At 58.2% G+C, this 57,671-nt stretch carries 45 protein-coding genes and 1 tRNA gene (1 of these 46 cut by a window edge); 34 read left to right on the top strand and 12 right to left on the bottom strand.

Going from position 1 to position 57,671, the window contains the following annotated elements:
• Positions 1-252 carry the final stretch of a twin-arginine translocase TatA/TatE family subunit gene (locus HMPREF3098_RS02575; RefSeq protein WP_246815819.1) on the top strand. Its footprint begins 534 nt before the window's first position, so the window shows 252 of its 786 coding nt (coding positions 535-786); its start codon lies off the left edge, out of view; its stop codon occupies positions 250-252.
• 130 nt (positions 253-382) lie between these two features.
• On the opposite strand, the gene HMPREF3098_RS02570 is transcribed toward HMPREF3098_RS02575, so the two are convergent.
• Entirely contained in the window at positions 383-1,513 is a 1,131-nt protein-coding gene (locus HMPREF3098_RS02570; RefSeq protein ID WP_035114131.1) for an Mrp/NBP35 family ATP-binding protein, read from the bottom strand.
• A 187-nt stretch (positions 1,514-1,700) separates the two neighbouring features.
• Between HMPREF3098_RS02570 and HMPREF3098_RS02565 the strand changes: the two genes are divergently transcribed.
• Positions 1,701-1,892, top strand: coding sequence for a hypothetical protein (locus tag HMPREF3098_RS02565; protein ID WP_141739642.1), 192 nt, complete (start codon positions 1,701-1,703; stop codon positions 1,890-1,892).
• A 31-nt stretch (positions 1,893-1,923) separates the two neighbouring features.
• Positions 1,924-2,634 carry a hypothetical protein gene (locus HMPREF3098_RS02560; RefSeq protein WP_070433863.1) on the top strand — a complete coding sequence of 237 codons (711 nt, stop codon included), beginning with the start codon at positions 1,924-1,926 and terminating at the stop codon, positions 2,632-2,634.
• Between the two features lie 127 nt (positions 2,635-2,761).
• On the opposite strand, the gene HMPREF3098_RS02555 is transcribed toward HMPREF3098_RS02560, so the two are convergent.
• The 3 genes from HMPREF3098_RS02555 to HMPREF3098_RS02545 all read right to left on the bottom strand — a co-directional run bounded on the left by HMPREF3098_RS02555 (position 2,762) and on the right by HMPREF3098_RS02545 (position 9,320).
• Entirely contained in the window at positions 2,762-4,345 is a 1,584-nt protein-coding gene (locus HMPREF3098_RS02555; protein ID WP_246815818.1) for an amino acid permease, read from the bottom strand.
• Between the two features lie 274 nt (positions 4,346-4,619).
• The gene (locus HMPREF3098_RS02550; RefSeq protein ID WP_070433862.1) at positions 4,620-8,318 is read right to left on the bottom strand and encodes a multifunctional oxoglutarate decarboxylase/oxoglutarate dehydrogenase thiamine pyrophosphate-binding subunit/dihydrolipoyllysine-residue succinyltransferase subunit; all 3,699 of its coding nucleotides are present in this window, start codon (positions 8,316-8,318) and stop codon (positions 4,620-4,622) included.
• 228 nt (positions 8,319-8,546) lie between these two features.
• The gene (locus HMPREF3098_RS02545; protein WP_070433861.1) at positions 8,547-9,320 is read right to left on the bottom strand and encodes a hypothetical protein; all 774 of its coding nucleotides are present in this window, start codon (positions 9,318-9,320) and stop codon (positions 8,547-8,549) included.
• Between the two features lie 58 nt (positions 9,321-9,378).
• Here HMPREF3098_RS02545 and HMPREF3098_RS02540 point away from each other — a divergent pair, with 58 nt between their 5' ends.
• Both HMPREF3098_RS02540 and HMPREF3098_RS02535 read left to right on the top strand, forming a co-directional pair.
• Positions 9,379-10,893 carry a carboxylesterase/lipase family protein gene (locus HMPREF3098_RS02540; RefSeq protein WP_035114122.1) on the top strand — a complete coding sequence of 505 codons (1,515 nt, stop codon included), beginning with the start codon at positions 9,379-9,381 and terminating at the stop codon, positions 10,891-10,893.
• 148 nt (positions 10,894-11,041) lie between these two features.
• Positions 11,042-11,938 (top strand): hypothetical protein, encoded by an 897-nt coding sequence (locus HMPREF3098_RS02535; protein WP_246815817.1) that lies wholly within the window; start codon positions 11,042-11,044, stop codon positions 11,936-11,938.
• 180 nt (positions 11,939-12,118) lie between these two features.
• On the opposite strand, the gene HMPREF3098_RS02530 is transcribed toward HMPREF3098_RS02535, so the two are convergent.
• Positions 12,119-12,658 carry a hypothetical protein gene (locus tag HMPREF3098_RS02530; protein ID WP_070433859.1) on the bottom strand — a complete coding sequence of 180 codons (540 nt, stop codon included), beginning with the start codon at positions 12,656-12,658 and terminating at the stop codon, positions 12,119-12,121.
• A gap of 288 nt (positions 12,659-12,946) precedes the next feature.
• Here HMPREF3098_RS02530 and HMPREF3098_RS02525 point away from each other — a divergent pair, with 288 nt between their 5' ends.
• Both HMPREF3098_RS02525 and HMPREF3098_RS02520 read left to right on the top strand, forming a co-directional pair.
• Positions 12,947-14,254 (top strand): FAD-dependent oxidoreductase, encoded by a 1,308-nt coding sequence (locus tag HMPREF3098_RS02525; RefSeq protein ID WP_070433858.1) that lies wholly within the window; start codon positions 12,947-12,949, stop codon positions 14,252-14,254.
• A gap of 136 nt (positions 14,255-14,390) precedes the next feature.
• The gene (locus HMPREF3098_RS02520; RefSeq protein ID WP_070433857.1) at positions 14,391-16,658 is read left to right on the top strand and encodes a DEAD/DEAH box helicase; all 2,268 of its coding nucleotides are present in this window, start codon (positions 14,391-14,393) and stop codon (positions 16,656-16,658) included.
• A gap of 174 nt (positions 16,659-16,832) precedes the next feature.
• Here the strand turns inward: HMPREF3098_RS02520 and HMPREF3098_RS02515 are convergent, their stop codons facing one another.
• From HMPREF3098_RS02515 to putP, 3 genes are all read right to left on the bottom strand, one after another.
• Complete coding sequence (locus tag HMPREF3098_RS02515; RefSeq protein WP_070433856.1) at positions 16,833-17,318, bottom strand: hypothetical protein; 486 nt, start codon at positions 17,316-17,318, stop codon at positions 16,833-16,835.
• A 61-nt stretch (positions 17,319-17,379) separates the two neighbouring features.
• Positions 17,380-18,021, bottom strand: coding sequence for an HNH endonuclease family protein (locus HMPREF3098_RS02510; protein ID WP_070433855.1), 642 nt, complete (start codon positions 18,019-18,021; stop codon positions 17,380-17,382).
• Positions 18,022-18,214: 193 nt separating this feature from the next.
• Entirely contained in the window at positions 18,215-19,801 is a 1,587-nt protein-coding gene (putP, locus tag HMPREF3098_RS02505; RefSeq protein WP_070433854.1) for a sodium/proline symporter PutP, read from the bottom strand.
• Positions 19,802-19,979: 178 nt separating this feature from the next.
• On the opposite strand from putP, the gene HMPREF3098_RS02500 reads away from it, so the two are divergent.
• The 4 genes from HMPREF3098_RS02500 to HMPREF3098_RS02485 all read left to right on the top strand — a co-directional run bounded on the left by HMPREF3098_RS02500 (position 19,980) and on the right by HMPREF3098_RS02485 (position 28,632).
• The gene (locus tag HMPREF3098_RS02500) at positions 19,980-23,156 is read left to right on the top strand and encodes a DEAD/DEAH box helicase (RefSeq protein ID WP_070433923.1); all 3,177 of its coding nucleotides are present in this window, start codon (positions 19,980-19,982) and stop codon (positions 23,154-23,156) included.
• A complete protein-coding gene (locus HMPREF3098_RS02495) occupies positions 23,156-24,208 on the top strand; it encodes a hypothetical protein (protein WP_070433853.1) in 1,053 nt (350 codons plus the stop codon). Before HMPREF3098_RS02500 ends, HMPREF3098_RS02495 begins: the two co-directional genes overlap by 1 nt.
• Positions 24,209-24,346: 138 nt before the next feature.
• Complete coding sequence (locus tag HMPREF3098_RS02490; protein ID WP_083283970.1) at positions 24,347-25,645, top strand: metallophosphoesterase family protein; 1,299 nt, start codon at positions 24,347-24,349, stop codon at positions 25,643-25,645.
• A gap of 2 nt (positions 25,646-25,647) precedes the next feature.
• Positions 25,648-28,632 (top strand): AAA family ATPase, encoded by a 2,985-nt coding sequence (locus tag HMPREF3098_RS02485; RefSeq protein WP_083283968.1) that lies wholly within the window; start codon positions 25,648-25,650, stop codon positions 28,630-28,632.
• 85 nt (positions 28,633-28,717) lie between these two features.
• On the opposite strand, the gene HMPREF3098_RS02480 is transcribed toward HMPREF3098_RS02485, so the two are convergent.
• Positions 28,718-28,790, bottom strand: a tRNA-Arg gene (locus tag HMPREF3098_RS02480).
• Between the two features lie 150 nt (positions 28,791-28,940).
• On the opposite strand from HMPREF3098_RS02480, the gene argS reads away from it, so the two are divergent.
• From argS to thrB, 5 genes are all read left to right on the top strand, one after another.
• Complete coding sequence (gene argS / locus HMPREF3098_RS02475; RefSeq protein WP_070433851.1) at positions 28,941-30,605, top strand: arginine--tRNA ligase; 1,665 nt, start codon at positions 28,941-28,943, stop codon at positions 30,603-30,605.
• Positions 30,606-30,614: 9 nt separating this feature from the next.
• Positions 30,615-32,030: a diaminopimelate decarboxylase gene (gene lysA / locus HMPREF3098_RS02470; RefSeq protein WP_070433850.1), complete on the top strand. Its 1,416-nt coding sequence runs from the start codon at positions 30,615-30,617 to the stop codon at positions 32,028-32,030.
• Between the two features lie 208 nt (positions 32,031-32,238).
• Entirely contained in the window at positions 32,239-33,312 is a 1,074-nt protein-coding gene (locus tag HMPREF3098_RS02465) for an ABC-2 transporter permease (protein ID WP_083283965.1), read from the top strand.
• Positions 33,313-33,496: 184 nt separating this feature from the next.
• Positions 33,497-34,834 carry a homoserine dehydrogenase gene (locus tag HMPREF3098_RS02460; RefSeq protein WP_070433849.1) on the top strand — a complete coding sequence of 446 codons (1,338 nt, stop codon included), beginning with the start codon at positions 33,497-33,499 and terminating at the stop codon, positions 34,832-34,834.
• Positions 34,835-34,837: 3 nt separating this feature from the next.
• Positions 34,838-35,764, top strand: a complete 927-nt coding sequence (gene thrB, locus HMPREF3098_RS02455; protein WP_035114087.1) for a homoserine kinase — start codon at positions 34,838-34,840, stop codon at positions 35,762-35,764.
• Between the two features lie 205 nt (positions 35,765-35,969).
• On the opposite strand, the gene HMPREF3098_RS02450 is transcribed toward thrB, so the two are convergent.
• Both HMPREF3098_RS02450 and HMPREF3098_RS02445 read right to left on the bottom strand, forming a co-directional pair.
• On the bottom strand, positions 35,970-36,626 hold the full coding sequence (locus HMPREF3098_RS02450) for a VTT domain-containing protein (protein WP_035114084.1): 657 nt from the start codon (positions 36,624-36,626) through the stop codon (positions 35,970-35,972).
• A gap of 11 nt (positions 36,627-36,637) precedes the next feature.
• A complete protein-coding gene (locus tag HMPREF3098_RS02445) occupies positions 36,638-38,563 on the bottom strand; it encodes an AMP-binding protein (protein WP_371440940.1) in 1,926 nt (641 codons plus the stop codon).
• A 394-nt stretch (positions 38,564-38,957) separates the two neighbouring features.
• On the opposite strand from HMPREF3098_RS02445, the gene rho reads away from it, so the two are divergent.
• The 6 genes from rho (at position 38,958) to HMPREF3098_RS02415 (ending at position 45,745) form a co-directional block, all read left to right on the top strand.
• The gene (gene rho, locus HMPREF3098_RS02440) at positions 38,958-41,054 is read left to right on the top strand and encodes a transcription termination factor Rho (protein WP_070433848.1); all 2,097 of its coding nucleotides are present in this window, start codon (positions 38,958-38,960) and stop codon (positions 41,052-41,054) included.
• A gap of 50 nt (positions 41,055-41,104) precedes the next feature.
• Positions 41,105-42,184 carry a peptide chain release factor 1 gene (prfA, locus tag HMPREF3098_RS02435; protein WP_035114079.1) on the top strand — a complete coding sequence of 360 codons (1,080 nt, stop codon included), beginning with the start codon at positions 41,105-41,107 and terminating at the stop codon, positions 42,182-42,184.
• A gap of 94 nt (positions 42,185-42,278) precedes the next feature.
• Positions 42,279-43,343, top strand: a complete 1,065-nt coding sequence (locus HMPREF3098_RS02430; RefSeq protein ID WP_070433847.1) for a N5-glutamine methyltransferase family protein — start codon at positions 42,279-42,281, stop codon at positions 43,341-43,343.
• A gap of 94 nt (positions 43,344-43,437) precedes the next feature.
• On the top strand, positions 43,438-44,097 hold the full coding sequence (locus tag HMPREF3098_RS02425) for an L-threonylcarbamoyladenylate synthase (RefSeq protein ID WP_070433846.1): 660 nt from the start codon (positions 43,438-43,440) through the stop codon (positions 44,095-44,097).
• A gap of 36 nt (positions 44,098-44,133) precedes the next feature.
• Positions 44,134-45,306 carry an MraY family glycosyltransferase gene (locus HMPREF3098_RS02420; protein ID WP_141739644.1) on the top strand — a complete coding sequence of 391 codons (1,173 nt, stop codon included), beginning with the start codon at positions 44,134-44,136 and terminating at the stop codon, positions 45,304-45,306.
• Positions 45,299-45,745: a Cg1360 family ATP-synthase-associated protein gene (locus tag HMPREF3098_RS02415; protein WP_035114071.1), complete on the top strand. Its 447-nt coding sequence runs from the start codon at positions 45,299-45,301 to the stop codon at positions 45,743-45,745. The genes HMPREF3098_RS02420 and HMPREF3098_RS02415 overlap by 8 nt, the downstream gene beginning before the upstream one ends.
• On the opposite strand, the gene HMPREF3098_RS02410 is transcribed toward HMPREF3098_RS02415, so the two are convergent.
• Positions 45,742-46,383 (bottom strand): DUF421 domain-containing protein, encoded by a 642-nt coding sequence (locus tag HMPREF3098_RS02410; RefSeq protein ID WP_246815816.1) that lies wholly within the window; start codon positions 46,381-46,383, stop codon positions 45,742-45,744. The two genes, HMPREF3098_RS02415 and HMPREF3098_RS02410, sit on opposite strands and share 4 nt — an antisense overlap.
• Before the next feature lie 521 nt (positions 46,384-46,904).
• Between HMPREF3098_RS02410 and atpB the strand changes: the two genes are divergently transcribed.
• From atpB to HMPREF3098_RS02350, 12 genes are all read left to right on the top strand, one after another.
• Entirely contained in the window at positions 46,905-47,705 is an 801-nt protein-coding gene (gene atpB / locus HMPREF3098_RS02405; protein WP_070433845.1) for a F0F1 ATP synthase subunit A, read from the top strand.
• A gap of 99 nt (positions 47,706-47,804) precedes the next feature.
• Positions 47,805-48,059 carry an ATP synthase F0 subunit C gene (locus HMPREF3098_RS02400; RefSeq protein ID WP_035114211.1) on the top strand — a complete coding sequence of 85 codons (255 nt, stop codon included), beginning with the start codon at positions 47,805-47,807 and terminating at the stop codon, positions 48,057-48,059.
• A gap of 59 nt (positions 48,060-48,118) precedes the next feature.
• Entirely contained in the window at positions 48,119-48,679 is a 561-nt protein-coding gene (locus HMPREF3098_RS02395) for a F0F1 ATP synthase subunit B (protein WP_035114064.1), read from the top strand.
• 5 nt (positions 48,680-48,684) lie between these two features.
• A complete protein-coding gene (locus HMPREF3098_RS02390) occupies positions 48,685-49,503 on the top strand; it encodes a F0F1 ATP synthase subunit delta (RefSeq protein WP_070433844.1) in 819 nt (272 codons plus the stop codon).
• Positions 49,504-49,558: 55 nt separating this feature from the next.
• Positions 49,559-51,199: a F0F1 ATP synthase subunit alpha gene (atpA, locus tag HMPREF3098_RS02385; RefSeq protein WP_070433918.1), complete on the top strand. Its 1,641-nt coding sequence runs from the start codon at positions 49,559-49,561 to the stop codon at positions 51,197-51,199.
• Between the two features lie 61 nt (positions 51,200-51,260).
• Positions 51,261-52,241: a F0F1 ATP synthase subunit gamma gene (locus HMPREF3098_RS02380; protein WP_035114059.1), complete on the top strand. Its 981-nt coding sequence runs from the start codon at positions 51,261-51,263 to the stop codon at positions 52,239-52,241.
• Between the two features lie 2 nt (positions 52,242-52,243).
• Entirely contained in the window at positions 52,244-53,692 is a 1,449-nt protein-coding gene (gene atpD / locus HMPREF3098_RS02375; protein ID WP_035114056.1) for a F0F1 ATP synthase subunit beta, read from the top strand.
• Between the two features lie 12 nt (positions 53,693-53,704).
• Positions 53,705-54,079, top strand: coding sequence for a F0F1 ATP synthase subunit epsilon (locus HMPREF3098_RS02370; protein ID WP_035114054.1), 375 nt, complete (start codon positions 53,705-53,707; stop codon positions 54,077-54,079).
• Between the two features lie 150 nt (positions 54,080-54,229).
• Positions 54,230-54,676 (top strand): DUF2550 domain-containing protein, encoded by a 447-nt coding sequence (locus tag HMPREF3098_RS02365; protein WP_035114051.1) that lies wholly within the window; start codon positions 54,230-54,232, stop codon positions 54,674-54,676.
• Positions 54,677-54,729: 53 nt separating this feature from the next.
• The gene (gene nucS / locus HMPREF3098_RS02360; RefSeq protein ID WP_035114048.1) at positions 54,730-55,434 is read left to right on the top strand and encodes an endonuclease NucS; all 705 of its coding nucleotides are present in this window, start codon (positions 54,730-54,732) and stop codon (positions 55,432-55,434) included.
• 268 nt (positions 55,435-55,702) lie between these two features.
• The gene (locus HMPREF3098_RS02355) at positions 55,703-56,485 is read left to right on the top strand and encodes a tetratricopeptide repeat protein (protein ID WP_035114045.1); all 783 of its coding nucleotides are present in this window, start codon (positions 55,703-55,705) and stop codon (positions 56,483-56,485) included.
• 5 nt (positions 56,486-56,490) lie between these two features.
• Entirely contained in the window at positions 56,491-57,069 is a 579-nt protein-coding gene (locus HMPREF3098_RS02350) for a hypothetical protein (RefSeq protein WP_235700715.1), read from the top strand.
• The last annotated feature ends 602 nt before the right edge of the window (positions 57,070-57,671 follow it).

Raw genomic sequence — 57,671 nt, 5'->3', positions numbered from 1 at the left:
GGTGGGGCGGGCTCTGGTATTGCTGGGAACATCGGTGGCGACCACATTGCGGGTGCTCAAAGGAGGGGAGAGCAGGGCGCGGGCGTGCAAACTAATGCTGCCCAGGCCGCGGGGTCCGCCCAGGCCACAGGGTCCACGCAGACCGCGGGGGCAGTTGTACCAGTATCGGAAAACACCAAATCCCAACCACCCCAGGCGACTACCGGCGGCGGGCAAACCGGCAATGCTGGTGGTTGGGACGATGTGATCTAAAACAACGTCGTTTCTGTGGGGCAACCCACCCCCAGGGTGAAAGGTCACACTCGGGCGACTGGTTTAACCCCGCGACGGGATATAACTCTAAAGAGGGGCGAACCCCGCCGAAATAAACCTTCCTAGCGGCTTACTTGCGCGTGACCCCAAGGTTGAGCGACTTACCGGCCAACGACGAGCGCCGCATCGACAGGTGATCGGCGATCCCACCGAAGGCGATGGCGGCTTCACTTTCGGGTTCTGAGATGACGATGGGGTTACCCAAATCGCCACCGATACGGAGGTTGGGATCCAATGGGATTTGACCGAGCAGGGGAACCTTGGTGCCGGCAATCTTCGACAGTCGATCGGCGACAAACTGACCGCCGCCGGAGCCGAAGACCTCCATCTTGGAACCATCCGGCATGTTCATCCAGCTCATGTTCTCGATCACACCACCGATGCGCTGACGAGTCTGCTGGGAAATGGAACCGGCGCGCTCGGCGACCTCGGCGGCGGCAGCCTGCGGGGTGGTAACAATCAGCAACTCCGCATTCGGGACCAGCTGCGCCACGGAAATCGCCACATCTCCGGTTCCCGGTGGCAAGTCGAGTAATAGAATGTCCAAGTCGCCCCAGAACACGTCACCTAGGAATTGTTGAATCGCACGGTGCAGCATAGGGCCACGCCACACGACCGGGGAGTTATCGCCCAGGAAGTGCCCAATGGAAATCAACTTCACACCGTGGGCCTGCAACGGCATGATCATCTCATCAACCTGGTGTGGCTTATCTGTGCTGCCCATCAGGTGAGGGATGGAGTGGCCGTAAATATCGGCATCAATGATGCCGACCTTCAGCCCGCGCTTGGCCAAGCCCACGGCGAGGTTGACCGTCACGCTGGACTTACCCACGCCACCCTTACCGGAGGCAATGGCGTACACGCGGGTGGTGGAATCTGGTTGAGCGAAGGGAATAACCGGATCGGCGGAATCTCCGCGAACCTTCATGCGCAGTTCGCGGCGCTGGTCATCGTTCATCACGTCGGTGGTGACGGTGGCCTTTTCCACGCCATCGACGGATTCGGTAGCCTGCTGAGTTCTCTCAACCAGGTGGTTTTTCATCGGGCAACCGGCGATGGTGAGGTAGATTTCTACGGCTACATCGGAACCGTTGATCTCGATTGACTTCACCATACCGAGCTCGGTTATCGGCTTATTAAGCTCGGGATCCTCTACGCGGGATAGCGCGCTGCGGACAGCGGATTCAGTTACTTGAGACATGATGATTGTTAGTCTAACGCACCCTGTGTACTGGGCTAACTCCACGGGGTGCAACAGCAACTGCATCAACAGTCGAGTGAAGAACAGTCCGGGGTGGGGAGTAAACTAGACGGGGATTATAGATTGTGTTGGAAGGCAGATTTTAGTGCACCTTATCGGGCGATTGTTCTGCGGTGGATTGGTTGGTGTGGCCATTTTTTTCCTCCTTGTTGGCCATTCCTTCGTAGGCGTGTATACCGTTGCAGCCGCAGTGGCATTGATTGCTGTGGTTCTTGCCGGCCGTGCTCCCGTAGCTGGAGAGGGTTTTCGGCTCCGCTCACTGTGGAATATCGTGCCCGTCATGGCATTTGCTGTTGCCTACTACCTGACGTGGTTCTAAGCTCCGCCTCGAAAGCCAGATAGGGAATACTATGAACGCCAGCGCTCCAGTTCGTGGACCAATCGCATCCACTATCGCGCGCCAAGCCAAGACCTGTGCAGTGATGTTGATGGTCGCGGCGATGGGCGTCGCAGTAAGTAGCTGCCACGGTAGTAGTGACGTGGTCCTCCGTTTGGGCGTGCCACAAGGGGGTGTAGCGCCGGCGAAGATGGAGCAGCGGGAGGTCGATTCCCTGGGGTTGTACTACCTGCACGCGCTGGAGAAGACGGATCCCGAGACCGAAACTCAATTCAAGCTTGATCGGGTAGTTGTCGACCCCAAGGAGCGGATAACGGATCTTCGCACCGGAAAGATTGGGGTGACTTTCGGTTGCGTGGGGGAACTGTTGGATTTACTCGACGCCCACAAGGCCCAGCAGCTTCGTGAACTGTATAGGAAAGAAGAAAAGCCCGATTTGGCGAAGTGGCGCGACATTACCCACAGCACAATGATGGCGGCCCTGCCTGCTGGGGTGGCTGCTTCGGATCCGGGGATTGCAAGTATTTGCCTCGACGAAAGCCTGCCGCAAAACATTGTGGCGCTGTATGACAACGAGGTACTCAAACGGTTCGACCGGCGGCAATTGAACAATGTGGCCGGCGGTGTGAGCACCGAGATGCTGGGGCGTTCGGAGCCTGCACTGCAGGCAACGGAACCCGGTAACGAGGAGGAAACCGCTTCGCAGGCGCAGGAAAACGAATAGCTAACTCGCAGGTGCGGGGGGGAGCGTATGGGCGCCCGGGGTGGTGCGGTTGGCTAAGGGGGCCTGGTGCGGTTGGCTTAGGGGGGCCTGGTGCGGGCGGGGAGGCGGGGTGCGGGCGGAGGAATGGTCAGGCGGGCGCGAGCTCGCCCTGAGCCTTGCCGGGCTTCATGAAAAAGTAAAAACCGCTCATAATAACGATGAATCCGGCACCGGTTGCCAAGGAAACGCGGAACTCCTCGATCCATGCCAGCACACCGAAGGCCACCATGATCATGGCGATTGCGAAGTATTGGCCGATGGGCCACAGGGGTACGCGGTACTGGATCGCAGATACTTGCTCTGCGTTGAGTCCGCGACGGGAAGCCACGTGGGAGAGAAGGATCATCAACCAGACGAACACCGTCGCAAACGTAGCCAATGAGGCGAAGATGGTGAAGATCCTCTCCGGAATCATGGCGTTGAGGACAACGCCCACAACGAGGATGAGGAGGAGCACGGCGGTGGTGATGACGGGCACATCGCCGGAGGTTTTCTTCATGAACTGCGGTGCAAGCCGCTGTTTCGCTAGGCCCGTGAGAACGCGACCAGCGCCGAAGATATCCGCGTTGATAGCTGAAACTGCGGCGGTTATCACCACGACGTTGAGCAGGGCGGCGGCCCACGTGATGCCCAGCGAACTAAAGATCTGAACAAACGGCGACTGCTCGCCATCAATCGTGCGCCAAGGGTTGATCAGCAAGATGATCAAGATGGACAACACGTAGAACAGCAGAATACGGAAGGGAACGGTGTTGATCGCTTTGGGCACTGCCTTTCGTGGATTATCAGTCGAGGCGCCGGCCACACCGATGATCTCCGTACCACCGAAGGCGAAGAGTACAAGAATATATGCTCCAAGGAAGCCCCCGAAACCGTTAGGGAAGAATCCGCCATCATTCACCAAGTTGCCGGGGCCCGTCGAATGAGAATCGGACAACCCGAATATGATAACGGCCGCCCCACCTAGGATCATGGCTACGACGGCGCCCACCTTAACCAGCGTGAGTCCGAACTCTAGTTCACCGAACATCTTGGTGCTGGCGATGTTCGCAGCGCCCACGAGCAACAGCGTGGCGGCGACCCACACCCAGGCGTCTACATCAGGGAACCAGAACCTCATGTAGATGCCGATGGCGGAAAGGTCCGCTAGACAAACGATGATCATTTCAAGAGCAAACATCCAGCCGGTGATGAATCCGGCCCAGCTGCCCAAGTAGCGTGTGGCGTATTCGGCAAAGGAACCGGAATGTGGGTTACGCAGTACGAGTTCGCCAAGCCCACGCAGCATGAAGTAAACGACCGCGCCGCCGATGATGTACATGAACAGTACCGATGGCCCCGCTGCTTGGATGGCTGACGAGGAACCATAGAACAAACCGGTGCCAATGGCTGACCCTAGAGCGATGAAGTGAAGGTGGCGGTGTTTCAGACCGCCTGTACGACGTGTGGGGCGGCCCGGGGGGTCTGTGTGAGTCGGGTCAAGTGTGGCCACACCACCCGCATGGTTGGTTGTGCTCGTATTGGCTGAATGCGTGGTTGGGCCAGCAGCAGTCTCGTCACCATGAGGGGTAGCGTTTCCGGTGTTGCTACCGGAGGCAGTGGGATTGGAAGAATCGTGTGAAGTGGCACTGTCATTCATACTGCGTGAGGCGCCGGTTTCCGGATTGGCCATGATTATTGCCCTTTCTCTTCAGGCGGTCATCGCACGGTGGCTTCATCTCTGTAGTTGAACGCTGAAGTGGGTGCGCACAGTGAAATGAGGCTTTCTATTGGGGATAATGCAACCTTATGAGAATAGGGCGATGGGGAGCCAATAGGGGTAACTATGAATGAAAAACACCGCCCGACCCCAGGGTGGGGACGGGCGGTGTGTGATGCGGCTAGCTTTTGGCTAGTCCCGGGAAGGAGTTACGTTTCTCCAATGGCGCAACGAGGCTAGGTTTGGTCTAGTCGCGGAACGCTTCTTCGATGAGTTGCTTCTGCTCCAGCTGGTGCACCTTTGCAACGCCAGTAGCAGTCGAAGCTTGTGCGCGGCGGGAAACGCGCTTGAGCTTCAGGCCTGGCAGGTACTCCGGCAATTCCAGAGCCAGGAATGGCCAAGGACCCTGGTTAGCAGGCTCATCCTGGACCCAGCGCACCTCGGCGTTCGGGTAGTTTTCCAGTGCAGCCTTAATCCGGTTGTATGGGACGGGGTGCAGCATTTCTACACGGACGATGGCGACATCGTCGCGGTTGTCCTCTTGGCGCTTCTTCTCCAAGTCGTAGTAAACCTTGCCCGAGCACATCAGAACGTAGCGAATCTTTTCGTTCTTACCGTTCTGATTTGGATCGTCGATGACGGACTGGAACTTCTTTACCTCGGTGAAGTCCTCCACGCTGGACACAGCTGCCTTGTTACGCAGCATGGACTTTGGCGTAAATACAACCAAAGGACGCTTCAGGCTGCCCAATGCGTGGCGACGCAGCAGGTGGAAGTAGTTGGCCGGTGTGGAAGGCTGGGCAATGGTCCATGTGCCCTCTGCGGACATCTGCAGGAAGCGCTCGATGCGGGCGGAGGAGTGGTCAGGACCCTGGCCCTCGTAACCGTGAGGCAGCAACAGCACGAGGCTGGAAATCTGACCCCACTTGGCCTCACCGGAAGATACGTACTCATCGATGATGGTTTGCGCACCGTTGGCGAAGTCACCGAACTGAGCTTCCCATGCAACCAGCGCGTCTGGGTTACCTACGGAGTAGCCGTACTCGAAGCCCATTCCGGCGAATTCCGTCAGTGCAGAGTTGTATGCCTCAAAACGGCCACCGTTTCCGGCTTCCTCTCCGAGCACCTGCAGTGGGTTGTAACGGTCGTGATCTTCGTGGTCGAACAGGACACAGTGGCGCTGGGTGAAAGTACCACGGAGCGTGTCCTCACCGACTAAACGAACCAGCTTGCCGCCCTCAACCAAGGAACCGAAGGCCAGAAGCTCACCGAATCCCCAGTCGATCTTGCCCTCGCGAGACATCTGCTTACGGCGCTTGATGACTGGCTTAACACGTGGGTGTGGCTCAAAGCCCTCAGGAACGTCGTAGAACAGGTCACCGATCTTTTCAACCAACTCGCGCGGGACGGAGGTATCTAGGCCGTGTGGCAACTCCTGGGATCGGGTGATACCCAGCTGCTCCTTGGCCTTGGCGCCCTTTTCGGCTTTGCGAACCTCGTTGAACACGGTCTCCAACTGATCGTGGAAGTCGCGCTGCACCTTCTCCGCATCCTCTTCGGAAAGGTCGCCACGGCCAATGAGGGCCTCAGTGTACTGCGCACGAGAAGTGGCCAGGTCGCCGATGATGTCGTACATCAATGGCTGGGTCATCGATGGGTCGTCTGCCTCGTTGTGACCACGGCGACGGTAGGTAACCAGGTCGATGAAGACATCCTTACCGAAGCGGTTGCGGTAATCGACAGCCAGTTGGGCAACCCATACGCAGGCCTCTGGGTCATCACCATTGACGTGGAATACCGGGCAATCAAAGCCCTTGGCCAGGTCGGTGGCGTAGTGGGTGGAACGGCCTGCATCTGGGGTGGTGGTGAAACCGATCTGGTTGTTTACAACGATGTGAACAGTACCACCGACGCTGTACGCATCCAGCTTGAACAGGTTGATGGTTTCCTGAACCACACCCAGACCGGCGAATGCTGCATCACCGTGTAGCAGAACTGGCATTACGGTGTGCATATCCTTGCCACGATCCAGCAGATCTTCCTTCGCGCGCGCGATGCCTTCCATGACTGGGTTAACAGCCTCGAGGTGGGAAGGGTTAGCTGCCAACGAGACGTCGATTTCGCCGTCGCCGAACATCTGGTGGTAGTGGCCCTTATCGCCCAAGTGGTACTTCACGTCTCCGGAACCACCAGCAGCAGCTGGGTCGATGTTGCCTTCGAACTCGGTGAAGATCTTGGAATAGGGCTTGCCAACGATGTTGGCAAGCACGTTCAGGCGACCACGGTGCGGCATTGCGATAACGACCTCGTCGAGGTCGGCTCCTGCTGCACGGTCGATGGCTGCATCCATCATTGGGATTAGGGTTTCGGCACCCTCTAGGGAGAAGCGCTTTTGGCCCACGTACTTGGTCTGCAGGAAGTTCTCAAACGCCTCGGCGGAATTGAGCTTCTGCAGAATGTACTTTTGTTCAGCAGGGGAGAAGGAAGCCTGGCCCTCTTCGATGCGGTCCTGCAACCACTGGCGCTCGGAGGCGTCCATGATGTGGGTGTACTCGGAACCAACCTTAAGGGTGTAGGCCTTGCGCAGTGTTGCGAGGACCTCGCGGAGGGTCATGGTTTCGCGACCGGCAAAGCCACCTACGTTGAAGGTGCGGTCGAAGTCCCACAGGGTCAATCCGTGAGATTCAATATTCAAGTCGGACTTGTCTGGCATGGGCAGGCCGGGGTGGGTCCACTGCAGTGGGTTGATGTCCGCCTTGAGGTGGCCGCGAGCGCGGTAAGCCTCGATCAGCTGCATAACACGGGTGGACTTATCCACTCCGATGTTCGGCAGGTCCTGGCTCCAGCGCACAGGAGCGTAAGGCACGCGCATGGACTCGAAAATGCTATCCCAGAACGCATCGTCAACAAGCAAACGGCTCATAGTGCGCAGGAACTCGCCGGACTCGGCGCCCTGGATGATGCGGTGGTCGTAAGTGGAGGTCATCGTGACCAACTTGCCGATGCCCATCTCGCCCAAACGGTCCTCGGATGCGCCGGCAAATTCAGCAGGGTAATCCATGGATCCCACACCGATAATGGCACCCTGCCCCTTGGTCAGGCGTGGCACGGAGTGGCGGGTGCCGATTCCACCTGGGTTGGTCAGCGAGATGGTGACTCCGCTGAAGTCATCCATCGTCAGCTTGCCCTTGCGTGCGCGAACAACAATGTCTTCGTACTTCTCTACGAACTCATTGAAGCCCAGCGTCTCGGCTTCCTTAATTGCGGCGACCACGAGGGAACGGGAGCCGTTCTTGGCTTGCATGTCGATAGCCAAGCCCAAGTTAATGTGCTCTGGGGTAACCAGGGTGGGCTTCCCATCCACCACCGCGTAACTATTGTTCATGTCTGGGTGCGCCTTGACAGCCTGGATCAGGGCGTAACCAATGATGTGCGTAAAGCTGATCTTGCCGCCACCGCGGGCAATGAGAGTTTCATTAAGTACTGCTCGGTTTTCGAACATGAGCTTCGCTGGCATATCCCGGACGGAGGTAGCCGTCGGGAGTTCCAGGGAAATGTCCATATTCTTGGCAACGGCTTTGGCCGGGCCACGCAGTACGGTCTCGCCTGGCTCCGGTGCCTCAACGGGCTGCTTCGGAGCTGGGGGAGCTACACGTGTTGGTATGGGTCGTGCGACCTTATGACGGGTACTGTCCACCTGAGTCTCTTTAGCCTTGGCCGTGGGAGCTTTGGTGTTGCTCTCTGGGGATGGCTGAACTGACTGGGTGGAGGCGCTGCCCGCAGCATTCTGCTGCTGGGTGGATGCCTTATTGTCAGAAGCACCCGCCGAACCGTTCTTCTCGAAAAATTCGCGCCAGTCGGCATCAACCGACTGCGGGTTCTGCTTGTACTGCTGGTACATTTCGTCTACCAGCCATTCGTTCTGACCGAAATTTGCGCTGCTCACAGCAGGTCCTCGCCTCTTTCTTTTATGACTTTAAAGTCCCGTCCAACCACCCTACTACAATTCGCTCTATAGCCTACGGCGTAGGGGGTTGGGCTGTTATTGAGATATATGCAGTTGAAACGCGCTTTATTATGCCCCCATAAAGGTGTGCGATGTCGCTGGCAGAGGAAGCCGGTCTGACGTCCGTGTTCAGCTGTCATCTCTTACTGGGTAGCAAGGTGGCTACGGCTACTCCACCGAGGTTTGCTGGCCGGCTTCCGCCACGAAACCGTGCACCTGCTCGATCATGGTCTTCGCGATGGCGCGGTTGGCGGTGACCCCTAAAACCAGGCCAATGCCGAACGGCATGATCTTGCGGAACATTCCCTTGGCGAAGGCCTTGCGTATCTGTCGCAAGGCCAACTTGCCCAGCACTCCGTTGATCATGGGCAAGTCTTTTTGGGGAGCCTTGGTTACACCGCGCAGGGACTTGACTGAGGCCATCGTGGACCCCTGAGACAATGCGCTAACCAGTTCATTGTCATCAGCGCCGGACACGGTCAGCAGTACGATCGCGCGACGCTTTTCCTCGTCATCAATGTTAATGCCGTGTAAGTGGGCAGATGCTAGGGAGTACAGTCCGCATGCCTCGAGTACTAACAGGGATTCACCACCGACGGCACCGATGGAAAGCAGGGTACCCAGGCCCGGAACGGCGGCAATACCACCGGTGCCTGCACCGGTGCCAGTCAGCAAGTTCATGAAGTGCTTGTCGAGAATCGCTTGCTTTTCGTCCAGCGACTTATCCGCGTTCTTCTCTGTCAGCTTTTGCACGTAAGACCGAATAGCGGGCGCTTGAATCTGTGCACTTCGGTCAATTGCGGCAAAGAATCGGGTGGCGATCAGACCGTTGGGGTAGCCGTTGGAGTTATTTCCCTGGCTACCCTGTTGGGATGCGGTGGAGGTATTGGATTGATCGCTCTTCCGACCGAAGGGTAGAAATTTCTTTAGTGGTGAATTCATAGCGTTTAGGCTACAGATTTTTCGTCCATCGGGGCGAGGTAGCAATTATGTTGGAAATGTGAAGTTCGCAAACCGTCCCATCGTTGAAACTGCCTCCGGTCCGATTGCGGGCATGGTTATTGAGGGGGTTTGTACGTGGCGGGGCATTCCCTATGGCACGGCCGCGCGCTGGGAGCCGCCACGTCCAGCCACGTGGAACGGGGTGTGGGACGGTACAGAGTATGGCCCGGTGGCACCTCAAACGACATACGGGTGGGGCGACCGTGTGGTCGGCGATGAATGCTGTTTGAATTTGGATGTGGTGCGCCCTTATTCCGACGCCCAGCTGCCCGTGGTCGTGTACTTCCATGGGGGCGGGTTTTTCTCGGGTGCATCCCACACGGCAGTGCTGAGGGGGTTCAATTTTTCTAAGGAGATTGATTGCGTCTACGTGGGGGTGAATTTCCGGCTGGGCACACTGGGGTACGTGGATCTTACGTCGCTCGGGTGGGAGGGGACGGAGCACTGGGAACCAAATCCCGCCTTGAGTGATCAGATTGCAGCATTGCGGTGGGTGCACCGGCATATTGCAGCGTTCGGAGGTGACCCCGCCCGGGTCACGCTCATGGGGGAATCCGCGGGTGGCGCGGCGATCGCAGCGTTGATGTCCAGTCCCGCATCACACGGTCTGTACGACCGAGTAATCATGCAGTCTGCCCCTGTGATGGGGGTTCACACAGCGGTACAGGCACGGGTGTGGGCGCGCAAGCTTGTGCAGTATTCGGGTCTTGTGCCACGCACGGCAACGGCAAAGGAGCTGAGGGCGGTGCCGGTGGCGGATGTCGTCCGGGCTGGACAGCAAATGCTGTGGCGCGGGGGAGGGCTCAAGGAGCTCAATCCATGTTTCGGCACGTCGATCGGGGGAGAGTTAATGCCGCGCCATCCTCTGCAACAGTTTAAGGAGGGCCGGCAGGCCCCCACACCTATGCTGATTGGTACCAACAATGATGAGCTCTCGGTGGCCCAGCTGCTCTATTTCTCCAAGGGTTCCCGGGCGGACGCAGCTCGTCGAATGCTGCAGGCTCATGATCCGGTGGGCTTTGATGAGATCTCAAATGCGTATGGCGATTTAGGGAAGCGATCGAACTTCGCTCACTTGTTGACGGATGCGGTGTTTTGGGCCCAGTCGGTTCGGCTGGCGGAATTGCATAGTCAACATGACCACGATGTGTGGATGTATCGGTACGACTACGCGCCGGCGATGCTGAGGAGGTTGGGTATTGGTGCTATGCACTCCATGGAGTTATCGGCGCTCTTTGGTGATACGGGTGCATCGAAGGCCAAATTATTACTGGGTCAAGAGCAGTCGGTGTTGACCGAGCAGATGCAGGAGGCTTGGGGTCGTTTCATTTGGGGTGACGATCCGGGGTGGGAAAGGTACGAGTTATCGAATCGTGCAACCAGGATTATGGAGCGCGAATCATTCACGGTGCACGATCCTCGCGCGGACGTCCGGCGGGCATGGCAGCATTTCCGCATGGATGGTTGGTCCGGTGATGAGAGCTCCGTGGCAATGCCCCGCCCAGGCCGATAGGGTGATCCCCCATGTTTTGTTTACTGATGGGACTGACATCGTGCACAGCTGGGGTTACGATGGTGCTAACGCTGACGCAAGTCGGTGTGTACAGGGGTACTGACCCAGACTTTTACATGGGGTTTACTCCCCAAGGAGGCTTGTGAGCGTGAGTTTCTACAGCAGGATCGCCGAGGCTTTGGACGAAGTGGGCATTGAATCCCGGGTGGTTGACGGGTTGCTCCTGGTACCGATTGCGCCAGAACTGGAGATTCAGTTCCAGCACATCGAAGTTGAGGGGGGACTTTCCACCATCGATGCCGCCAATGTTTTTGTGGCGCGCACGGATGAAGACGGCGCCGACGGCAGCGACGTGGAGAATTCTGAACTCACAGCGGCCGTAGACGATGAATTCGAAACCGATGAACTCGACAGTGAATCTGACGGAGATGTCGACGGGGGTGCGGAAGAAGCTGGTATCGAGGACGAAGACGGTGTAAATGAGGAACGGTTCGAAGCTGCCCTTGTGAGCGTTGTGTTCTCCGTCGAGGGTGCGGTTGAAGAAGTCAATAAGCACATGACAACCGATCAGCTGGTCACTGTGCTTCACGACCTGCTGGAGGGGACTGACGATCGTATATCCAATTTGGAGTTCGTGCAGGATTCCCGCGACGCGCTAGCTGTCAGCGCCGAGGTCGGTGACGGTTCGCTCCTTCACGTTCAGCTGTCAGATGGTGATGAGGGCGCGCAGGCTTTGGTGCGCTTTGTGGCCTTCGGTGAGGATTTCGACATCCTCATAGAGCAGGCAGAATCGGAGCTTTTCAGTGAGGACTTGGATCTCGATGACGACGAACGGTACGAGCTGTACCAAGCCACGGTCGCGGACATAGGTGAACTCACTAAGGAAGTGCTGGAGCTGGGAACGTTCACCGATTTCGACCTACTGTTCAATGCTTTGGCAGTGGCTGAGGTCCAAGCCCGCGAGTGGGAATCTCTGTTGGCTCCGCTCGATGACGGATCCGTGGATGCCTTTGATGGCGGTTTTGTTAACGGCGAACTCGGTTAAGTTCGTCTTGCTTCTCGGTGTGCGCAGAAAGCTAGGTTGTCCAGTGAGTGCAGCTGCGGTGCGCGCAGAAAGCTAGGTTATGCACTGAGTGCAGCTGCGGTGCGCGCAGAATGCTAGGTTGTCCAGTGCGTGCAGCTGCGGGGTGCGTTTAGGGGGGGTGCACCGCGCCGGGCGGTTTGCCTAGGCCGCGCGACCATGAGGTGATTCCGCCAGTGCGGTACCCCGCTGGCGCAGTTGCTGTCCGGTCATCAGTGCATGCCAGGTCCACGCCCGGGAGCCATCGCCCTGGGCTTCTGCAATTCTTTCCACGTCGTGCACGGCCGTGCCGATTACTAGTCGGAATAGTGAATGGATTGTCGCAGTATGGCTGCGCAAGCTCGAATCCACAGCGATCGTATCTCCGCTGACGATCGCGTGGAGAGTCACAACATACAGATCGGGTGCTCGGCCTTCGGGGGTTGAACTTGTGGATGGGTATTCTCCGATTATCCGACGCCACGCGGTGGCCGAAATGCGCCGCCGATAGGCGCGAACGGTAGTTTGGGTTCCGTGTTCCTGGGAAGCCTCCAGCGTTGTTTGCGGCGCAGCCCACGAAGGTGCGATGCGGACCAAGCTGCGCGGGTGTGCGAGGAAACCGGCAATCCGTTGCGCAGCCAGCTCCGTGGAATGCGCTGGAACTAGGGGGATCGTGTTCTTGATGCTTTTGTTCGATTCGATCATGGGGATCGTCCTTCCATTGAAACGCATTGGTGCTTTGTGGTCGATTGGTTAATGTGTGCTGCTGGTTGTGTTCTGGGTTTCGCTTTCGATGTGATCGTCAGCCTAGGGAGGATATCGGACAAGGACCGCAGGGCGTCGAAAAAAATAGAACAGGTGTTCGCCTCACTTGTGGAGCTTAGGCCATCCCGCAGTTCATAGGCTGGTTAGATACGATTAGGGAATAATTGCTGGGAATTAGGCAACGCGAAACGAAGACGTTCATGGAAAGGCCAAAGACGGTTAGTCGATATGGGTGAAATAGCAGTCATTGGAGGCGGCATCGCTGGTCTTGCTGCTGCCCGAACGTTGCGAAACGCGGGTAAGCGTTGTGTGGTGATTGAGTCGAGGGATATGCTCGGCGGTCACGTGCGATCAGAGCGCATCGATGACATGACCATTGATCACGGCTTCCAGCTGTTTAATTCGTGGTACCCCGCACTGAAAGAGATTCTGCGCCCAGGCGAATACGCCGCCCTGGGAATTAGAACTTTCCAACCCGGTATTCAGACCCTGACCGACCAAGGCCACGCGCTAATCATGGATCCAGTACGCGCACCGGCGCTGATTCCCGCCTTCTTGCGCTCATCCTTCGATTCGGCGTTCTCGTTGCGTGACCTTTGGGGGTTGCAACGATGGATCAGTAAAGAGATGCCACACCGGTCAAGTCTGGAACTGCGCAGTCTGCGTAAAAGCGACAAAGTCCGCGATATGGAAGTCGCCGAATCGCTGGATAAAAGTGGGGTGAAACGCGCACTGCGCAAGGTTGCGCTGGACCCGTTGGTGGAGGCTTTCCTGTACGACAAGGAAGGTGCTTCCAGTGCGACGTTTGCTAAGTGGCTATTGATGTCCCTCATGCGTGGCAATCTGGCGGTCCCCGATAACGGCATGGGTGAGATTTCGGCCACCATGGCGAGAATTCCGGGGTGCCGTTTCGAAATGAATTCACCGATAGAGTCCATCGAGATTGATGAGCGAGGTGCCGGGGGTGTGAAGCTGTATATCCGCAACGCGCTCACAGGAGAGTTGCGGGTGGAAGAGTACGAGCGCGTCGTGCTGGCCGTACGGCCGAAGGATGAAAACGCGCTAGTAGGAACCCCGATGCCCAAAATCGTGGGTATATCCAGTTGGTGGTTTGTCTCTGACGAGCCAATCGCCCAGCGCCCGCTATTTACCGTGGACGGCACAGGGAAATCGCCCATTGCGGGGGCTGCGGAATTGACGGCGGCTGCGCCGAGCTACGCGCCCGATCGGCACCTCGTGGCGTGCAACGTCGTGCACTCTTCCGAACCACTGCCTAGTGATCGTAGGATCCAGCAGGACTTGGGGGTTTTATTCGGTGTGGATTCCAGCAAGTGGGAGTTGGTGAAGCGTCAGGACCAGCTCAATGCCAAGCCGATCATTGCCCCCACCCACGCGATTAAGGACAGTCAGGTACGTCAGGACATTCAACAGCGGATTTTCCTAGCTGGAACTCATCATGCCACCCCGACTTTGGATGGCGCGGTGCGAAGTGGGCAGCTGGCTGCCAAAAATTTGCTGGATTGTATCGAGGCATAGCCTGGATTGCATCGGCGGATCATCGCGAACGTCTCCGGAGCAACGGGTGAAATCTACCCGCAGTTCAAGCCGCGTTTATGCCACGGCGAGCACGCAGAATCGCTTAATCCGCCACGAAGGCGTAAGGTTGACTCCAATGAGTGATACTGAAAACGTCACCGGCGACGTGCAAAAGCCGGTTACGGACGAGTCGGTATCTCAGAAAGAACTGCGTGAAGGGGCGGACAATTCGCCCCTAGATGTGTCTGATGTGTTGGGAATTGAACCTGACGCGACTGGTGAGGCAGTGGATTCTGAGAAGGCCGAGAACGTGCAAGAACAAGAGCAAGATGTAAATTCCGGCCAAGAGAACCACACTGAACCAGTGGTTGAAGCGGCCGCAGATGATAAAGAACAAGTAACTGAGGGCCCGTCCTTCGACAACCTGGGGCTGACCAGTGAAGTACTGGAAGCCGTGAAGAAGGTTGGATTCGAAGCGCCTTCGCCAATTCAGGAACAAACCATCCCCGTCCTGATGGACGGCAAAGATGTTGTTGGACTGGCACAAACCGGTACAGGTAAGACGGCGGCTTTTGCGCTGCCGATCTTGGCCCGTATCGATCCGTCCAAGCGCCACCCGCAGGCTTTGGTGCTAGCTCCCACCCGTGAGCTCGCGCTGCAGGTAGCCGAAAGTTTCGAGTCCTTCGCTACTCATCTGGGTGGAATCCATGTTCTGCCCATTTACGGTGGCCAGGCCTACGGCATTCAGCTTTCCGGACTGCGTCGCGGTGCCCACATTGTCGTGGGAACCCCGGGGCGTGTCATTGACCACTTGAATAAGGGCAGCTTGGATATCTCTGAGCTGCGATTCATGGTGCTGGATGAAGCCGATGAAATGCTCAACATGGGTTTCCAGGAAGATGTGGAGCGCATCCTTGAGGACACTCCAGAGGACAAGCAGGTTGCGTTGTTCTCCGCCACGATGCCAGCGGGTATTCGTCGGTTGTCCAAGCAGTACCTGAACAACCCGCAGGAAATCACGGTCAAGTCTACTCAGCGGACCAGCGAGAATATCGAGCAGGATTACTTGTTCGTCAACCATCGTAACAAGCTGGATGCCCTGACTCGGATTCTTGAGGTAACCGAGTTCGAGGCCATGATCATGTTCGTTCGCACCAAGAACGAGACTGAGGAGTTGGCCGAGCGCTTGCGTGCCCGCGGGTTCAACGCTGCTGCCATCAACGGCGATATCGCCCAGGCACAGCGTGAGCGCACTGTCGATCAGCTGAAGGACGGACGTCTGGATATCCTGGTCGCCACTGACGTGGCTGCGCGTGGTTTGGACGTGGACCGCATTACTCACGTGTTCAACTACGATATCCCTCACGATACCGAGAGCTATGTACACCGCATTGGCCGTACGGGACGTGCCGGTCGCTCCGGTCGGGCAATTTTGTTTGTGACGCCCCGTGAGCGGCGCTTGCTGAAGGCTATCGAGCGGGCCACGAAGTCCACGCTGAACGAGATTGAACTGCCTTCCGTTGACGCGGTGAATGACGCACGCAAGGACAAGTTCCGTGAGGCGCTGCAGGACAGCTTGGGCGATACGCAACTGCCTGTATTCCGTGAGTTGGTGACCGAATTCGCAGCGTCCACTGAAACTCCAATGGAAGACATTGCGGCGGCTCTCGCTGCACAGATCCAAGCCGGCGAAGATTTCCTGATGAAGGAAATGCCAAAGGACGAGCGCCCAGCTCGGCGCCGTCGCGATGATCGTTACGGCGACGAAGGTCGCTCCGGTGGCGGTAGCTACCGCAGCTTCAATGAGCGCTTTAATAAGGAAGCTCCGCGGGTTACGGACCGCAACGGCAACGAGATGGCGGTGTACCGCTTGTCCGTAGGTCACCGCCAGCGCGTGCGCCCAGGTGCCATCGTAGGTGCGATCGCCAATGAGGGTGGTCTGAACTCTCGCGATTTCGGCCGCATCAACATTTTCTCCGAGCACTCTCTCATCGAGCTTCCAGCGGACTTACCACGCGAGGTTTTTGAGCAGCTGGATAAAACCCGCGTATCGGGCCAGTTGATCAATATTGAGCCGGATCCAGGCGCACCAGACGGTCGCCCCGCCAGCCATCGTCGCGGTGATGGCCGTGGTGATAGGGATCGCGGTGGTCGTGGCGATCGTGGTAGCCGTGGTGGTCGTGGTGATCGCTTCCGCGGTGATGATCGTCGTGGCGGCCGGGGGGATTGGAACGAATCTCGCGATCGCGGCTTTGGCGGCCGCGGACGGGGTAACCGTGATCGCGATGACTTCCGTGGCGGTGACCGCCGCGGGCACGGCGAACGCGGGGATCGCGGAGGTCGTGGCGGTTTCAACCGCGATGATCGTGGTGGGCGCGGTGATCGCTTCCGCGGACGCCGTTAAATAGCGCGGAACCCGGGTCAGCTCCTGGCAAGGAGCTGACCCGGGTCTTTTTGTTGTCTATACCACAAGGCCCCACCGTTGGAGGTTTGCGAGCCCCACCGTTGGAGGTTTGCGAGCCCTGCCGTTTGATGAGGGAGGGGACCCCCGGGGTTCGGGGGCTGGGGCCCGGCGACTTTAGACGAACATCAGGATCGCAGTGATGATCCACAGCAGGTTGAAGATTCCGCCGAACATCGCGGCCTTACCTGGCACCTTCTCGGTACTCAGCTTCTGAACCGCAGCGGCTTCCTTGTCGGAGGCTGGGTTATCGGATGGATCTAGAGCACCCAATTTGATGAGGCCCTTGCGTTGCGTTGGGATCACGACAGCCAACAGGAAGCCCCACGCGATGACGGCGATGAGGATTGCCGCGTGAAAAGCGTAGTTTTCGCGAGCGGCTTCACTGGTGAGGAACGCGATCAGACCCAAGGTAGGAACGATCAACGAAGCTAGACCGTAGGTGCGCGTGGTGCGGAAGATGAACCGCAGGGCACCCGTGGCTCCGGCATCACCGGCTGCGGCCTTGCGGAAGGTGGGGGCGTAGGCCGATGTGGAAACAGCAACTGGTCCGATGAGCAAGATCGCAGTGAGGATGTGTAGAGCAACAATGACTGTATTCATGCTTAACACTCAACCAGATTGATTGGGGAAAGTCATAGCACGCGCTATGCGGGGCACCCGGTTATAGTGCGCACGCCTTACGTGCCGTAGCGATGTCCGCCTCCGGTAGTGCTAACTCATAGCGTGCGACGACTGCCACGAAGCGCGCTGCATAGGAGCAGTGCGCGGTAATAGCGGGTGGCATCCATTCGCTTAGGGTGGCATCGGATTTGTCCCTGTTCACAGTCGAATCGACGACTACCAGATTCCACTGCATGTCGTTGGCGAATCGCACACGTTTTTGCTCATCCCACTGATAGGCCCCGAGATCCCACGCGGCGCTCAGCGGCACGATGTGGTCGACGTCCACATGGCTGGCTTGGAGTAGCTTGCCGGTATAGGGATCGGGTGGGCCGACGCCCCGAGGGTATTTAACCCCGCACGTGGTGGGGGCGGAGGAGGGCGTGGGGGCGTCGGTGGAAAAAGTAGCCTGCACCAGAATCTGCCGAGTAGTACAGAATTGTCCGCTGGCGGTGACGTGCGTTCCCCAGCCATGGCCGAACCGCTCGCGGGAGTATCCCAAGATTCGGGGCCGTGTGGGGATTGTGTGAACGGATTCAAGGGCTGCCACGAGGGTTTGTTGGTCGTGGGAAGAGGGAGCTGAGGAATAGTGGGAGGGTAAGGGGATGGCACACCCCACGGCGATGGCGATGAATGCTGACATCAGCAGCTGGAGCCGTGGCCGTGATGAAAGGGCGGTGAGAACTGGGGTGCGAGGTGGAAAGCGAGTAGGAAGTCGAACAGGACGTTGAACAGGTGGACGGGCTGAGAGGGGGGTCGGGAACGAAAAGGGCCACCGCATGTCCTATTAGACAGCGATGGCCGTGTAAAAGTTCAGTCCCCGGTGGGGCGAACAACTAGTTCTTGGAAATTGCCTCCGCAGCGCGCTCGATATCCTGGTCTGGATTACGCTCTGCAACCTTGGACAGCTTCGCAACTGCGTCGAAGGTATCGGTAACTTCCTTGCTTGGTGCCTTGGTCATGTTGGTTACGATGACCATGGCGATGATGTTGCACAGTACGCCAGGGATCATTTCGTAGAGACCGAATGGCTTCTCAATGACGCCGAAGGAAGGCAGACCGCCCCAGATGAAGGCAACCACGGCACCGGTAATGAGGCCAGCCGTTGCGCCAGCGGCATTCAGACGGCGCCAGTACAGCGCGCCAATGACAACCGGGCCGAAGGAGGCACCGAAGCCCGCCCACGCGAACTCCACGAGCTTGAGCACTGCGGAATCCGGATCCTGAGACAGTGCGAAGGCGATCAGCGCAACAACCAGAACCGACAGTCGGGAGAGCATCTTCAGCGTGTTGTCCGAAGCGGACTTGTTGATCAGGCCCTTGTAGATGTCCTCGATCAATGCAGATGAGACGACCAGCAGTTGAGAGGAAATGGTGGACATGATCGCGGCCAGCACGGCAGTGAGAACCAAACCGGCGATCAATGGGTGGAACAGGATACGGCCCATGTCCAGGAAGATCGTTTCAAAGCTGGTTTGGTCCGTGATGGCGATGCTTGGATCCATCCCGAAGAATGCTGGACCAATGATCGCCACGAATACAGCGCCAACCATGCACAGGAACATCCAACCCACACCGTAGATCATGCCGGAGCGGGCATCCGAGGTGGAACGCAGCGCCATGAAACGCACGATGATGTGTGGCTGGCCGAAGTAGCCCAAGCCCCATGCCAGGTTAGAGATGATCGTGATGAAGGATACCCCGGTGAATAGGGAGAACCAGTGCTGGTTTGGATCGATCGTTCCCAGACCGTACGCGTTCTCTAGCTGGTAGGAGAAGATCGCGCCGGGATCGTCCATGGTGATTAGCGCCATGATTGGAACCAGCAACAGGGAGAAGAACATGATCACGCCCTGGACAGTATCCGTCAGGGAAACTGCCAAGAAGCCGCCGACAAAGGTGTAGATGACGGTCACGCTGGCGATGATGATAATACCGGTGAGGTAGCCCGATTCGAAGGTGGACTGGAAGTACTTGCCACCTGCGACCATTCCGGATGCCACGTAGAAGGTGAAGAAAACCAGAATTACCAAGCTGGCTGCCACGCGCAAAACGCGGCTACGATCTTGGAATCGGTTCTCGAAGAAGCTGGGCACCGTAATAGAGTTGTTGGCCATTTCTGTGTAGGCGCGCAAGCGGGGAGCGGTGATCTTCCAGTTAACCGCGGCGCCGATCAGCAGTCCGATAGCAATCCACAGCTCAGAGAAACCGGACATGTACAGTGCGCCGGGCAGACCCAACAGAAGCCAGCCGGACATATCGGAGGCTCCGGCGGACATGGCCGCAACAAAGGGGTGTAGCCCGCGCCCACCGAGCATGTAGTCTTCGTATTCGTCATTCTTCCTGAAGCTAAAGAGGCCGATCGCGAGCATCGCGATGAGGTAGGCCACCATGGCTATCAGGAACCATGTGTGTTCTGACACGGTCAGAAATCTCCTCGTTAAATTGACGTCAACATCTGTCTTCACGTTATCGGAGTAGAGTAATTGCCACTGTTGTTCGGTTCATCTGGCCTTGTTTTTCGTTAGTTAGGTAAATACTTTGACGGAGGTTTTCACCCACCAAATCCACCTTGTGTCGCGTCCGCAAGGCGAGCTTTGGGTGTGGATTGAACGTGTGGCGGGCCACCGCATCATCACCGATCTTTCGGAGCTCACACCTGACGATCTACCTTGGGTTTTGCTGAAAGAACTACGTAGATTTCATTACCGTCAGACTAAGAATTTGTGGCTTGCGACCCCCAAGGGACGACTGCGCCGGGTGGGGGTTCCGGTGGCGGCTTTGGAACCCGAACGGGCGGTGCGGTTGCTGCAGATTTTATGCGAGTATGTGAATGAACATTCAAGGGGTGCTGGCGGGCTTTGCCCCGGGCTCGCCCCAGAGTCTGTATATATTTGTGACCTTTTTGCCTTTACCGACGCCCTCGTGCGGTCCGGACGCCTACTCATCGGGGTCGAAAAGGTCGACGACGCATGGTATCCCCGGTGGACCATCGCACCCGGGGACCATCAAGAAACGATTGCGGCATTCGATCGGGCGGCGCCGGGCGTCATCACAAAAAACACCCCAGCCGACCCGGAAGGTAGCAGCGGGCCTGCAGCCCAGTTCGCCGAGGGAATAGCGCACTGGATTGCCTTGAGTTATTTGCAACGCGACCGGCATTTAACCGGTGAGTTGGCCAACGATTTCGTGCGCGGTTTGGTGACAGGCAAGGCCGCTAAGCGTGTTGCCGGGGCGACCGTCACCCACCTAGGGCAGTGGCGAGCTTCAGCCTTGCGGGACGCCTTCAAATTGGTGCTCATTCTTTCTGACCCCGACGCCGTCGCGCAGGCCGACCTCGACGAACCCACGTGGCGGTTGGATATTGGGTACAGCCTCAGCAACTCCCCGGTGCAACCGGCGGTAGCCGCGGAAGTCCCCGACAGCCTCAAGACGGCCTTCCGAGTTCAGTTCAAACGCGCACAAGCGGCGTGGGAGCCTCTCACTGGGGCTGCTGTGGCGGTGGCGACGTGGCTGCAGACCGGTATTTGGATGCCGACGGCCGACCTGCTGACCGGAGATTACACCCGCGACCGAACACTGGGGATGACATTACAGTCCGAGGAGGTTGTGGACCTGCTGACCCATGGTGTTGATGCCCTCAAGACGGTGGGGGTTGACGTGATGGTTCCACGAGGGTGGACGCGGGTGCAGCCCAATGTGCGAACCAAGGTCATTCCCGTGGGGCAGGGTCCAGGAAGTGGAAAAGTGGGGTTGGACCAGCTGCTCGATTTTTCTGTTGACGTATCGCTGGGTGGGTATGAGCTCACCGAGGAAGAGCAACGGACCCTGATGGAATCGGCCTCCACCATCGTGCAGCTGGGCGGGCATTACGTATACCTGGATCGCACAGCTTTGCAGCGCGCACAGCAGTGGATCGGAGCGGTCACCGGGACGGATGAGGACGAAAGTCTCATCGATGGGCCCACCACTGTGACGTTGCGCGATGTGTTGGCCGCCGATGCCTTGGACCCCAGCGACAACGCCGCAGAACACGTGTTGACTATTGAGGCCGAGGGCTGGGTATCTCGGTTGCTCCGTGGGCAGGCTGAAGTAGCGCCCATGCAGGCAGTGGACATTCCGCAAACCGTAATTACACCGCTGCGAGATCATCAACGCCGCGGTGTGAACTGGCTGGCGTGGATGGCCCAGCACGGGGTGGGGGCAGTCCTGGCAGATGACATGGGGCTGGGAAAGACATTGCAGATCTTGGCTCTAGTGGCGTGGGAGAAAGCGCAGGGGACGTTGGATGGACCGAAAAATTCCCCGGTTGACGAAGGTGCCATGGCTGGTGCTGTGCCGGTTGAGTCCGCCGTGGCTGGTGCTGTGCCGGTTGAGTCCAGCGTGGCTGGTGCTGTGCCGGCTGAATCCGTGGGCTTGCCCACTTTGGTTGTTGCTCCGACCAGCGTGGTGGAAGCGTGGAAGTCCGAGGCCCACCGTCACGTGCCGAGCTTGCGGGTCTTAGTCGACCATGGGCGAGCGACGGATGATGAGTCCTTCACGGCTAGCGCCCCACAGCATGACGTGGTGGTGACCACCTACGGTCGTGTGCAACGCAACACGGAGCGGTATGCACAAGTGGAATGGGGGCGCGTGGTTGCGGACGAGGCGCAGGCGATTAAGAACCCTGTGGCAAAACAAACCCAGGCTGTAAAATCGCTTCGGGCACATCACCGCATCGCGCTGACGGGCACACCCGTGGAAAACCGATTGGCCGACCTGTATTCTTTGCTGGATTTCGTCAATCCCGGGTTATTAGGCAGTGCCGCCGCATTCCAAAACAGAGTTGCCATCCCCATCGAACGTTATGGAGATGACGAGGCTCGGGAAAGGCTGCGACGACTGGTTTCCCCATTCTTATTGCGCCGGTTGAAAACAGATACGGAAATCGGCCTGGACTTGCCCCAGAAGACCGAAATCGTTCAGAAGGTTCCGTTATCTCCGGAACAAGCCACGCTGTATAAAGCCTATATCGACGACATTGAACAACGCCTGCGAGACCGCACCGGGGACCGCCGCGGAAACATCCTCGGTGCATTGGTGCGCATCAAGCAAATTTGTAACCACCCCGCGCATTTCGCAGGCGATGGCTCAGCGCTGATGTATGACGGCAAACACCGGTCCGGAAAAGTTCAAAAGGCCTTCGAAATTTTAGAGCAGGCACGTCAAGACGGCCGCAAAGCGCTGATCTTCACCCAATTCCCTAGTTTCGGCGCGATGCTATTGCCCGAGTTGGAGCGGATGTATGGTCAACCCATCCCCATGCTGCACGGCGGGGTGCCACGAAAAAAACGTGCCCAGATGGTGCAGCAATTCCAGTCACCCAACAGTGACGGACCGCCGGCAATGGTCCTTTCCGTTCGCGCCGGAGGCACGGGCATCACATTGACCGAAGCTAGCGTGGTTGTGCACATCGACCGCTGGTGGAATCCAGCGGTGGAAGACCAAGCTACAGATCGCGCCTACCGTATCGGACAAAACAGGGATGTAACCGTGTACAAACTCGTAGTCGAAGGCACCTTGGATGAACGGATCAACGACATCATTTCGGGCAAGCGAGAGCTAGCCGGAGGAATCATCGGCACCGGTGAAGGCTGGATCGCTAACCTCGGAGATGATGAACTCAAGGAGCTGTGGCGCCTGCGGACGGCGACGGAGGAAGCGCGAGGGGCGTCGCCGGAAACAAAAAAGAGGCACCGAGTGCACACCAAACAACCGCGCACAAAGGACGGTAAGTGATGACAGAGGACAAGACCACGCGGTGGGGAGACAACGTCATTATTGCCGATTTCGCAGGGCGGCGGCGCCGGAAGCAATCACGGGCAGAAGTGGCGGGAACGCAGCCGAGCGGTTCGGCAAGCAATGCTCGGCCCAAGGGCGGCAAAACGGGTGTAGCCGGTGCTCGTGGGCAGCAGGAACATGGATTCCGCGAGAGTTGGGTGGCGCGTGTTTTGATGCAGCAACTCGTCAACAAAACCGATAGTGGACGGGTGGCGCGCGGACGAGAGTACTTTCGCGCCGGGAAGGTCCACGATCTGGCGTTTGATACCGATAGCGCCGCAGCCTTGGTAGCGGGAAGTCAGTTACAGCCGTTTGATGTGCAATTGGTGCTTCCGCCGTTGAGCGAGAAGCAACGCGCGGGTGTATTGGGTGAAGTGCTTCGCGAGAGCACGGAGGTTCATGCGCTGGCTGCAGGTAATCGACCCGGAGAAGCGGTAGTCGCCGGGTTACTAGGTCACAGCACCGGGGACGAGCAATTTGCCGGGCTGCGAACGTGGTGCGATTGTCCAGACCGAGAGGATGTATGTAAGCACGTTGTCGCCGTGGGGCTGGCGGTGTGTGAGTACCTTTCCGAAGTGCCATTGCGGATTTTGAGTTGGCGGGGGATTGATACGGAGCCGGTGACTCGGTTGATGCAGTACATGCAGGTGCCGGCAACGGTGACACCACTGGATGGGGAAGGATCAGGAACAGAACGGTGGCGCGGTGCCGGCACGGGTGGGGACGATGCAGGCCACGAGCAGCCCGATATTGTTGACCCGAAAGAGTTCTGGGGTGCGCCGGAGCACCGCGTGCGGTGGCAGGTACCTCAAACGGAATGGGGGCTGGATAGCGGTGAGCGCGAGCAACTGGAGAAGGCTGTTCGAACAGTGACTTGGAATACTGTGGATCAGCTCAATACGATGTCTGAGCTGGAACGATGCTATGAATCGCTGAGTGAGTCCGAGCCCGTGTTCGATTATGGACACGCGTGGGGCGAGGCGCTGTCTGACGACGATGGTAAAGATTAGCTGAACCGAGGAAGTAACTGCCTTGACGCTCACCTACCACGAATTAGACAACTGCACGAAACCGAGAATTTTTCGGACGTAAAACAGCGCACTGCCCGCGTGGCGCCCCGCGTCCATCACTGACAGGAGAAACCCCGCATGAATTCATCCTCGACAGAAAAAGCGACCGCGATTAACCGATTAGAGAGCTCCAATACGGATAACACCGTTCGTATCCTGCATACCTCTGATTGGCAGTTGGGTATGAAACGGAAATTCCTCGGTAAGGACGGACAAGCCCGGTTTTACGAAGCCCGCCTCGCTGCGGTCGAGAAATTGTTTCAGGTGGCGGCGCAGGAACAATGTGATGCGATCGTCGTTGCCGGCGATGTTTTCGACGATAACTTGTTGGATCGTCAGGTTTATCGCCGAGCCATGGATGTACTGGCGGAGGCTCCGTGCCCGGTGTATCTGTTGCCGGGCAACCATGATCCACTGGATGCCGCGAGTATCTATGCAAAAGACGAGTTTCGCTCCCTCGCCGCTCGCGACCGCGCGCCGGTGATTGTCCTCGACGATAGTGAGCCACGGGAGATTCCCGGTCGTTCAGATCCTTTGGCGCCTGCGTTTATCGTGGGGGCTCCGCTGACGTCCAAGCAGGCGAGCGAAGATTTGGTTTATGCGACTGCCGAAAAGCTGCGTCAGGTCGGGCCTCCGGAAGTGGAGTGCAAAAACTGGGAGGCTCGGATCAATGTTGTGGTCGGCCACGGGGCCGTGGAAGGCTTTGGGCGCGCCTTTGATCCATCGTTGATCGATGTCAGTGCAGCGGCGGAAGCATGTCGTGACCGCGTGATGGATTATGTGGCGCTGGGTGATACACATTCCGCAATCCAACTGCACCCCGATTCCACTGTGTGGTACTCCGGCGCGCCCGAGGTTACCGATTACATGGAGCCCAACGGAGGAGGCGAAAACAATTCGGGAAAGGTTCTGATTGTTGATATTGCCGTCAACGCGGTTCGTCCCCACGAACCCGCGCGGTTAGCGGTCCACGAAGTAGAGGTTGGGCAGTGGCGTTTTCAAGCATTGGACGCCGTGGTGAACTCCCACGAGGATGTGCAGGCATTCGTTGAGCAATTAGAGCGAATGACTAACAAGCGGCAAACGGCGGTGAAATACGGGCTCACGGGGGCACTTTCGTTGAGTGATAGCGCGCTGCTGGAGGACAAGCTGGAAACCATGTCCGATGGTTTTGCTGCGCTATATCCACGCGAGCGACGGATGGATTTAAAGACCTTGGTTGAACTGGATCAGGTGGGTGAGGATTCATTCGGTTCGGGTTTCGTCGGTCAAGTAGCCCAGCAGCTGGCAACACGTTCGGAATCCGACGACGTTGCGAATGATGCCTTGAAGTTACTGTTCAGAATTCACACTGCCCAGGCAGGACAGGGGGAGTAAAAATGACTGCTACAACGTCAAAGAACACCGGCTGGCACCGAGAGCCTGGACTTGCCCCTGCCTTGCAAATCAGGCGCCTTGAGGTACGGAACTTCGCGGGAGTGGAGCACGCGAAGATCGAGCCCCAAACCCCGGGTGTCACAGTGATTCATGGCCCGAATGAAAGCGGAAAATCAACGTTTGTTGCGGCCTTCCAATTGCTGCTTAATCCGAAATACCGCCGCTCGACGGCGGATAAGAACGTCACGAAGTTTAAGACCCGGGGCAAGGATGCAGCGTTTGTCGTGGAGGCAGATCTTCGCTTAGGTGATTACGAACTCACGATCCGCAAGGAATTTAAAGAGCGGGGTGGTCAATCAATCTTGACTATCACCAAGCCACGACTCGAAAATTTTAGTGGTAATGAGGCGGAAGATCGTTTTCACGAATTACTCGCCGAAAAGGTGGACTTGGGCCTGCGCCAAGCGCTCACGGTCAATCAAGGGGATGATCTTGGCAATCTGGTGCCGGCGGACGTTACTTCGCTCAGCGGCGCAATGGCCAATGAAGCCACCACGGAAGTCGATGGTGTCGAAGCCTCCGCACAGGCCAGCGCCCTTTTCGCCGATGATTTCGACGAGCGGATTTACGCCGCAGCGCGTGAAGAATACGACAAGTACTTCACGAAAACTGGGCGAGCCACCAAACAGATAAAAGATCTGGAAGATAAGGCGCAACAGGCGTACACGGAACAGATTGATGCCGAGCAGCGGTTGACGAAAGCCCAGGACGTCATCACAGCTCTGGAATCTGCACGGCGAGAACGCAAGAAAGTCCGGCTGGATCAGCCGGGGGCCGAGGCTGCGGTGGAAATGGCGGTGGACAACCTCAAAAAGGCAGAATCGCGCGATGCTCAAATGAAACAAGCGCAATCGCGTGTGGAAGTGGCGACCCTCAACCACGATAACCTGCAGGCCACAGTGGATAAACGGAGAGAGCTCATTGATGAGCACGCCAAGACCTCAAGCAGAGTTCAAAAACTCACCCAGGCGCATCAGCAAGCCATGGAAGCTGCCCGTGAGGAAGAAGCGAACCTGTCGGCAGTATTGGCAAAGGTGTCCAGGGCTCGGGCACGGTTAGATTCCGTCCGAGGATGGACGGATGTTGCGGAAGCTGTTCAGAACGCATTGGAATTCGGCTGCCGTCTCGCGACAGAACAGCAGTTGATAGCCGAACTAGGGGAGCTTGAGAAGCAGAAACAGAAAGAATCTGATCTGCTGTCTAAAGCGATGAAACCCAAGGCTGGACAGATGGTCCGCGATGCCGTGGCGACATACCGGGCGGAACTGCGTGTGCTGGAATCCGTATCCACCCAGGTTCAGGTCTCGGGCCCTAAGGGGCTTACGTTTGTTGAGGCAGACCGTGAGATCCAACTGGATGGAAAACAGTACACCACTAACCTGACGACATCGCGGGCATTCACCTTCGGAGAATTTGCCGTTGAGGTGCACCCTCACGACGATCGCAGCGATGCCCAAGAAAGTGTGGCCCGCGCTCTCACTAAGCTCAAAACTGCCGTCACCAAGGCTGGGTTGACGTTGGATCTTCCGAAGGAAACACCCACTGATCGGCAGGGCGTTTCAGCGGCCCTTGATAACCTGCTGCAGCAGGTTGATGCGAAGGATTCGGAGCGCGAAGATTCTGAGGCAAGGCTGCGTTCGGTGGAAGCGGCCATTGCCACCAAAGCAGCCGGTCGTTCTAGCGCTGAGGTACAGACCTCCATTGCTTCTTTGCTCTCTTCCGTCGACGCCACGCGCTCCGAGGCCCAGGAATACTTCCAGGTTGCGAAGGCAACCGAATCAGACGAGCACGTGGAATTCTCCGGACGCGACGTGTTGGAAAGGTTTGTGGAATCCGCGTCAACTGAGCACAGGGATACCGATCCGGACAACGTGGTTGCGGAGAATGCTGATACGGACAATGCGGTTGCGGAGAATGCGGATGGTGCAGAGAACATTGACCAAGAGCTTTCCGGGGCCGCGGCAGCATTGGCTGCATTGAAGAAACTGCGAAGCCAAGCCGAATCCGCAGTTCACGAAGTGCAAAACCAACGTGAGGAATTGGCAGGCACCCCGTACGCGATCGCGGTCGAGCGGACGAAATCTGAACTCGATGTGTACACAGAGCGCATGGAGGCTGTGGCCGAACAGCTCGAGAATCAGCGGAAGAAGGTCGGTGATGACGATGTGGCGTCGGCAATGCAAGAAGCCAAAGACGCAGTTCGGCGGGCCGAGAACGCGGAACAGGAGCTGCGCGAGAGTTTCCAAGGCACCGATAGTGTTGAGGACGCACAACTGAAGTTGGAATCCGCGAACACGACCAAGAATAACCTCGAACTGCGAGAGCGGAAACTGAGCGAGGATATCGTGGCTTTCAGCACAGAACTGAATAACTCCGCAACGGCGCGCGATGACGCCGTGGACGCGGCTATAGCAGCTGAGAAGGCGGCTGCAAAGTTGGCGGAAATGAAAAGGAAAGCGGCTGCGGCGAAACTGCTCATGGAAGAACTGACGGCAGCGCGCGACGAGAAACAGGCGAAGTACCAGGCACCGTTTAAGGAACAATTCGAAGCGTTGGCCAGGTACACGTTTGGTTTCGAGTCTGAGTTTGACTTTGACCAGGATTTACGAGTGGCAACGCGAATGCGCGGCGGGTTGGCCCTAGAGCGCGAATTGCTGTCCGGTGGTGCACAGGAGCAGATCGGATTATTGACGCGCCTGACCGTGGCCACGCTAGTGGGGCAGGGCGGGGGAGTACCAATCATCTTGGACGATGTGTTGGGCTTCACCGATGATGACCGTGCAGAGGGCATGCGTAGTGCACTAAGCACCGTGGGGCGCGATCACCAGATCATCGTGTTCACGTGTGCGCCGGAGCGGTTCCAAGGAGTTGCGCGCGCCAAGGTCCTATCGATGTCCGAGGCCAAGCGCGATGGAGGGGAGAGCTAGCTGGTGCACGCGGAGAAACCCAGGGGAACCAGCAACCCGAAAAGGTAAAAAACGGGGCTTCAACAGCCCCGTTCAATAAAATGTGTGCCCCCGGCGAGATTCGAACTCACGACCCCTGGTACCGGAAACCAGTGCTCTATCCCCTGAGCTACGGAGGCGCGTACCGCATGCGAACACTGTAAAACTACAGGAACGCACGGACAGTTCCTGTCGAGTGACAGTGCTGCAAGTACAAGTCGGTAGTCTAGCACCAGCACGCGAAGACCTTACAACTGACCCCGCCACCACGACTGATAAAGTTTAGCCTTGTGACTCCAACTGATCTTTCCTCCCTAATTACCGAACACGCACGCACCGTGTTGAGCGCGCATGACCTCGATGCTTCCGTGGTGCCAGAAACCGCTACCGTGGAACGCCCGCGCAACCCGGAGCACGGTGACTACGCGACCAACATCGCGATGCAGGTCGCTAAAAAGGCGGGCACGAACCCGCGCGAATTCGGTACGTGGCTGGCAGAATCCCTCGCTACTGCGGATGGCATCGACGAAGCATCCATAGCCGGGCCTGGCTTCATCAACATTCGCTTGGCCGCGGATGCTCAGGGCAAGATCGTGCAGGACATCCTGAAAGCGGCCGATGATTACGGCAAGGGGGACGAGTACTCCGGTAAGAAGATCAACTTGGAGTTCGTCTCCGCCAACCCCACTGGACCCGTCCACCTCGGTGGCACGCGGTGGGCCGCGGTCGGTGATTCGTTGGGGCGTATCCTCACCAAACGCGGTGCAGAGGTAACCCGCGAGTACTACTTCAACGATCACGGCACGCAGATCGACCGCTTTGCCCGCTCGTTGGTGGCTGCCGCTCAAGGCCAACCCACGCCGGAAGACGGTTATGGCGGTGACTACATCGAGGACATCGCCCAACAGATCACATCGGCCAACCCCAACTGGGACGAAAAGTCCGGCGATGAGCTGCATGAACTGTTCCGTTCGGAGGGCGTGGAGCTCATGTTCGCGCACATCAAGCGCACCCTCGCGGAATTCGGTACGGAGTTTGACGTGTACTTCCACGAGAACTCTCTCTTCGAATCCGGCGCCGTCGACAAAGCCGTCCAGACCCTGAAGGATAACGGCAACCTCTACGAATCCGAGGGTGCGTGGTGGCTGCGTGCGTCTAACTTCGGGGACGACAAGGACCGCGTGGTCATCAAGTCCGACGGCGATGCCGCCTACATTGCTGGTGACATTGCGTACATCGCGGACAAGATCGACCGCGGCCACAACCTGTGCATTTACATGCTGGGTGCAGACCACCACGGTTACATTGCCCGCCTCAAGGCGGCTGCCGCAGCGCTGGGCTACGATCCCGCCCAGGTGGAGGTCATGATTGGCCAGATGGTCAACCTCGTCAAGGACGGCAAGGCCGTGCGCATGTCCAAGCGTGCAGGTACGGTCATCACCTTGGATGACCTCGTGGAGCTCATTGGTGTGGATGCAGCCCGCTATGCGCTCATCCGCTCCAGCGTAGATTCTTCCTTGGATATCGACATGAATCTGTGGGCATCCCAGTCCAATGACAACCCCGTGTTCTATGTCCAGTACGCTCACGCTCGCCTGAGCTCGATCGCGCGAAAGGCCGCCGAAGCCGGTGTGACTTACGAGGGCGCGGACATGTCCTTGCTCACCCACGAGCGCGAAGGTGACCTCATCCGTACGCTCGGCGAGTTCCCGGACATTGTCGCAACTGCCGCAGAACTGCGCGAACCTCACCGCATCGCGCGTTACGCGGAGCAGCTGGCCGGTACTTTCCACCGGTTCTACGATGCTTGCCAGATCCTGCCGAAGGGCGATCAGCCTTCGGGTGACGACGCCGACGGGGTATTCCGCTCCCGCCTTGCCCTGGCAGCCGCTACCCGCCAGACATTGGCCAACGCTCTTTCCCTGGTCGGTGTTTCCGCACCAGAACGCATGTAGGAGGACCACATGGATCCGGAGACGAAACTGCCGAACGTCCCGCTGCGCCGCCGTACGCAAACCACGGTGGAGTTCAACCACATCCCCGCGCACGTGTACCCGCAGGGAACCGCTCGTGATGAAGACGGCGTGGTCTCCATCGCGGGAGTGGACCTCAAGACGATTGCTGAGGAATATGGCACTCCTGCATTTGTCCTTAACGAGGATGATTTCCGCGCACGGTGCCGCGCCTTGGCGACGGCCTTCGACGGTGGCGAACGTGTGCACTATGCGTCCAAGGCTTTCCTTACTAAGACCGTTGCTCGCTGGGTAGCGGAAGAGGGGTTGGCAATCGACATCGCCAGCCACGGTGAGCTTCAGGTAGCCCTAGCAGCAGGTTTCCCTGCTGACCGCATTACGGTGCACGGCAATAACAAATCTCGGGAGTTTCTGCGCTTAGCCGTGCAATCCGGTGTGGAATTGATCGTGATCGATTCCTTCCAAGAGATTGATCGTCTTTCCGAGGCATGCGAGGCGCTGGGGCGCACGCAGGATGTCCTGATTCGCGTAACCCCAGGGGTGCACGTTGATACCCACGAGTTCATCGCCACGAGCCACGAGGATCAAAAATTCGGTTTCTCGCTGTCTTCCGGCACAGCGTTGAAGGCTGCGACCATTGCCGCCACAACCCCGGGCCTGCGCTTGCGGGGATTGCACTGCCACGTGGGTTCGCAGGTGTTCGAAGCCGCCGGCTTTGCCCTCGCGGCCGAGCGCCTTCTGGGGCTGTGGGCTCGCTTGCTGGAGGAACTACCTACCCTTGACACTTTTGACGACGCCTCGCTGGCCAACTTCAACGTGCTGGACCTAGGTGGCGGGTACGGCATTGCCTACATGCCTGATCAGGAGGCTCTCGATGTGGACGAGGTGGCGTCGGATCTAAAAAGCAAGGTGGCGAAGGCAGCTGATGAGGCGGGGGTGCCGCGACCGATCCTCAACGTCGAGCCTGGGCGCGCGATCGTGGGCCCGTCGATGGTTACGGTGTACCGCGTGGGCACTGTGAAGGACGTTGAGGTTTCTGAACATTCGTCGCGACGCTACCTCTCTGTGGATGGCGGGATGAGTGATAACATTCGCCCTGCGCTCTATGAGGCGGAGTACGACTGTCGCGTGGTGAACCGGGAGGTGAGCGGGGAGCTCATTCCCACCCGTATTGTGGGATCGCACTGCGAATCGGGCGATATCTTGGTTAACGATGTGTTGGTGCCCGACGACGTGCAGGCTGGTGACCTGATCATGTTGGGAGCGACCGGGGCGTACTGCTTCGCGATGGCTTCTCGCTACAACATGATGACGCGTCCGCCGGTGGTTACAGTTTCTGAGGGCGAGCACCGGGTGATGATTCGTCGCGAAACGATCGAGGACGTGCTCGCCCTCGAGGTGGAGTAGGGGGTAGGCGGCCCGGCTCGACGAATCACAGCGGGATGCTAATCCAGTGATTAATCTGGCCGGATTCGTTGAGTTGGGGGGCTGAAATTGATTACGCAATCGCCTGATGGTCGGGGCTCAAGTCATGACAGCACCGTTTAAGGAGACCGTGGTCTCAACTTCGGGGTTCTGTCCATCCAGAAATGCATAGGTTGCTAATGTAATTTACATGGCTTCTCACCGCAAAGAACGGACAGCTTCGACCGTAAAGAAGAAAACGGATTACCCTCGAGAACTGCCGATGAGGAGGTTTCTTAATCACCTGCTTCCCACCGTGTTTATGGGGTTTGTCATGACGGTTGCGTATTTGGCGGGTTTTCATCAACCCCAACCACATCACGTGCCGGTGGGGATTGTGGGGCAGGGGCCGGAGTCTGCGCAGGTCGCAGAAAAACTGCAAGGCGCGTTTGGCGACAAAGCTGACGTGAGAACCTATCCGACCGAGGGGCTAGCTGAAGCTGCCCTCAAGCGAGCCGAGGTTGCCGGTGCGTTTGTTCCGGGTGGGGATGAGATGAAACTAATGACAGCGCCCGCCTATTCGGAGACCCTCAACAACGTTGTGTTGAGGATGTTCTATCCAGTGGCTTCCAAGGCGCACCAGCCGATGACAGTGCAAGAGGTGGTGCCGCTGGATTCACATGACGCAGCTGGTCAGAATAGCTTTTTCTTCCTAGTCGTCCTGAGTGTGTCGGGATATGCACTGGGCATCGCCATGTCTGTAGCGGGTGCCACATACTCGTATCGCAAAAGAGTGGCCCTCATCTTGCCTGCGGCTCTATTCGTAGTGACGGTGGAGTTTGCTTTTGCCCGCTGGGCGATGCACATGTTCGAAGGTCATGGCTGGGCAGTGTGGGCGTTGGCGATGGGGTACTTCCTGATCGTGCTTGCGGTGACTGTTGGATTGCACCCGATAGTGGGGCGATGGAGCGGGTTTGTCTATTCCGCCATGTTCGTGGGGCTTAATTTCACATCCAGTGGGGGCGTATTTGAGCCAGTGTTACAGCCTGCATTCTTTGGTTGGCTCCACCAGTTTTGGGTGGGATCGGGCTTCGTTCAGTCGATACGGCACATACTCTATTTCCCGGGATCAGAAACGGGGAATGGCTTTGGCATTCTAACCGGGTGGGCTGTGGCGGCGGTTCTGATGCTGGTGATCGGCGGGGTGTGGGAGCGTGCCAATCACCTCAAGTACAAAGTTCTCACCTATGAGCAAGCGCAACTCGAAGAGGATGTGGTTGCTTGACGTTCAGGGATGGCAGGATTGATTCAGCTGGGCCCGGTTGGGCAGACTGATCTGTTCATTCTTTAAAAATATGGTGAACAGGGGTAATGAAGAAAAAGTAGACAGAGCGGTTTATTCGTTCTTCATCTACGCTAAGATGGCAGAAAATTACTAGTCCCCGAACCGTCAAGGAGAGTCGTCCATCATGACCGACACCACCTCGCAGCCCACTTTTAAACCAGGCAAGGGCGCCGGCGCCACAGTAGGCGTGGCGTTGCTGGGCTTGGGAACCGTTGGCGCGGAGGTTTTGCGGTTAATGCGCGAGCGCAGCGACGAGTTCGCTGCGCGCATCGGTGGACCCCTGGAAGTGCGAGGTGTCGCGGTTTCGGATGTGAGTAAACCTCGTGATGGGGTGGAACCCGAGCTTCTCACCGATGATGCCCTCGCCCTGGTGAAGCGCGAGGATGTGGACCTGGTCATCGAGGTAATCGGTGGCATCGACTACCCACGGGAAGTCGTTCTCGCCGCTCTCAACGAAGGCAAGGCCGTGGTTACTGCTAACAAGGCCCTCATCGCCGCTCACGCCGATGAGTTGTCCGAAGCTGCCGAGCAAGCCGGCAAGGACTTGTTCTTTGAAGCTGCCGTGGCCGCTGCTATCCCCGTGGTCGGCCCGTTGCTTCGCTCCCTTGCAGGCGACAAGGTCAATGCAGTGATGGGTATCGTCAACGGCACGACCAACTTTATCCTCGACGCCATGTACGATCGGGGAGCTAGCTACGACGAGATGCTGCAAGAAGCTACCGATTTGGGATATGCGGAAGCTGATCCCAGTGCGGACGTCGATGGATTCGATGCAGCTAGCAAGGCCGCCATCCTTGCCTCCTTAGCATTTCACACCCGGGTTGCAGGAACCGATGTTCACACCGAGGGTATCCGGAGCATCACCACTAAGGATATTGAGGCAGCCAAGGCGGCGGATTCAACCATCAAACTGCTCGCAATTTGCGAGCGCCTCACCACCGATGAAGGACAAGAAACCGTGTCTGCTCGCGTTTATCCTGCCCTAGTTCCTCTCAGTCATCCACTCGCCAGCGTGTCCGAATCATACAACGCGGTTTTCGTTGAGTCCGAGTCTGCCGGGCGGTTGATGTTTTACGGCAACGGTGCTGGCGGTGGTCCAACCGCTTCGGCCGTCTTGGGTGATACAGTCGCCGCAGCCCGCAACATCATTCACGGTGGCAAGGGCCCGGGCGATTCCACTTACGCAGAACTGCCTATCGCAGACTTTGGCGAAATCTCCACGCGCTACCACGTTGACATGGAAGTCATCGACAAGATCGGCGTGCTTGCAGAGGTGGCCAATGCGTTTTCTGAGCGGGGCGTCAGCCTAAAAACAGTGCGTCAAGAGGGCCTGGAAGACGGCGCTCGCCTTGTAGTCATTACGCACCACGCTAAGGAACACGATCTCGAGGCAACCGTGAAGGCGCTGCAGGCACTCGACGCAGTGAAGACCGTGACTTCCGTCATCCGTATGGAGGGTTAAGCCGTGACAACCGAAATTCCCGTCGGCCGGAAAGCCACCGTTAAAGTACCGGCGTCTTCGGCGAACCTGGGCCCAGGTTTCGATACCTTGGGGTTGGCTGTTGGGCTCTATGATCACGTCACGGTTGAAGTGACCGACGCCCCACTGGTCGTCGAAGTAACGGGTGAGGGGCAGGGGGAAGTTCCACTGGACGAGTCCCACCTGGTTGTCCGCGCGATTCGAGCTGGCCTGAAAGCCGCTGATGTTTCGGTGCGGGGCTTAAAGGTTACGTGCCACAACTCCATTCCACAGTCGCGTGGCTTGGGCTCCTCGGCCTCCGCCGCTGTAGCCGGTGTGAGCGCTGCCAACGGATTGGCGGGATTCCCTCTGGACAATGCACAGCTGGTGCAACTGGCATCGTCGTTCGAGGGTCACCCCGATAACGCAGCGGCCTCCATTTTGGGTTCTGCCGTGGTCTCGTGGACGAACGTGCCAATTGATGGGCGCAGTGAACCTCGGCACTACGCGGTGGGACTGCAGACTCATGAGGAGATCAAGGTCACGGCGTTTGTTCCGGATTTCCATGCCTCTACCGAGGCCGTGAGGCGCGTGTTACCCAGTGATGTTTCCCATCTGGACGCGCGTTTCAATGTATCCCGCGTGGCTGTGATGACTGTGGCGCTGCAAAGGGATCCGTCACTGTTGTGGGAGGGCACCCGCGACCGGTTGCACCAGACGTACCGAGCCGAGGTCCTGCCTATCACTGCCGAATGGGTGAACAGGCTACGGAACCTGGGATATCCCGCATTCCTTTCGGGTGCTGGCCCGACGATCATGGTGCTGTCGACCGACGAGGTGGATCAGAAGCTCAAGGATGAAGCAATTGAGCGCGGTATGCGGGTTCTAGAGCTCGACGTGGCTGGTCCCGTCCAGGTCGACGTGACTGGATAGTCGCACTCCGGGGGGGTGAGTCCTCGGTTTGGGGCCGATGGTCGGTCGTGGTTTGGGGCGAATGGCGGGTCGTGGTCTTGAACACTGAGTTAGCAGAATGAGATGCCCACAGAGTCGCGGTTCTTGGTCTTTTCGTTCTGCTTTTCGCGTATGGGGAAGCTGCGCCCGTTGGTCGAGTGCGGCCACATGGCTGGTCCCTTAGTGCCTAGCGGGCGGTCTTGCGGTTGGAACTCCACGACTTCAGGATCCCGAAAACGCCCGGGAGTACAGACAGTGCCACGATACCCAAGAAGATGGCCTCGATGTTGTTGCGTACGAATGGGATCTCACCCAGCATTGCACCCAAGCCCACAACGCCAGCGCCCCACACCACTCCGCCTATCACGTTGTAAGTAATGAAGGTGCGGTAATTCATGTTGGCCATACCTGCAACCAATGGGGCATATGTGCGCACGATGGGAACGAACCGGCAGAGGATAACCGTGATGGGCCCGTGCTTGGCAAAGAATTCTTCGGTTTGATGCAGGTAGGCCTGCTTGAAGACTCTTCCGTCAGGGCGGTTAGCGATGTGCGGTTGGAACCGGTGGCCAATGTAATAGCCCACCTGGTCGCCCAAAATGGCGGCTACGGGAGAAAGCACCATGACGAGCCACAGCGGGGCAAAAGGGTCGGGTTGGTTAGCCAGAAGCCCTGCGGTAAACAGGAGGGAATCGCCTGGCAGGAAGGGGAAAAGTAGACCCGATTCGATAAATACGATTACCAGCAGGGCCGGAAGGATCGCGGAGCCGAAAGGGCCCGATCCGCTCAAAAGCTGCATTGGGTCCAGCCAAGCTGGCCCGAGTGCGAGGGTGGTGGTCAACATAAGCGAAAACTTTACGCCTTGGGAAGCGTAATTACGTCAAACGACCCACGCCGGTACGCCTCACGCAAGTCTTTCTTGTCAAACTTGTCCACGCTGGTTTTGAAAATACTGTCAACGAATGTCCAGTTTTCTGGCACCATCCACCCGGGAACCTGTCGGCTGATGAATTCGGCCAGTGATTCCGCGGTCTCGCGCCCTTGCGGAGTCTCCGGTGTGAGATTCACCACAGCTAGCGGGCGTTGTCCCCAGCGCTCATCTGGAATGCCGATGACGGCAGCTTCGATAACTTCCGTGGCCTCCATCAGGTAGTTCTCCAACGCTGCAGAGTAAATCCATTCGCCGCCCGAACGGATAAGATCGTTCTTGCGGTCGTGAATTGTGAGGTAACCATCTTTATTCACCGTGCCGATATCACCGGTGCGTAACCAACCATCGGCAGTGAAGCGCTCATCTGTCGGTGCCTCTGAGGTGGACATCATCGATGGAGCATGCTTGCCCCCTGCATGTGCGGCTTCCGGCCGTGCGCCTTCCGGCTGTGTGCCTTCCGTATGCGTGGTTTCCGGCTGTGCGCCTTCCGTATGCGTGGTTTCCGGCTGTGTGCCTTCCGCATGCTTGGCTTCCGGCTGTGTGCCTTCTGCATGCTTGCCCCCCGCATGCTCGCCTTCAGCGTGACCGCCATCCGCGCTGTTGTCGGGGTTGTAGTACGATCCTGTGACCGTATTGCCCCGAACCTGCAGCTCTCCAGCGTTGCGGTCGTGATTGGGAAGGACCTGCCCGTTGTCATCCACAATGCGGTATTCGATGCCCACGGGAAAGCGTCCCTGCGAATCGCGATAGCGCTGGCGAGCCTCCCCGGCCACGCCCGCTGGCGGGTGCGCCACGGAACCGACGGGACCCGTTTCTGTCATACCCCAAGCGTGAATGACATCCACACCAAATCGTTCCTCCCAGCTGGCGATGATCGCGGGGGAGACCTGCGAGCCACCGGCATAAATCTCCTGCAGACTCATCTTCTCTGGGGGATGCGTGTTGTAGTGGACCATCAACCCTGTCCACACTGTCGGTGCACCGTGAGCTTGCCGAGGCATGGCATCGGCGATGACGTGGGCCAAATGCGCGGGCGTGGCAGTTCGTCCCACAAACACCATGGGCGCCCCCACCATGAATGCCGTCAGCGGCACACCCCAGCTGAGAACGTGATAAATCGGCACACAACACAGGAAAGTTGTGCCATTGCGAACAGAGAAGCTATCGGTGGATTGCAAACTCATTGAGTGCAGCCACAAACTGCGGTGGGAGTACACAACCGCCTTCGGCTGCCCCTCCGTGCCTGTTGAGTAGCATACGGCTGCTGCCGTCGTCTCATCGAAGATCGGCCAGTCGTAGTCGCTGGGTCTTCCGTCCAGTACAGCTTCGTAACCCAAGATGGTCATCGGCCTTGTCACATGCTCCCGCGCCAAAGCGGACACGTCGGCGAGGGGGCGCGCGGCGTCGGAATCAATGCCAGCGGCATCGAGAACAATCACGCCTTCGACGGTTGGGCAGGTGTCCAACAGTGGAATAAGGAGTTCGGCGTATGTGGGATCACAGACAATAACCTTGTCCTGCGCGTGCGCGATGATGTGTTGGATCTGCGCGCCCATAAGGTAGCGATTGAGCGGGTGGAAGATAGCCCCCATGGACATGGTGGCCAACATGGTTTCGAGGTGTTCGGCGCAGTTCGACATCAAGGTGGCCACGCGATCTCCGACCTTAACGTCGAAAACATCCGATAGCGCGTGGGCCAAGGCAGCGGCGCGATTTCCAAGTTCACCGAATGTGGTCACCTCGGGTTCGGCATTGAAATAGGTGGAAATCGCCACATTGCGGTGCGCCGATCGTCCGTATTCCACGATCCGGCTGATCAGCAGGGGGATTTCCTGCATCGTCGATTCCATTACTGCCGTTTTCATACTTCCTAAGCCTAGCGCGCGCTGACTCGGTCCCGGCTAGCCAAATCCCCGAATAGGTGGCCCATTTCTGGAAAAATCGCTTTGGGGTGTTAACATGATTGTGATTTCGCTACATTTTCCCACCGGCTCCAACAACACACGCCGGCGAAATGCGCGGATCGTCCCGGATGGTTTTTCGGCCTTGGGCTCGATTTAGCTGATTGTGCATCGGTGAAAGCAGCCCCGTTTGATCGGCCAACGATATTTATTCGACCATCCCCCAACATTTCCACACGTTGTATATCGAAAATTCCATGCTGTCTGCACGTGGTGACCTTTGGGTTCGTGTTTTGTGAACGCCCACCCGTTCGTTTGTAGACCGCAGTGTGAAAGGACCTACGTGAGCCTGTCCGACATTCTTTCCCGGGCCGAGGCCAACGGTTTGGCGACTTTGAAGCTGACCGAATTGCGCCAGATTGCCGCTGCCCAGGGGCTCAAGCGCACTTCTGCCTTGCGCAAGGGCGATCTCATCGCCGCTATCGAAACTGCAGGAGGCAGGGGGCCTTCTGCCGACAACTCTTCGGCCGCACCACAAGGGGATGCCGTTTCCACTTCCGGTGATGGTTTTGATCCCGACGCCACGAGTGGCCCAGCTACGCGCCGTCCCCGTCGCCGGGTAGTTCGTCGCGATGTTTCCCTGTCCTCCGATAACGATGTGGCTGAACAACCGGCCGGGGATGACGGTCAGAGCGTAGAGGCAAATCGTCGCGGTGGTGAGAATAACCGGAATGATCGTCGCGACGGCGGGGTGCCCGGGGCCGACCGCGGTGAGAACACAAACTTTGGCGATGGTGCAGACCAGGACGGACGTGGCAATAACGTGGACCGGGATGGGCGCGGAGACAGCGCAGAACAGGACGAGCGCACTGATCGCGCCGACCGCGGTGATCGTGATAAGCGCGGGGGACGAGATGATCGTCGTCGTCGGGGTGACCGCAATCGCGATCGCGATGATCGCGACCAAGACAATAACGATGATTCCGACCAACGGGATGAACGAGACAACAACTCAGACGATGATGACGATCGCCGCGGCAATCGCCACCGCCGCGGGGGGCGCGATAACCGTCGCAACCGTCGTAACCGGAGGAATCGTCGGAACCGTGACGGGGGGAATGACCGCGGGGGAGACCGCGATGGCGGAAACGATAATTACCGCGATAACGACGGCAATGATGAAGGCCGTGGCGGGCGCGGAAACCGCAATGACCGCAGTCGGGGCGGCGACCGCGACGGCAACAATGGTAATAACGGTGGCAATGCTGAACCGGACAACCTCATGCCCGTTGCTGGCATCCTCGATTTCGTCGATGCGAACACGGCATTTCTGCGCACCACCGGATACCATGCTGGCCCAACGGACGTTTACGTGCCGATGAACACCGCGCGCAAGCATGGCATGCGCCATGGCGATGCGATTACGGGATTCATCCGCAACAAAAACCAGAACAACAACCAGAGTGGTCGTGGGCGCAATCGTCAAAAGTACACGCCTATCCACCAGGTGGAAACTGTCAATGGGTTGACTCCGGAGGAAGCTGCGGCCCGGCCGCACTTCTCCAAGCTCACCCCGCTCTATCCCAACCAGCGACTGCGTTTGGAGACCGAGCCTAAGGTGCTGACCACCCGCGTGATCGACTTGATCATGCCGATCGGTAAGGGACAGCGTGCGCTGATCGTCTCGCCCCCAAAGGCCGGTAAGACTACGATTCTGCAGGACATTGCAAACGCTATCGCGACGAACAATCCTGAGTGCTACCTCATGGTGGTGCTGGTTGATGAGCGCCCTGAGGAAGTCACCGATATGCAGCGTAGCGTTAAGGGCGAGGTCATCGCATCCACGTTCGACCGTCCCCCAGGAGAGCACACCAACGTGGCCGAACTGGCGGTGGAGCGTGCGAAGCGCCTAGTGGAACAAGGCAAGGATGTTGTGCTTCTGCTGGACTCGATCACTCGCCTGGGGCGCGCCTACAACAACTCCTCGCCAGCTTCCGGTCGCATCCTTTCCGGTGGTGTGGATTCCAACGCGCTGTACCCACCGAAGCGTTTCTTGGGTGCTGCCCGCAACATCGAAAACGGAGGATCCTTGACGATCATCGCCACCGCCATGGTGGAGACGGGGTCTGCCGGAGATACCGTGATTTTCGAGGAATTCAAGGGCACGGGCAATGCGGAGCTGAAACTGGATCGCCGGATTGCCGAGCGTCGCGTATTCCCCGCCGTGGATGTTAACCCGTCGGGCACACGCAAGGACGAACTGTTGCTGGGGCCAGAGGAAGCACGCATCATGCATAAACTGCGTCGCATTCTTTCCGCTCTCGATTCCCAAGCGGCCATCGACCTGCTCATCAAGCAGTTGCGTAAGTCCAAGACCAACCGCGATTTCATGCTGCAAGTAGCAAGTTCTGCGCCATTGGCCGACGAAGACGACGAGTAGGCGTCGGGTAAAAAGCAGCCCGTCCGCGCAAGGAGTATAAGATTTCATCCATGAGTAATTCCCCTTCAATGGTCGACGACATCCTGGCCGAGTACCAGGGGTTGGAGGCCCAGCTGGGTGACCCCGAGTTGCACAATGACCCGGCGGCCGCGCGCAAAGTCGGCAAGCGCTTTTCCGAGTTGCAGCCGATCATCCAGACGTACGAGAAGCTGGAGCAGGCTCGCGATGACCACGAGGCCGCAGCCGAAATGGCTAGCGAAGATGCTGAGTTCGCCGAAGAGGCCAAGCGCTTGGAAGCGGAGATAGCCGAACTCGAAGAGAAACTGACCGACCTGTTGGCACCTCGTGACCCCCACGACGGCGATGACATCGTCATGGAAATCAAGTCCGGTGCCGGTGGAGAAGAAGCGGCCTTGTTCGCCGGTGAGTTGGCCCGCATGTACCAGCGGTACGCGGAGCGCCACGGTTTCGCCACCGAAGTTTTGGACCTCAACGAGACAGACTTAGGCGGAGTGAAAGACATGACCATGTCTATTCGTTCCAAACAGCCCAGCCGTGATGGTGCCTGGAGCGAATTCAAGTTCGAAGGTGGCGTGCACCGCGTGCAGCGCATCCCCGTCACAGAATCTCAGGGGCGCATCCAAACGTCAGCCGCTGGTGTGCTGGTGTACCCAGAGCCTGACGAGGTAGAAGATGTGCAAATCGATGAAAAAGATCTGCGCATTGACGTGTACCGGTCCTCGGGTAAGGGTGGCCAGGGCGTGAACACCACCGACTCCGCAGTGCGTATTACGCACCTGCCAACTGGAGTAGTGGTGACCTGTCAGAAGGAGCGCTCCCAGATTCAGAACAAGGCTCGCGCTATGCAGGTTCTGGCTGCTCGTCTGCAGCAGATGGAGGAGGAGAAGGCTGAGGCCGAGGCAGCGGAAGGCCGTGCAGCACAGATCCGTACAATGGACCGTTCCGAGCGCATCCGCACCTACAATTTCCCCGAATCGCGCGTGTCTGATCACCGCATTGGTTACAAGGCCAACAACTTGGATGCCGTGCTGGGTGGGGACTTGGAATCCCTGTTCGCTGCGCTGCAGGAGGCCGACCGTGCCCGGCGCCTCGAGGCTGACAGCAATTAACGGGTAGGCAATAACGCGTGGCAATGAACGCGTAGGCGGGCCAGCGACGTGGCGCGCGTTGCCCTTATGTGTGCACTGATTGGGTGGTGATCGGATGTCGGATGGTTCTTCTGCGCAGGTCACGCCGTTGACGGTGGGTGCTGCGATTCGCTGGGGCGCCGCTGAGCTCCAGCGCGCGGGCGTTGAAACCCCTGGGGTGGATAGTCGCTTGTTGATGGCGTATGCGCTGGGCCCGGGTGAGAGTCCAGAGCTGGCCGGTACAACCACTCTGGGCGCCTCGCGCGTGCCCGCCATACCCCGCCGCCCCGCGTCCCCCACTGAATTGTTCTTTGCCCACGACCAACCTGTCCCGGCCGTGTTCCAAGAGTGGATCACACAACGGTGTGAACGCACCCCGCTGCAGCACATCGTCAACGCCGCCACTTTCGATGGCGTGGACTTCTTCAGCCAGCCCGGTGCGTTTATTCCACGGCCCGAAACCGAATTACTCGTGGAATGGGCCTTCCAGGAAGCACTACGCCGATCTCGCGATCGCGCCCATACGCAAGCACCCCCAACCCTAGTGGCTGGCACCTCTTGTAACCCCACTTCGGAGGCCGTCTCAGTAGTGGACCTGTGTACCGGACCTGGCTCCATTGCTTTGGCTTTGGCGTGCCGTTTTACCGACGCCGACCTCGCAGCCACCGTTACCGGCGTGGAATTGCATGACGGCGCCCTGCAGGTAGCGCGCCTGAATGAAAGGCAATTGCGACACCGCGGGCTGATCGGGGATCAGGTTGAGGTGCGCTTTCACCGCGCGGACATCCGTGACACCGATCAGTTGCGTGCTCAGCGCATCGCGGCACCGGACCTCATCGTATCCAACCCCCCGTACGTTCCCACCACAGCTTCTGTCAGCGCCGAAGTGTTGCACGACCCCACCGATGCCGTGTTCGCCGGCGCGGATGGCATGGAATTCCTGCCGGGATTGATCCAGGCCCTGAGGGTCATTGCGGGTGGGGAACAGGTGGGCGTCGGAATAGAACATGACGACGCCAATGGGCCAGCAACTGCCCAATCACTACAGCAAGCGGGCGCGGCAAACGTACAGCAACATCGTGATATTGCGGGGCGCGACCGCTTTGTCACGGCCCAGTTGAATGGGCAACACACCGATTGAGTCTCTTGGGGCCAGCTGATTGCAGCGATTGGGCGCGCCAAGTACTAACGTGGAATGACAAGTTCTTAACGCATATGGAAACGAGGCCAATCCCATGAGCCAAACGGTAGACGCAACCGATCCACACGATCGCGAGCTCGCCATAGAGATCGCGTCCAGCGCCGTAGAAGGCGGGCGCCTGGTTGTGTTGCCTACAGATACGGTTTATGGCATTGGCTGCGATGCCTTCGACAATCAAGCCGTAGAGGCCCTGCTTCGCGCTAAAGGGCGCGGCCCCGATATGCCCGTGCCAGTACTGGTAGGCAGCTGGGACACTATCCAAGGGTTAGTCCGCGATTACACCTACAACATGCGACTCCTGGTGGAGGCCTTCTGGCCCGGCGGCCTGTCCATGGTGGTGCACCAAGCCCCCAGCCTGCCGTGGAATCTGGGGGATACCCGCGGCACCGTGATGCTGCGGATGCCCGAGCATCCCGTGGCGATCGAGTTGCTGAACCAGACCGGCCCCATGGCAGTATCCAGTGCGAATATTTCCGGGCAGCCCCCTGCAACCAATGTGCAGATGGCCGAGGACCAGCTGGGCGCGGATGTGGCCGTGTACATCGACGGCGGCAACGCGACCCACGGGGTGGCCTCAACGATTGTGGACCTGTCCTCGGGCCGGCCACGCATCCTGCGTGAGGGCGCGATTTCCGCAGAGCGCATTGGTGGGGTCCTGGGGATGAGCCCCGCCGAGCTGCGGGGCGAGATTTAGGACAGCGACGTGGTACCACCCATCCAGACTCACGTGATGGCGGCGGAAGCTGCGATCGGGCGTGCTGGCGTACCTTTGCGCGAGTTGGCGCTGGTTGTACTGGTTGGCGCGGCGGTGACCTTCCTGACCACAGGGTGCGTCCGCTCGACTATGTTGCGCTTTGGGCGCGTGGCCGCTCCGCGAGAACGCGATGTACATACGGTGCCCACCCCTCGGTTGGGCGGGGTAGCGATGTTCACGGGAGTGATCCTCGCGATCTTTTTCGCCAGCCAACTGCCAGCCTTGAACCGCGGATTCCCGCCGGTCACACCCGATATGTTTGCGGTGATCGCAGCCGCGTTCATCATCGTGATCGTGGGCGTCCTTGACGATCTCTATGACATCGCGTGGTACCTCAAACTCGGCGGCCAGCTGGTGGGGGCGATCGTCATGAGTGTGATGGGGTTGTCCTGGTACCTGCTCTACGTGCCGGTGGGCGATGGAACCACGCTGATCCTTGACCAAGTCCAGTCCACGATCTTGACCGCTGTCTTGACGGTTACCGTGATCAACGCGATGAATTTCGTCGATGGCTTGGACGGGCTGGCTGCAGGGTTGGGGATGATCGCGGCGGGCACGATCCTGATCTACTCCCTGACTATCCTGTACGACCAAGGTGGCGCAGTATCGGCTTACCCGCCGGCCATTATTTCCGCGTCGCTGGCCGGCGTGTGTATTGGGTTTTTGCCTCACAACTTCTCTCCGGCCCGGATCTTCATGGGCGATAGCGGTTCCATGCTGATTGGGCTGATGCTGTCTGCAGCGTGCGTGTCCACGTCCGGCCGCATCAACATGGCCCTTTTCGGCGCGGCGGATATGTTCGCGCTGCTGTCGCCGCTGATCGTGGTGATCGCTGCGCTCAGCATCCCGCTGCTGGATCTGATCTTGGCGGTTGTACGTCGCGTGGGGCAGGGCAAGAGCCCCTTCGCGCCCGATAAACAGCACCTGCACCACCGGCTACTTCGCTTGGGGCATTCGCAAAAGCGCGTGGTCCTCGTGCTGTACAGCTGGGTGGGGTTGGTTGCTGTGGCCGCTGTGGGCTCAACTGTCTTGCCCACGGGTCTGACGGCCATACTGGTTGGGGTTGGCATCATTGCCGTCATTATCTGGACGGTCATTCCTCTTTGGCGTGCTCAGGCGCCGTCCGATAGTGTTAGCAGCCGTGACTGATAATCAGGACCTGCCCGAACTCAACGACATATCCAAAGCCGACGATCACCAATGGCCTCTGCAACGCGCCCTTCGTAACGGCGCTATTGCCCTAGCTGTGATTGGGGTGGCCTCCCTGTCGCTGTGGGGGGCATTGCGCGACTTGCCCGGAATTTACGGGGCACTTATCGGCATCGCCATCGGTGGTGGCTTCATGCTGGCCACTGTCGTGAGTGTGCTGTTTACCGCCCGCACCTCGCCCGCGATGACCATGGGAGTGGTCCTAGGTAGCTGGTTGGTTAAGGCCGCCGTTTTATTGCTGCTCATGGTGTGGCTTAAGGGACAGGATTTTTACGACGCCACCGCGCTCGGCATCACCGTTTTACTCACGCTCATCGCGGTCCTCACCACGGAGACGATTGCGGTGACCCGCGCGCAACGTCTGTTTGTGGGAAACTAGCGACCTTCCCGCACTCGCACAACGTGTTCGGCCCCTTCGACCCCGTCGAGGAGGGCCGGTTCTATTTCTTGGCCCTCTCGAATCACAGAGAGGGAACCGGTGGGTTCGAGGATGATGCATTGGACCTGTTCGCGTTTAGCAATTCCCGCGGCGCGGATGGCGGAATGCAGATTCTCCTCGGAAATGTGGGTCGCATGCATGGCCTCATATAGGGGAGTGCCGTGGGCAAAAACTACTACCGGAGGGGCGGCGAGGGTGCGCCGCACGCCGCGCAGATTCTGCGCCGCCCCGAAAACCGCTTCCAAACACATAAGGGTGGCAAGACCGATAGCGCCAGCGGCCACGGTTGGCGGGTGCCCGATTATCACACGACCGGCAACAGCACCGAACATAATGATCACGACGGCGTCGAAACTACTAAGTGATCCCAAGATGCGAACACCGAAAACGCGTACCAGAATGAGGAATGCAATGTAAATGCCGGCCGCTGAGGCGATGACGATAGGGATGCGCCACGCTTCGATTCCCAGGGAGGCGGCAGCGCGTGCGCTGAAGTCCTCTGGGAATAGGGATGAAACTAGGGGGGAATCCGCCGCGAGGTGTGTCATTCCGGTATCGGCGCGGGGAAAAGTGAACATAGCTATCACCCTACGCCCAGGGAGGTGGGGGTTAGCCGACGCTAAGGCAGTTACGTGCCCGGTGCTATAACTCTACGCCCAGGGAGGTGGGGGTTAGCCGACGCTACGACAGTTACGTGCCCAGTGCTATCACCCTACGCCCAGGGAGGTGGGGGTAAATCGGGGGTGGGGGCCCGTGGGGAGAATGCAGAGTTGGGAGCAGAAAATATCGTTGTTAGCGGGGGAAACTGGGGCTTAATAGGGGTAGTCACTAAAAAGCTGTCAGTTGCCTGTCAGCTTGCGGGGGGACTTGGTGGAATTTCGCTTAGCCCGTTGTCCCTAGGAACTGATAATGTTTCCACGGGCCATAATGCTATCGGTCGGATTGTGCCGGTAGCACTTAATCGGCACCGCCGACCTCCACGGGACGTGCGACGGAGTCCCAGGAGCGACGGTTACCAACAAACAAGCCTCCATCGCACCGCATGATTTTTCACGCGGCCCTATCACGGGAGAGAACGCTGAGCGTAACAACCTTGGCAATGAAGGGCGAATTTCACGCGCCTTCGTTGGAAAACGAATTCTTCCCGGGGCACGGCCATCCAGAAAACCTTTGGCTTGAGGACTTTGCCGGTGGAGCTTTCACGCTCGACCGTCTGATGCTCATTCGCATCCTGATGATCCTGCTTATTGCAGCGTTCTTCTTCTTTGCGATGCGCAAGCCAAAGTTGATCCCACGCGGCGTTCAGAACTTCGCTGAACTCGCGCTCGACTTCGTGAGGATCCATATTGCGGAGGACATTTTGGGGAAGAAGGAAGGACGCAGGTTCCTTCCAATCATCGCAGCGATCTTCTTCACTGTTCTAGCCGTTAACCTTCCGACGATCATTCCACTGCTGAATATCTCGCCGTCTGCACGTATCGGTCTGCCATTGGTGCTGGCCCTCGTCGCATACGTCGTATTCATTTACGCAGGTGTGAAACGTTACGGTTTCGGCAAGTTCGTGAAGTCTTCGCTCGTGATTCCTGGGCTACCACCATTTCTGCACTTGATTGTGGTTCCCATCGAGTTCGTCTCCACCTTCGTTCTGCGCCCGCTTACGTTGACCATCCGTTTGATGGCCAACATGCTGGCTGGACACCTCATTCTTGTCATGCTGTTTAGCGCTACGAACTTCTTCTTCTGGCAGCTAAATGGCTGGTCTCTGCTGGCTGGCGGCACGCTGCTGTTCGGTGTTGCATTTTCATTCTTCGAGATCATGGTGATCTTCCTGCAGGCATACATTTTCGCCCTGCTGACCGCCGTGTACATCGAGTTGTCTCTGCACGCAGATGAGCACTAGCCTCCGGGTACCTGCACAACAATCAACAAAAACCTCGGCCACAACTTCAAATCGGACATAAAGAGTCATGTGGTCGACCCCAGAAAGGTAATGGAAAAAATGAACGACATCCTCACACTCGCACAGGACGCTGCTGCTACCGAGACGACCCTCAAGGGTCTGGGTGCCATCGGCTACGGCCTGGCAGCAATCGGTCCTGGCATCGGCGTTGGCATGGTCGCTGGTAAGACCGCTGAGGCTATGGCTCGTCAGCCAGAGATGGCCGGCCAGCTGCGTACCACCATGTTCCTGGGTATCGCCTTCACCGAGGCCCTGGCTCTGATCGGTCTGGTCGCCGGCTTCCTGTTCGCTTAATCGCGGCCCCTTTTACACATTCAAAGTAAAAAACCGCACCAAAGCGAAAGCTGGAGACTATGACGAACATCTTTTTGTTGGCAGCAGAACAGCAGCCACTGGAGAAGCCGGTTAACCCGTTGCTTCCTCCCCTGTACGACGTCGTCTGGTCCATCATCCCATTCGTGATCATCCTGCTGGTCTTTTGGAAGCTCGTTCTTCCAAAATTCCAGGAAGTGCTGAATCAGCGCGAGGACCAGATTGAAGGCGGCATCCAGCGTGCAGAGGCTGCTCAGGCTGAAGCTCAGGCTGCGCTTGAGAAGTACAACGCTCAGCTCGCCGAGGCTCGCACCGAAGCCGCTCAGATTCGCGACGATGCCCGTAACCAGGGTCAGAAGATCATCGCAGATATGAAGGCCCAAGCTACGGACGAGTCCGCACGCATCGTGGAGTCCGGCAACAAGCAGCTCGAAGCACAGCGTGCCGCTGTTGTTTCCGACCTGCGCAAGGAAATGGGCGAAAACTCCATCTCCCTTGCTGAGCGTCTGCTGGGTGAGCAGCTGTCTGACGATGTGAAGCGCTCGGGCACTATCGATAACTTCCTCGCTGACCTCGACAGCGTCGGCACTGCAAGGAAGTGATCGGTATGCACGCAGCGAGCCGCGAGGCACTGGAGCGACTTCTTGGAGCCCTGGATAAGGGACTGAGTGAATCCGCAGAAACGGTAGGAACTGGAGCCAATACGGGTAGCGAGCTGTTCGACTTCGTCGACTTGCTCGATACCGAGCGCAGCCTTCGAATTGCGCTCATTGACTCCGCATCGCCAGCCGAAAAGCGCGTGAGCTTGGTCAAGGAGCTGCTTTCCGGCAAGGTATCGAGCTCTACCGAAGAGCTCGTCAGCGCTGCTGTGTCCCAGACGTGGTCCAACACCCGTGACTTCCGCGCAGGACTTGTGCAGCTGGGCCGTCGCGCCCTTCTGCGTTCTGCTGAAGCCCAGGGACAGTTGGACCGCGTGGAGGACGAACTGTTCCAACTCGCACGTATCGTGGAAACCGAGCCACAACTGGAGCTCCTGTTGGCCGATCGCGCTGCATCTGTAGATGCTCGCCGCGATCTTCTAGCAAAGGTCCTTTATGGCAAGGTTACGTCCACCACCGAAGCCCTGGCACTACAGGCCGTTGGCCGTTTGCGCCAGCGCCCAGTGGAGGAGCTCGATACGCTGTGCAGCGAGGTTGCAGAGCTCACCGGCCGTGAGGTCGCACGAGTTCGCAGCGCAGCCAAGTTGTCTGAACAGCAGCAGACCCTTCTGGAGCAGAAGCTCGAAACGATTTACGGTCGCAAGATTGCGGTACATACCGAGGTTGATTCCAGCCTCCTCGGTGGTGCTGTGATTCGCGTGGGTAACGAAGTGATTGACGGAAGCACCGCAGGTAAGCTGCAGCGCCTCCGCCGGTCCCTCGCCTAGGCAGACCAGACCAAAAGTAAGCATGCTGGAAGACGAAACCGAGAGCAGGAAGAACATGGCGGAGCTGACGATCTCCTCCGACGAGATCCGTAGCGCGATTGCGAACTACACCTCGAGCTACTCCCCGGAGGCCTCCCGTGAGGAGGTCGGCGTGGTCACTACGGCAGCAGACGGCATTGCCCAGGTCAGTGGTATGCCTTCTGTGATGGCCAACGAGCTGCTCGAGTTCCCAGGCGGCGTTATTGGCGTCGCACAGAACCTCGACACCGATACCGTCGGTGTTGTGGTCCTGGGTAACTACGAGTCCCTCAAGGAGGGTGACGAGGTCAAGCGGACCGGCGAGGTCCTTTCCATTCCGGTTGGGGAGAAATTCCTCGGCCGCGTTATCAACCCACTGGGTCAGGCCATTGACGGCTTGGGCAACATTGAGGCAGACGAGGAACGCGTTCTCGAGCTGCAGGCCCCATCCGTTCTGATGCGCCAACCAGTCGAAGAGCCAATGCAGACCGGCATCAAGGCTATCGACGCAATGACCCCAATTGGTCGTGGTCAGCGTCAGCTGATCATTGGCGACCGTAAGACCGGTAAGACCTCGGTCTGCATCGACACCATTCTGAATCAACGTGAAAACTGGGCATCCGGCGATCCCAAGAAGCAGGTACGCTGCATCTACGTCGCTATCGGTCAGAAGGGTTCGACCATTGCCTCCATCCGTAAGACCTTGGAGGACAACGGTGCTTTGGAGTACACCACTATCGTGGCTGCTCCTGCATCTGACTCTGCAGGCTTCAAGTGGTTGGCTCCATTCGCTGGTGCCGCACTGGGTCAGCACTGGATGTACCAGGGCAAGCACGTCTTGGTTATCTACGATGATCTGACCAAGCAGGCTGAGGCCTACCGTGCGATCTCCCTGCTGCTGCGTCGTCCACCGGGCCGTGAGGCTTACCCAGGTGACGTCTTCTACCTGCACTCTCGCCTGCTGGAGCGCGCTGCGAAGCTGCACGACGATCTCGGTGGCGGTTCATTGACCGCGCTGCCGATCATTGAGACGAAGGCCAACGACGTATCTGCCTTCATTCCAACCAACGTTATTTCCATTACCGACGGTCAGGTGTTCCTGGAGTCCGACCTGTTCAACCAGGGCGTCCGACCAGCTATTAACGTTGGTGTTTCCGTTTCCCGTGTGGGTGGTGCCGCACAGACTAAGGGCATGAAGAAGGTTTCTGGTTCCCTGCGTCTGGACTTGGCTGCCTACCGCGACCTCGAGGCTTTCGCCGCCTTCGCGTCCGATTTGGATCCTGCGTCCAAGGCACAGCTGGAGCGTGGTAAGCGTCTCGTGGAGCTGCTGAAGCAGACTGAGACTAAGCCACAGTCCGTCGAGGACCAGATGGTTTCCATTTACTTGGCCGGTGAGGGCGAATTCGACGACGTCCCAGTCGAGGACGTGCGACGCTTCGAGGCTGAGTTGACCGAGTTCCTGCACGCTGAGGCCGGTTCCGTGTACGACCAGATTCAGGGCGGCGCGCCGTTCGATGATGCGTCTAAGGAAACTTTGAGCGCTCGCGTTCACGACTTCAAGCGCACGTTCCAGACCACCGATGGCACCCCTGTCATCCGTGAGCCTGAGGCTCGCGCTCTGGATGACCACGAGGTCTCCAAGTCGCAGATCACCGTTTCCCGCAAAGCCGCTAAGTAGGCCGCGGAAGGTAAGTGAAAAGCACAATGACCATTAACGGACAAGAAGGGAGGCGATAGCGATGGCTAATCTTCGCGAACTGAGGACACGCATTAAGTCCGTGAACTCAACTAAGAAGATCACTAAAGCTCAGGAGCTTATCGCCACCTCGAGGATCACGAAGGCCCAGGCTCGCGTAGACGCAGCTCAGCCCTACGCTGATGAAATCACTCGCGTGGTGCAGCGTCTGGCTTCTGCGTCGAGCTTGGATCACAAGATGCTGCAGGAGCCGCAGAACGCGGATCGTGCTGCCATCCTCGTGGTTTCGAGTGACCGTGGCATGTGCGGTGGATACAACAACAACGTTTTCAAGAAGACTGCGGAGCTTCGCAAGCGTCTTGAGAACGAAGGCAAGGAAGTTGTCCTTTACGTCTCTGGCAATAAGGGCATTTCCTACTACAGCTTCCGTGGCGAAAAGGTGGCCGGTACTTGGTCTGGATACTCCCAGGATCCTGAGTACCGTGCGATCCATGACCTGCGTCATCACCTGATCGAAGGCTTCCTCGCTGGTTCCGGTTCTGCCGTTGAACCCCGTGAAGGCGTCAACGCAGATCAGGGTAACCAGGTGCAGGGATTCGACGAAGTACACATTGTGTACACCGAGTTCGAGTCCATGCTTTCCCAGACTGCTAAGGCCCACCGCCTGCTGCCAATTGAGACAGTTATTGAGGAAGAGAAGCTCGAGCTGGGCGAGGATATGGTTAGCGACAAGGCTGACAATGTTTCCGCCGAGGTCGACTTCGAGCCGGATCCGGATACCCTGCTGGACGCTCTGCTGCCGCAGTACGTATCCCGTGGCATTTTTGCTGCCATGCTCGAGTCCGCAGCCTCTGAGTCCGCTGCCCGTCGTACCGCAATGAGCGCTGCGACCGACAACGCGACCGACCTGGTCAAGCAGCTTTCACGCGTTGCTAACCAGGCTCGCCAGGCACAGATTACCCAGGAAATCACAGAGATCGTCGGTGGCGCTTCTGCGCTCGCCGATAGCGGAGAAAGTGACTAATTATGACTACAGCAATTCAGGAGCAGCCTAACAACGCTGCACCGACTGCTGCGGGCCGTGTCGTGCGAGTCATCGGCCCCGTCGTCGACGTGGAGTTCCCACGCGGCGAGCAGCCGGCACTGTTTAACGCGCTGCACGTCGAGGTATCCCTCGAAGCAGTTGCGAAGACCATCACGCTCGAGGTTGCTCAGCACCTCGGCGACAACTTGGTGCGCACCGTGTCCATGGCCCCCACCGACGGCCTCGTCCGCGGTGCTGAGGTTAAGGACACTGGCAAGCCAATTTCCGTACCCGTTGGCGATGTTGTCAAGGGCCACGTATTCAACGCCCTCGGCGACTGCCTCGATCAGCCAGGTCTGGGGCGCGACGGCGAGCAGTGGGGCATCCACCGCGAGCCACCAGCATTCGACCAGCTTGAGGGTAAGACCGAGATCCTCGAAACCGGCATCAAGGTTATTGACCTGCTGACCCCTTATGTTAAGGGTGGCAAGATCGGCCTGTTCGGTGGCGCAGGTGTGGGTAAGACTGTTCTGATTCAGGAAATGATTACCCGTATCGCTCGCGAGTTCTCCGGTACCTCTGTATTTGCAGGTGTTGGTGAGCGTACCCGTGAGGGCACCGACCTCTTCCTGGAAATGGAAGAAATGGGCGTGCTGCAAGATACCGCTCTCGTGTTCGGCCAGATGGACGAGCCACCGGGAGTTCGTATGCGCGTTGCCTTGTCCGGACTGACCATGGCGGAGTACTTCCGCGATGTTCAGCACCAGGACGTTCTGCTGTTCATCGACAACATCTTCCGTTTCACCCAGGCCGGTTCCGAGGTGTCCACCCTGCTGGGTCGTATGCCTTCGGCCGTGGGTTACCAGCCAACCTTGGCTGACGAGATGGGTGTTCTGCAGGAGCGCATTACCTCTACGAAGGGTCGTTCCATTACGTCTCTGCAGGCTGTTTACGTGCCAGCCGATGACTACACCGACCCAGCACCAGCCACGACGTTCGCCCACCTGGACGCAACGACCGAGCTGGACCGTAGCATCGCCTCCAAGGGTATTTACCCAGCCGTGAACCCATTGACCTCAACCTCTCGTATCCTCGAGCCAGGTATTGTCGGTGAGCGTCACTACGAGGTTGCGCAGCGCGTGATCCACATCTTGCAGAAGAACAAGGAACTGCAGGACATCATCGCCATCCTCGGTATGGACGAGCTGTCCGAAGAGGACAAGATCACTGTTCAGCGCGCACGTCGTCTGGAGCGCTTCTTGGGTCAGAACTTCTTCGTCGCGGAGAAGTTCACTGGTATCCCAGGCTCCTACGTGCCGCTGAAGGATACGATCGATGCGTTCGAGCGTATCTGCAACGGCGAGTTCGATGCCTACCCGGAGCAGGCCTTCAACGGCCTGGGTGGCTTGGACGATGTCGAGGCAGCCTACAAGAAGATGACCGAGAAGTAAGGGAGACACCCCATGGCTGAGATTGCCGCACAACTGGTCTCCGTGGAGCGTGCGTTGTGGACTGGTACCGCAACGTCGATTACCGCGCAGACCACTGAGGGCGAGATCGGCGTGCTCCCAGGTCACGAGCCCCTTCTCGGTCAGCTGGTCGAGAATGGCGTGGTGACCATCCGGACAACTGATGGTGAAAAGTTGGTAGCAGCGGTGCAGGGCGGTTTCCTGTCTGTCTCTCCACAGAAAATCACCATCCTGGCTGACTCTGCGACGTGGGCACACGATGTCGACGTGGCAGATGCCGAAGCTCGCGTTTCCCGCGGGGAGAACGAGCACGAGAAGGCAACCGCCGAGTCTGAGTTGCGCGCTGTAAAGCGTCTTCAGGAGAAGTAGATTCGGATTTCGATTGAGAATCGCTCTCTGCGAGGCCCCCACCAACTGGTGGGGGCCTTTTCATGCATTCCTCGTTTTCCCTGTCCGGGGGGTATGCTGGGGAAACAATCCTGATGGCAGTTTGGTCTTAGGAAAGGCGTCAAGGTCATTATGCAGTTACTCGGGTGGCTCTTAGTTGTATTCGTGCTCGCTGTACTAGCTGCGTGTCTGTGGCGCTTTTTTACCCTCCGTAGCAAGGGGTACCCCGTGGTCGTGAGACGCTTGCCCAGTGAAGATGGCAGGCACTGGCGCCACGGGGTTTTGGTTTTCAACGGAATTTCGGTGAAGTTCTACAAATTGCGATCTATTAAACCGGATTCCAACCTCGTCTTGACTCGCCTGGCCACGGACGTTGTCGGGCGTCGGGAAATAACCGATCGGGAGCGAGTAATCATGGAACCAAACATGCATGTCCTGGAGCTGCGACACGGCAGCAAAGAGCGGTGGGAAGTTGCGCTGGATAGCGAGGGCGATACCGCAATGGTTTCCTGGCTGGAATCCGCCCCCTCGGCGCGCCGCGACCGCCACAGCGCATTCAACAATCCGCAGCCTATGTAGCCCGCTGTGGCAGCTCATCGCGGTGCAACGGCCGTCTGCTAGCGTTGAATCCCATGCGACTAGTCATTGCCCGATGCAGCGTGGATTACGTTGGCCGATTGGAGGCCCACCTTCCCGAGGCCACGCGCTTAATCATGATCAAACGTGACGATTCAGTCTCTATTCACGCTGATGATCGCGCTTATAAACCACTTAATTGGATGACGCCCCCTTGCACCCTCACAAGCTATGATGAGGCAGGCGAACTGGCTCCCGAATTGGAGGAACCGGGGGTTGCAGAGCTTTGGGTTGTATCTAACCCTAAGGGCGAGCAGCTGCGCATCCGGATTTTTGAGGTTTTCACCGATCAGGATCATGACTTAGGTGAGGATCCCGGCCTGGTGAAGGATGGTGTGGAGGCCCACCTGCAGGAGCTGCTGGCCGACCAGATCGAAATCCTGGGGGAGGGGTTTTCCCTGATTCGCCGCGAATATCCCACACCGATTGGTCCGGTGGATATTCTGTCGCGCGATGCCGGTGGTACGACAGTGGCGGTAGAGATCAAACGTCGCGGCGGTATCGATGGCGTGGAACAGCTGACCCGGTATATGGAGTTGTTGAATCGCGATGAGTTACTTGCGCCGGTGACGGGAGTGTTTGCTGCACAGGAGATAAAACCCCAGGCGCGTACGTTGGCCGAGGATCGCGGTATTCGATGTGTGACCTTGGATTACGATGCGATGCGCGGCACCGATAGCTCTGAGCTGAGATTGTTCTAAAGTTGAGTGAAGAACGCGTGCGGGCGGGGCTGTGAGAGCTGGAGCGTGGCGAGGCGAGCACCTGCTGGGTACCGGTGAGCGAGGCTGTGTTATGCATTCGACCACTGGTTCGCCTGCATCAGGGCAATGGTGTTTGAGGAACTGCGCCACGGCAACAGCGTCGCACGAACGTTAGAGAGACAGTACCGCACGAGCATTAGAGAAACAGCGTCGCACAAACGTTAGAGAGACAGTACCGCACGAGCATTAGAAAGGTAGTGCATTACAGATGACTAACCCCAACACACCACCAAACCGCTTTATCTCCGGAGCGGTCGATCTGGGTGCAGTGAAGGCCCAGGCGGATCAGCGCGCGAAGGCCCAAGAACAGGCAGCAAACGGAGAGGCTGTCGCTACCACTGCGACCGTCACGGTGGAGAGCTTTGAGGCGGACCTTGTGGTTCGATCAACTCAGGCACCGGTGATCACCCTGTTGGGCACCGCTCGTGCTGAAACTTCCGAGCAGCTGAAAAAGGATCTCGAGGAGCTGGCTGCTGCCCAGGAGACTCAGTCCGAGGGCGTGCAGTGGCTTTTCCGCTACATCGACGTTGATGCCACGCCCGAGATCGCCCAAGCATTTCGCGTTCAGGCTGTCCCTACAGTTATCGCGCTGGCCGCCGGCCGTCCACTCACGCAGTTTGAGGGTGGACAACCCCGTGAGCAGGTGGAGCAGTTCATCGCCGCCGTGGTGAGTGCTGTGGAAGGAAAGCTGGCGGGTTTGCCGACCGCTGGGGATTCTTCTGTTCTCGACGCCGACGAGGAATCCGATGACGATTCATACTCGTTGGCTCGTGAAAAGCTCGCGGGTCGTGAGGATGATCCGGTGGACGGTCTGGTACTTAAAGGCCGCAAGGCGGAGGCGTTCGAGCAGCTCATTGAGACCATTCGCAACACGTCTGGTGACGAGCGTGAGGCAGCTAAGAAGCATCTGTTGGAATTGTTTGCCTTGTTCGATACGGGCGATGAAGAAGTGATTTCTGCACGCACTAAGATGGCGAGCGCGCTATTCTAACGGACATGAACATTCTCACTCCTCGTTTTAAGCGTGCCACTACCTCCGTGGCGTTGGCTGGTCTGATTGTCACCGTCACCTCGGGAGCCGCTCAAGCAGACGTTGTCGACCGTGCCTTGACTGCCTTGCCAAAGGGCCAGATTTCCTGTGCGCAGGCAACCAAGTATTGGACGAATACTGCCGATTACAACCGCAAGGTCGCGCAGGCTCGGGCGCTGGCAGCAGTGGATCCGCGTGGTCCGCAGATCCTAGCAGCTTTGGCGCGGGTTGATGAGGCCGCGAATCGATGTGGGCTGAAGGGTGGTGTACGCCCAACGACTCCGGTAAATCCATCCAACAAGCCAGCGCCACGGCCGGCACACAACCAGCCAGGGCGCCCGGTTCACAACCAGCAAGCGCGCCCCGCTGCGAAGAAGCCCACTGCTAAGAAACCCTCGAAGAAGCCTGCTAAGCGGGTCTACGAGATCGTCCCTGGAGCACCGGTTGCTCAGACCATTCACGTTCCAAATCTGGGTGACGTAAAGGTACCGAACCTGTGGGAGATGGTTCGCAACTGGCTGAAGGGCTTCGGCATCCGTATCTAATCCTGGCGGATTATCTTCTCTTTAAGGGAGCAGCGCGGTCCTCGGCCTTTTTTTTGGGGGGGGTAGGGGAGACAAGCGTGGTCGTGTGTGTCTGGGTGAAGGGCTTCGGCAACGGCATCGACCGCGTGGGGGTGGGGCGCAATCTGATGCTGGGATGGGGTGCAATCAAGTACTAGGGAGGCGAGAGACGAGCGCGGTGGTGTGAAGACCGCCCCGCTCTACGAGTCTGCGTTCGAACCCGCACGAGTGCGTTTTTGCTGGTTGGTTTCTCATGCCGACGCTGCCCACTTCGTCAAGGTGAGACCCTACTGAATGGCAGGCGGTTTGCTCAACGGAAGAACGTTGCCCACGACATCAAGGTGAGACCCTTGTTTGTGTACCGCCCCTTCCGCTTCTTCGAACGCTGCCCGCCTTTGCACATCAACACTTGCGTGCCTCTTTAGTTGTTGGTTTTGTATCGTGGGATGCGTGTTGGCGGGGTGTGGGGTGCTCGCTGAGCAGAATGAGATGACATGAATGGAGGTGTTTTTGTGCATTTCGGTCTGCTTTTCGTAGATGGGGGGACATTTCGTTCTGCTTTTTGCGGGCGGATGGGGGCTTGT

Origin of the sequence: Corynebacterium sp. HMSC28B08 (assembly GCF_001806865.1) — a bacterium.
Classification (GTDB): Bacteria; Actinomycetota; Actinomycetes; order Mycobacteriales; family Mycobacteriaceae; genus Corynebacterium; species Corynebacterium auriscanis.
Note: the sequence above shows the minus strand (reverse complement) of the source record. Positions and strands in the feature narration are given on the sequence as shown.

Bases quoted from the DNA above. Each gene is read 5' to 3' on its own strand.
- HMPREF3098_RS02570 (WP_035114131.1), bottom strand. From the start codon at position 1,513: ATGTCTCAAGTAACTGAATCCGCTGTCCGCAGCGCGCTATCCCGCGTA.
- HMPREF3098_RS02560 (WP_070433863.1), top strand. From the start codon at position 1,924: ATGAACGCCAGCGCTCCAGTTCGTGGACCAATCGCATCCACTATCGCG.
- HMPREF3098_RS02555 (WP_246815818.1), bottom strand. From the start codon at position 4,345: ATGGCCAATCCGGAAACCGGCGCCTCACGCAGTATGAATGACAGTGCC.
- HMPREF3098_RS02545 (WP_070433861.1), bottom strand. From the start codon at position 9,320: ATGAATTCACCACTAAAGAAATTTCTACCCTTCGGTCGGAAGAGCGAT.
- HMPREF3098_RS02530 (WP_070433859.1), bottom strand. From the start codon at position 12,658: ATGATCGAATCGAACAAAAGCATCAAGAACACGATCCCCCTAGTTCCA.
- HMPREF3098_RS02525 (WP_070433858.1), top strand. From the start codon at position 12,947: ATGGGTGAAATAGCAGTCATTGGAGGCGGCATCGCTGGTCTTGCTGCT.
- HMPREF3098_RS02520 (WP_070433857.1), top strand. From the start codon at position 14,391: ATGAGTGATACTGAAAACGTCACCGGCGACGTGCAAAAGCCGGTTACG.
- HMPREF3098_RS02515 (WP_070433856.1), bottom strand. From the start codon at position 17,318: ATGAATACAGTCATTGTTGCTCTACACATCCTCACTGCGATCTTGCTC.
- HMPREF3098_RS02510 (WP_070433855.1), bottom strand. From the start codon at position 18,021: ATGTCAGCATTCATCGCCATCGCCGTGGGGTGTGCCATCCCCTTACCC.
- HMPREF3098_RS02495 (WP_070433853.1), top strand. From the start codon at position 23,156: ATGACAGAGGACAAGACCACGCGGTGGGGAGACAACGTCATTATTGCC.
- HMPREF3098_RS02490 (WP_083283970.1), top strand. From the start codon at position 24,347: ATGAATTCATCCTCGACAGAAAAAGCGACCGCGATTAACCGATTAGAG.
- HMPREF3098_RS02485 (WP_083283968.1), top strand. From the start codon at position 25,648: ATGACTGCTACAACGTCAAAGAACACCGGCTGGCACCGAGAGCCTGGA.
- lysA (WP_070433850.1), top strand. From the start codon at position 30,615: ATGGATCCGGAGACGAAACTGCCGAACGTCCCGCTGCGCCGCCGTACG.
- HMPREF3098_RS02465 (WP_083283965.1), top strand. From the start codon at position 32,239: ATGGCTTCTCACCGCAAAGAACGGACAGCTTCGACCGTAAAGAAGAAA.
- HMPREF3098_RS02460 (WP_070433849.1), top strand. From the start codon at position 33,497: ATGACCGACACCACCTCGCAGCCCACTTTTAAACCAGGCAAGGGCGCC.
- HMPREF3098_RS02450 (WP_035114084.1), bottom strand. From the start codon at position 36,626: ATGTTGACCACCACCCTCGCACTCGGGCCAGCTTGGCTGGACCCAATG.
- HMPREF3098_RS02445 (WP_371440940.1), bottom strand. From the start codon at position 38,563: ATGGAATCGACGATGCAGGAAATCCCCCTGCTGATCAGCCGGATCGTG.
- prfA (WP_035114079.1), top strand. From the start codon at position 41,105: ATGAGTAATTCCCCTTCAATGGTCGACGACATCCTGGCCGAGTACCAG.
- HMPREF3098_RS02430 (WP_070433847.1), top strand. From the start codon at position 42,279: ATGTCGGATGGTTCTTCTGCGCAGGTCACGCCGTTGACGGTGGGTGCT.
- HMPREF3098_RS02425 (WP_070433846.1), top strand. From the start codon at position 43,438: ATGAGCCAAACGGTAGACGCAACCGATCCACACGATCGCGAGCTCGCC.
- HMPREF3098_RS02420 (WP_141739644.1), top strand. From the start codon at position 44,134: ATGGCGGCGGAAGCTGCGATCGGGCGTGCTGGCGTACCTTTGCGCGAG.
- HMPREF3098_RS02410 (WP_246815816.1), bottom strand. From the start codon at position 46,383: ATGTTCACTTTTCCCCGCGCCGATACCGGAATGACACACCTCGCGGCG.
- atpB (WP_070433845.1), top strand. From the start codon at position 46,905: ATGAAGGGCGAATTTCACGCGCCTTCGTTGGAAAACGAATTCTTCCCG.
- HMPREF3098_RS02400 (WP_035114211.1), top strand. From the start codon at position 47,805: ATGAACGACATCCTCACACTCGCACAGGACGCTGCTGCTACCGAGACG.
- HMPREF3098_RS02395 (WP_035114064.1), top strand. From the start codon at position 48,119: ATGACGAACATCTTTTTGTTGGCAGCAGAACAGCAGCCACTGGAGAAG.
- HMPREF3098_RS02390 (WP_070433844.1), top strand. From the start codon at position 48,685: ATGCACGCAGCGAGCCGCGAGGCACTGGAGCGACTTCTTGGAGCCCTG.
- atpA (WP_070433918.1), top strand. From the start codon at position 49,559: ATGGCGGAGCTGACGATCTCCTCCGACGAGATCCGTAGCGCGATTGCG.
- HMPREF3098_RS02380 (WP_035114059.1), top strand. From the start codon at position 51,261: ATGGCTAATCTTCGCGAACTGAGGACACGCATTAAGTCCGTGAACTCA.
- atpD (WP_035114056.1), top strand. From the start codon at position 52,244: ATGACTACAGCAATTCAGGAGCAGCCTAACAACGCTGCACCGACTGCT.
- HMPREF3098_RS02370 (WP_035114054.1), top strand. From the start codon at position 53,705: ATGGCTGAGATTGCCGCACAACTGGTCTCCGTGGAGCGTGCGTTGTGG.
- HMPREF3098_RS02365 (WP_035114051.1), top strand. From the start codon at position 54,230: ATGCAGTTACTCGGGTGGCTCTTAGTTGTATTCGTGCTCGCTGTACTA.
- nucS (WP_035114048.1), top strand. From the start codon at position 54,730: ATGCGACTAGTCATTGCCCGATGCAGCGTGGATTACGTTGGCCGATTG.
- HMPREF3098_RS02355 (WP_035114045.1), top strand. From the start codon at position 55,703: ATGACTAACCCCAACACACCACCAAACCGCTTTATCTCCGGAGCGGTC.
- HMPREF3098_RS02350 (WP_235700715.1), top strand. From the start codon at position 56,491: ATGAACATTCTCACTCCTCGTTTTAAGCGTGCCACTACCTCCGTGGCG.